The organism is Candidatus Palauibacter scopulicola, assembly GCF_947581915.1.
GTDB lineage: Bacteria > Gemmatimonadota > Gemmatimonadetes > Palauibacterales > Palauibacteraceae > Palauibacter > Palauibacter scopulicola.
On the sequence record NZ_CANPWG010000009.1, the window covers coordinates 1 to 57,671 of the forward strand.

The window sequence follows — 57,671 nt, forward strand, 5'->3', positions numbered from 1 at the left end:
TCGACCTCACGGGTCCGACGGCCGACGTGGGGCTCGACTACGCCGAGGGGGTGCAGGGGCACGTCGAGTGGCTCAACGCGCGGGGCGGCGTCGGGGGGCGGCCGGTCCGGCTCATCTACCAGGACTACGGCTACCAGGTCGACAGGGCCGAGCAGCTCTACACGCAGTTCGTGCAGGAGGGCGCGCTCATCTTCATGGGCTGGGGGACGGGCGACACGGAGGCGCTCCGGCTGAGGATCGCCGAGGACCGGATCCCGTTCTCCTCGGCCTCGCTCTCGCACGTGCTCGGAGACGCGCACGAATCGCCCTACAACTTTCTCGTGGCGACGAGCTACAGCGACCAGTTCCGGATCGTGCTGCGCTGGATCGCGGAGGACCACCGGGCGAACGGCGGGGCGGGGAACGCGCGGGTCGCGTTCATGCACAACGCGAGTCCGTTCGGCCTGTCGCCCTGGGTGCAGGGGGGCGAGGACTACGCGCGGGAGATCGGCGTCGACGTCACGGCGTACGAAATGCCGCGCGGGGCGACGGACTACACGGCGGAGTTCTCCCGCATCGGCCAGTCGGGCGCGACGTACGTCGTGTTCCAGAACACCTCCGCGCCGGCGGCCGTGGCCCTGCGGAACGCGCGGGGGCTGGGGATCGACGCCACGTTCGTGTGCCTGAACTGGTGCGCCAACGCGCTCCTGTGGCGGCTGGCGGAGGACGCGGCGGAAGGGGTGGTCGGGGCGATCCCGTGGGCGCCGCTCACCGCCGATGTGCCGGGGGTCCGGGACATCCGCGACTACCTCGCGTCCCGGGGCGATGACTACGGCGACAAGACGAACGCGTACACGCAGGGGTGGTGGACGATGGCGGTGTTCGTCGAGGGGATCCGGCGGGTGCTCGACGCGGGGCAGGAACTGACCGGAGAGAACATCAAGCGGGCGCTGGAGACGATCGATGGGCTCGACACGGGCGGGGCCGGGCCGCCGCTCACCTTCACGCCGAGCGACCACCGGGGGTCGAAGGGGCTCCGGCTCTTCCGCGCCGAAGACGGGCGGTGGACCCCGCTGACGGAAGTCCTCACAGCCCCTTGAGTTCGGTGAGCGCCAACGCCCTGCTCGAACTCAACAGCGTCGAGGTCCTCTACGACGACGTGATCCTCGTCCTGCGCGGACTGTCGCTCGAGGTGCCGGAAGGGCACATCGTCGCCCTCCTCGGCTCCAACGGGGCCGGAAAGACGACGACGCTCAAGGCGATTTCGGGCCTGCTCAAGGTCGAGGACGGCGAGGTCACGGACGGATCGATCCGGTTCGACGGGCACGAGATTCACGGCCTGCCGGCGGATCGCATCGTGCGCCGGGGGATCTTCCAGGTCGTCGAGGGGCGGCACGTGTTCGAGCACCTCACGGTGCACGAGAACCTGCTCGCGGGGGCGCACACGCGCCGCGACCGCGGCGGGGTGCCGGCGGACCTCGAGTGCGTCTACGGGTACTTCCCGCGGCTGGCGGAGCGGAAGCGGCAGTGGGCGGGCTACCTGTCGGGCGGCGAGCAGCAGATGCTCGCGCTCGGGCGCGCGCTCATGGCCCGCCCCCGCCTCATGCTCCTCGATGAGCCGTCGCTGGGGCTCGCGCCGATACTCGTGCAGGAGATCTTCGAGATCATCCGGCGGATCAACGAGGAGGAGGGGACGACCATCCTTCTCGTCGAGCAGAACGCGCGCCTCGCCCTCTCCGTCGCGGACTACGGATACGTCATGGAGTCGGGCCGCGTGGTGCTGGAGGGTTCCGCGGAGGAACTGGGGAAGAACGAGGACGTGCGCGAGTTCTACCTGGGCCTGAGCGAGATCGGGCGGCGCTCGTATCGCGACGTGAAGCACTACCGCCGCCGCAAGCGGTGGCTGTCGTGAGCACGGTGGGGCGTCGTCCCCTGGACGCCGCGGAAGCCCCGCCCGACTGGGACGCGGCGCAGGATGCGCTGGCGGACCGGGCCGTCCGCCTCGCGCTCGAGCGCAGCGGGGAAGCCGGGGTCCGCCTCCGGGAGGCCGGGATTGCCCACCCCGAGCCGCGCGGCGTGGCGGGGCTGCGGGAGGTGGCGGTCCTGGCCAAGGACGACCTGCCGGAGCTGCAGGCGGCCCAGCCGCCCTTCGGTGGGATGCTGGGCGTGGATCTCGGCGTCCTCCGGCGCATCCACCGGTCCCCCGGCCCGATCAACGATCCGGAGGGCCAGCGGGCGGACTACTGGCGCATGGCCCCTGCGTTTCGCGCGGCGGGGTTCGAGCGCGGCGACGTGGTGCTCAACACGTTCTCGTATCACCTGACCCCCGGCGGTCACATGATGGACGCGGGGTTGCGCGCCGTGGGGTGCGTGGTCGTGGCGGGCGGGGTGGGGAACACGTCGGCCCAGGCCGCCTTCGCGTCACAGATCGGCGCCGCCGGCTACGTGGGGACGCCGCAGTTCCTCCTGACTCTGCTGGAGCGGGGGAGGGAGGACGGGATCCCCGCCACGTTCCGCCGGGCGCTCGTCAGCGGCGCGCCCCTGCCTCCCGATCTCCGCAGGCTGCTGCAGGAGGGCCACGGGGTCTCGGTCTTCCAGGCGTACGGGACCGCCGACGCCGGGGCCATCGGCTACGAGTGCCAAGCGAAGGACGGCTGGCACGTCGCGCCGGGCATCGTCGTCGAAGTGCTGGACCCCGGCACGCGCGAGTCGTGCGAGCCCGGCAAGCCCGGCGAGGTCGTCGTCACGAGCGCCAACCCGGTCTACCCGCTCGTCCGCTTCGGGACGGGCGACCTGTCGGCGTTCCGGCCCGACGGGTGCGACTGCGGACGGACCTCGCCCCGGCTGGCGGGCTTCCTGGGCCGGACCGGCGAGGGCGTGAAGGTGCGCGGCATGTTCGTCCATCCACGCCAGTTGGCGGAAGCCCTCGTCGGCGCTCCGGGCGTCCGGCGCTACCAGGGGGCCGTCACCGAGGAGGACCATCGCGACATCCTCGTCATCTCGGTCGAGCCCGCCCCCGGCCGACAGCCCGACATCGACGAACTCGCCGCCCGCCTCCGGGAGACGACCCGGCTCCGCGTGGACGTCCGCCCCGTCGAGTCCGGCACGTTCGCCGAGGACGCCCCCCCCATCGTCGACCTCCGCGAACGGGGCCGGAGTTAGAACGTCGCCGGAGTTAGCCGGAGACGGAAGGCACCTTGTTGCCGGCGATCCAGACGGATTCGATCGTGCGGAGGTTCTCGACCCCATCCAGCGGGTCGGCGCCGAGGAGGACGAGATCGGCCCAGTTGCCGGCCTCGATCGTACCGACGCCCTCGAGTCCCGCGCAGCGCGCCGCGTCGCCCGTGGAGGCGACGAGGATTTCCATCGGCGACATGCCGGACTCGGCCATGAGCGCGAGTTCCATGTGCTCGAAGTAGCCCTGGAAGCGCGCGGGCGGACCGGTGTCGGTGCCCATGGCGATGGTCACGCCGGCGTCGGACAGCGCGCCCAGGTTTTCCTGGGCCTGCGCGAGCGCCTCCTTGTAGCGCTGGGCCGACTCGCTCTCGCGGTAGCGCGCCATGCTCTCCGGCACCCGTAGTGCGTCCAGCACGGTCGGCTCCGCGGAGGCGAGGAAGAAGGGATCCGAGAAGAACTCGGGCTCGCTCTCGTACACGAAGGTCGAGACTTCGCGCGTGAGCGTCGGCGAGTAGCAGACACCGGCTTCGATGAGTCGACCCGCGAGCACGTCGTCCACGGCCCGGTCGCGGACGCTGTGCACGATGAAGTCCACGCCGGCGTCGAGCAGCCCGTGGGCGTCATCGAGGTAGAACAGGTGCGCCGCGACCGGAAGCCCGAGTTCGTGCGCCCCCTCGATCACCGCCCCGTACACGTCCGGCGTCATCTTGTACGTGCTGCCGAGGTTGTCGTCCACCCGGATCTTGATGAAGTCGACCCCCATCGCCGCGTTCCCGTGCACCATCTCGAGCGCGGCCCCCGGCGTGATCCCCGCCACCACGGCACCCGCCACGTAGAGCCGGGCCCGGTCGAGCGATGGCACGTCCTGTTCGTCGCGCACCTCGACGCCGGCGGCTTCGTCGCCGCCGAGGCTCACGACGGTGGTGACGCCATAGCTCGCGTACAGCCGCAGGTCGCGCAGGACGTTCTCTCGCGAGTAGTGCCCGCCCTCGAGGCCCAGGGTCGAGCCCACATGGCCGTGCGCGTTGATGAGACCGGGGACGAGGTGTTTTCCGGCCGCGTCCAGGACCTCGGCGTCCGCCGGAACCTCGACTTCAGCCAACGGTCCCACCGACTCGATCCGCCCGTCGCGGACCACGACCGTCGCGTCGGGCACGGGTTCGGCGCCCGAGCCATCGATGACGGTCGCCCCGACGATCGCGAGCGCCGCAGCCTGCATCGCCTCTGCAGGTGAGGATTCGGGGCCGGCGCCGCCGCAGGCCCCGAGGGTCGCCGCCATCACGAACACGATGAGCGAAATCGGAGTGCGCTTCAGCATGGTCCGGACTCCTAACCAGCGATTGGACGGCGCTCTAACCAACAATTGGACGGTAGCCTGACCGACAATCGGCCGCTATCCGAGACGGCCGTCTAGGCGGGGCGTTCGCCGCGGATGGTGACGCGGTAGCCGGAGCGTACGGCGGGGAAGTAGTCCCAGATCGCGTGGTGCTGCGTGCAGCGGTTGTCCCAGAAGGCGACGGAATGCGGGCGCCAATGGAAGCGGCAGTGGAAATCCGGCCGCTGCACGTGCCGGAAGAGGAAGTCGAGCAGCCCGATGCTCTCGCCCCGCGGGAGATCCGCGATGCGGACCGTGAACATCTCGTTCACGAACAGCGCCTTCCGTCCCGTCACCGGGTGCGTGCGGACGACGGGGTGCTCCGCCGACGGGTATGAGCGGCCCCCGTCGTCGCGCCCGATGAGCCGGTTCACCTCGCGGTAGAACGGGCCGCCGTCGTGGACCGCCGTGAGGCCGTCGAGCAGCGCCTTCATGCGGTCCGACAGCGCTTCGTAGGCGGCGTACATGTTCGCGAACAGCGTGTCGCCGCCGCTCTCGGGCACCGTGTGCAGGCGCAGGATCGAACCCATCGGCGGCATGGGGTCGCACGACACGTCCGAGTGCCAGCGCTCCCCGGTCGCCCGCACCGAGTTCTCGTCCGCATGGATCCGGAACACCTCCGGATGTCCCGCGATGCCCGGCTCGTTGGGGTGCTCGACGAGTTCGCCGAACCGGGCGCCCAGCGCCTTCTGGCTCTCGATGGAGATGTCCTGGTCCCGGAAGAAGAGGACGCAGTGCGCCATCAACGCATCGCGGATGGTCTCGAAACTGTCATCATCAAGGGCGGCGAGATCCACGCCGTCGACCTCGGCGCCGATGACGGGCGTCACCGGGCGGATATGGGGTGAGGTTCGCATGCCGGCGAATCTTGAACGGATCGGGTCCCGCGGCAACGCCGGCCCGAGGGCGAGCCGGTGGAGCTTGCCTCAGGCGCGCGGGCCGTTTCATTTTTTCAGGTCGGATCGTGGGCGCGGTACCCGCGGTACCCCAGGAGGGTCTTGAATGAAGGGTCGTTGGCCAGCCCTGCTGTTTGCGGTGGGCATTGCCCTCAATTGCGGAGGCGGAGGTTCGGGCGCGGGCCCGGTCGGCACGCCCGTCGAGCCTCCTCCGCCTGCGCCGCCGCCGCCCCCGCCCGTCGGGCCGCCGCCGCCCCCGCCGCCTCCACCGCCGCCGCCGCCGCCTCCGCCCAAAGTGGAGGTGCCCTTCGGGTCGGACGCGAACTTCGACATCCAGGACGACACGTTTGTCGATCCCGACGGCAATCACGATCAGGAAGCCCAGGTGACGGTGAAGCGGCACGCGACCATCACGTGGACGCAGAACGGCACGAACATCCACCGGGTGGAGTTCAGCAAGGTCCCCGACGGCGCGACAGCGGTGGACAGCGACGATCTGCGGCCGGGAACGGTCTGGGATTACCGTCCCAGGGTCGAGGGCGAGTACGTATTCTTCTGCCGCTACCACGAGTACATGATGGACGTGCGAATCATCGTGGAAAGCCCCTGACGCGAGCTTCCGCGACCCCGGTGCATATGTCTCCCGCATGTTGAATCGCACTCGGAAGGCGCTCGCCTTCACGGCCACGGGACTTCTGCTCGGCCTCGCGGCCTGCGGGGACGGTTCCGTCACGCCCCCGGTCCCGCCGGCGGTGCCGCCCGCGCCTCCGCCGGAACCGCCGCCCCCGCCCCCGCTGCCTCCCGAGGTCGTGCGGGCCATGCTCATCGACACGGTGCGCCTGCTCGCGGACCACCGGAACCTCGACCCGCTCGAGCCGCCGCCCTCCGTGCGGCCGGAACTCGTGGAGTTGGGGCGCGCGCTGGCCTTCGACCGGATTCTGGGCGGGAACCGGGACCTCTCCTGCATGACGTGCCACCTCCCCAGCTTCGCGATGGGGGACGGCCGGTCGCTCTCGATCGGCGTCGGGGGACGCGGGTTGGGTCCGAACCGGACGCACCCCGAGGGCGAGTTCATCCCGCGCAACTCGCCCGCGCTCTTCAACCTCCATCTCTCGACGCAGTTCTTCTGGGATGGATTCGTGGAGGAGCTGGAGGACGGCTTCATCTCGACGGAGGCCGGGGATCAACTGACGTCCGACATGCAGGCCGTGTTCGAGTTCGGCGCGCTCTCGGCGCAGCCCATGATTCCCGTGCTGCGGCGCAAGGAGATGCGCGGCTTCGGCGACGACAACGAACTGGCGGCGCTGGAGGATGACGACTTCGCCGGCGTGTGGGCGGCGCTCATGGCGCGGCTGGGGGAGATCGAGGAATACCGGATGCTGTTCGAGGCCGCGTATCCGGGTACGGGGTTCGACGACATGTCCTTCGCGCACGCGGCGAACGCGATCGCCGGCTTCTACGTGTCCGAACTCGCCTTCATCGACACGCCGTGGGACCGGTTCCTGAAGGGGGACAACGACCAGCTCAGCGATTCGGCGCTCCGCGGCGCGAAGAGCTTCATGACGATCCGCTGCATGCTGTGCCACGAGACCGATCAGTTCGACGACCGCAACAACGAGCACCACAACGCCGCCCTCCCGCAGATCGGCCCCGGGCTGGGCGACGGTCCGGGCGGAAACGACGACTTCGGCCGCGAGCGCGTGACGGGAGACCCGGCGCACCGGCGGCTGTTCAAGACGCCGCCGATGCGGAACGTCGAACTCACGGGGCCGTACGGCCACGCGGGCCAGTTCGCCACGCTGAAGGCGATCGTCGTGCACTACGACAGCATCGACAACCGTCTCCGGGACTACGACGTGTCGCAGGTGGATCCCGAGCTGCGGGGCACGCTGCTCAACAACTTCGACGAGATCCTCGTCACGCGGGACACCATCCTCATCCCGGTCACCTTCGACGACGCGGAAGCGGACGACCTCGTCGCCTTCCTCGAGTCGCTGACGGATGACGCGGCGCGCGACCTGTCGCACCTCGCGCCGGCGACCGTGCCCAGCGGGCTGCCGATCGACAAGTAGGGGCGGTCAGGGGTTCAGGTCGAGGAGCGTTCGCAGGGTCCGCTCGAGTTCTGCGGCCTGAGCTTCGGGATCCGCGAGCGTCGGGTGCCGCACGAGCGCGAGGTCTCCCGCGGCGTCCACCACGAAGAGCGCCGGAACCGAGGCGAGCTTGTAGTCGGAGGCGATGCGCTCCGCATGCAGGAGGAGAGGCGCGTCGAGCCCCCATTCGCGCACGATCGGGCCGGGGTCGACCTCGGGACTTTCCCACGCGTTGAGGTTGAGGAAGCGGACGCGCTCGGACGCGGTCTGATCCGGGAGGGCGGCGTACGCGGCCGCGAGGTCCCGGCAGAGGGCGCACCAACTCGCCCCGACACTCAGCACGACGACGTCCCCGCGCAGGTCCGAGAGGCGGAGGGACGACCCCGATGCCGTTTCGAGCGTCCAGTCGGGCGCCGGCACGCCGGGTTCGATCCGCCGCGCGTCCTCGTCGATGACCTCGCCGCCCTCGGGACCGTCGAGGTCCACGCGGATCGCGAGTTGCTCGGCCGAGATCGCCGGATCGACGAGCATGCTCCGGATCTCGAACGCGAGGGCCCCGCTTCCGTCATCGGCCTCCCAGCGGAAGGCGCGCGGCAGGTCGTCCTCGACCCCGATGTGCCACCACACCTGCGCGGGTCCGAACTCGTCGGTCCTTCCGCGCAGCACGTCGCACAGCACGCCGCCAATCGTCTCCCGGCTCACGAGTTCCATGTCGCTCGCCAGTTCCGCCCGGAACGGCTGCGGATCCGTGAACGCCGACAGGACCGCGAAGGGGGCGTTGGCCACGAGATGGCCGGAGCCCCCCGAGATCGTCCCGTGACGAAACCTGCCCGACGCCTCGTCGAGGGCTGCGACGTAGTCGCCGCCCCCCGAAACGATGAGCGCGGGCGCCTCGGCGGGCGTGCCGGCGGGCGCATCGACCGGCGCATCGGTGGGCGGGTCGCCCGGGGGCGGTTCGCCCGGCGGCGGCGCGGGGGTCCATGACGGCGACGGCCGCAGCTCGGCCCAGTAGATCCGGGGTTCGTCCGCGGCGCTGAGCAGCCGCACCCTCCCGGCGTAGGACCCTGCGGCGCTGCCGGTCCCCTCGTACACGTACTCGTACGCGAGGCTCGACAGCCGCTGGATGGCCGCCGCCGCGTCGAGGAGCCGGTTCCGGCCGGTCGACGCCGACTCGCACGACAGGCACAGGGCCGCCGCGACGCCAGCCACCATCGCCGCGCGCACCGTTCGATGCGTCCTGTATGGCCTCATGTGTTTGCCATCCGCTCCCCGCCGCTCCGAAGTTGGACTCCATATGTCATGTCTCGCACGCGGAGGCAAACCCGAATGGAACCGACGAAGCGCGAATCGAACGAAACCGGCGAGATGATACCCGCGGGCGTCGACCGGCGAACGCTGCTCAAGCTGGGCGCGATGGGGGCGGGAGCCGCGGCCCTTGGCGCCTGCCGCGGGCCCGAGGCGGGCAGCGCATCGCCGCGGCCCACGAGCGGCTCGACGCAGTCCGGGAGCGGCGCCCCGGCGCCCGAGGCGCTCTTCTCGGCCCCGCCGCTGGAGACGGTCCGGATCGGCTTCGTGGGGATCGGCGGCATGGGATCGGTCCACGTCCGTAATCTCCTCGACATGGAGGGCGTGGAGCTCACCGCGCTCTGCGACATCCGGCCCGCGCACGCGGAGCGAGCCCGCGACTGGGTGCTCGAAGCCGGGGGGCCGGAGCCGGCCCTCTACACGCGCGGGGAGACGGACTTCGTCCGCATGTGCGAGACGGAGGATATCGACCTCGTCTACACGGCTACGCCGTGGCGCTGGCACGTGCCCGTCTGCGTCGCCGCCATGGAGCGCGGGAAGCACGCGGCGACGGAGGTTCCGGCGGCCTATACGATGGAGGACTGCTGGCGCCTCGTGGAGACGGCCGAGGCAACGCGGCGGCACTGCGTGATGATGGAGAACGTGAACTACGGCCGCTGGGAGATGCTCGTCTTCCACATGGCGCGGCTCGGGCTGTTCGGCGAGATCCTGCACGGCGAAGGCGGCTACCTCCACGACCTGCGCGCGATCAAGTTCGCCGACACCGGCGAGGGGCTGTGGCGGCGGGAGCATTCGAAGACGCGGAACGGCAACCTCTATCCCACGCACGGGCTGGGCCCGATCGCCAACTGCATGGATATCAACCGCGGGGACCGCTTCGACTACGCGGTCTCGATGAGCGGTCCGTCGCGCGGGCTGCAGGACTTTGCGCGCGAGCACTTCCCCGAGGACGCGCCGGAGCGCCGGGAGACGTTCGCGCTCGGCGACGTGAACGTCACGCTCATCAAGACCGTCCTCGGCCGCACGATCTACGTCTCGCACGACACGAACCTTCCCCGCCCGTACTCGCGGATCCACCTCGTCCAGGGCACGCGGGGCCTCTTCCAGGGCTATCCCGACCGGGTGTACGTCGAGGGCCGCAGCGAGGGGCACCGGTGGGACGAGGCGGCGGACTACCTCGACGAGTTCGAGCACCCGCTGTGGCGCGAGATGGCCGGAGCCGGGGCGGGCCGCGGACACGGCAGCATGGACTACCTCGAGGACTACCGGCTCATCAAGTGCCTGCGCGAGGGACTGCCTACGGACATGAACGTGTACGACGCGGCGGCGCTGTCAGCCGTGTGCGCCGTGAGCGAGGCGTCCGTGGCGGAGCGCAGCCGGCCGGTCGACTTTCCCGACTTCACCCGCGGCCGGTGGGAGACGTGGCCGCAGCTCGGCGTCGTCCGGGCTTGACGAAGGCGCGGACCCGCCGTCCGCCCTTCGCCCTGCGGGCGCTCCGCGGCCTGGCCGCCCTCACCGTGGCCGGACTCGCGGGCGTGGCCGCCTGGACGGGGCTGCGCTCGGCCGGCTTCCGTTTCCGGTGGGACCTCGATTCAACGCCCCCACCCCCGGCCGAGGCGCCGGCCCTCCGCGAGGCTCCGCCGGCTTCGGCGCCGCCCGCGGCCGCGCCGGGAGACGGCGAGGAGGCCGACACTCCGCTCGACGCGCACGATCCCCTGGCGGGCGGGCGGCATGAGCGGATCGAGTTCGAGGCCTACCCCGATGGCCGACCCGTCGTCTCCAACTCCGCGGTGGCGGAGGAATGGCGGGAGCAGGGCCTCGTGGTGTCGTTCGAATCGTACACGGCGGACGCCACCCGGCCTCATGTGCTCGATGCGCGCGGTTACCTGCCCGCGAACGCGTCGGTGCACGCGCTGAGCTTCCCCCTCGCTGGCGAGCAGGGTCTGGAGGTCGGCGTCCTCCACCTCGATTTCCCCGGACGCCCCCGGAGCGTGACGTTCACGCTCTTCGGCCCCGACCTCATCGAAGACTTCGAGGTGATCGCCTGGAGCGCCGGCGAACGCATGTCCGCCTCGACCCGGACCCACGCTCCGGACATGCGCTACGCCTCCGGGGGAGATTCAGGGTCCGGGACGGCGACCTACAGCCCCGGAGGGCGTTCGCTCTTCCGAGCCGAACGCGTCCGCATCGAGGCTCCGCTCGGCGTCGATCGCATCTCGCTCGACGGCTGGGGTCCGCCGGGCCACGTGCTCCTCGTGGACCACCTCGAAATCGACCCCTGACGGCGCACGGCCTCCAAGCGCGGGTGGGGTGTCAGCCGGGTTCGGTCAGTCGAAGCCCACCCGGGGGAGCGCCCGGAACAACCCGATGGCGGCGGCGACGGCCACGAGTCCGAATCCGGTCGCGGCGGCCGGTCTCCCGTACAGCGCCATCCCCGTGCCGAAGAGCACGGCGTACACGGTCACGCAGCCCAGACCCCATGCGGCGAGACCCGCGGCCAGGCTCCCGGGCGCGTCCGGCTGCGTGTTCACGGCCCTCCGCCACCCGCGGGCGAAGGGGCGGATGCGGTCGCAGAAGCCCTGCAGCGTCGCCGTGTCCACGGGCCGGGTGAGGAAGGTGACGGCGAGCCACACGGCCGTGGTCAGCCCGACGCCGAGCAGCAGGCTGACCGCCGGATCGAGCGCCGGCAGCCCCACGCGTTCGTGGAAGAGCGGGAACCAGAGCGCCACCGTCGCGGAAGCCGCCATGCCCGAGATCTCCGACCACGCGTTCACCCGCCACCAGAACCAGCGCAGGAGGAAGATCAGACCGCTCCCCGCGTGCAGCAGCAGGATGAGTTCGAACGCCTGCTTCGCGCTGTCCAGGAAGAGCGCGAGGGCGGCGGAGAGGACGATCAGCACTCCGGTGGAGATCCGCGCCACGCGCACGTAGTGGGCCTCGTCCCGGTCCCGGGCCACGAACCGGCGATAGAAGTCGTCGACGACGTAGGACGACCCCCAGTTCAGGTGCGTGGAGATGGTCGACATGTAGGCCGCCGCGAGCGAAGCGACGACGAGTCCCAGCAGTCCGTGCGGCAGGAAGACGAGCATCGCCGGGTAGGCGAGGTCGTGCCCCAGAATGCTGGGGTCGAGGTCGGGGAAGGCCGCTCCGATCGAGTCGAGCGTGGGATAGACGGCGATCGAGGCGAGGGCGACGAGGATCCAGGGCCACGGCCTCAACGAGTAGTGCGCGATGTTGAACCACAGGGTGGCGCGCATGGAGTCGCGCTCGTTCCGCGCCGCGAGCATCCGCTGCGCCGCGTACCCGCCGCCGCCCGGCTCCGCGCCGGGATACCAGCTCGCCCACCACTGCACGGCAATCGGGATCACGAACACCATGGCTGCCGTGCGCCAGTCGGAGAAGTCGGGCAGCAGCGACAGGTTTCGCGAGATCTCCGGGTGGGTGACGAGCCCCGCCAGACCCCCGACCTCGGGCTGCGAGAGCGCGTACGAAGCCGCCGCGACGGACCCGATCATGGCGATCGCGAACAGGAGGAGATCGGTGACGACCACGCCCCAGAGCCCGGAAGTCGCGGAGTACAGCGCCGCCACCGTGCCCGCGACGAGCACCGTCGTGTACTTGTCCGCCCCGAGCAGGACCCCCGAGATCTTGATCGCGGCGAGCGTGACGGTGGCCATGATGACGACGTTGAAGAAGACGCCCAGATAGAGGGCCCGGAAGCCCCGCAGGAAGGTCGCCGCGCGCCCGGAATAGCGGAGTTCGTAGAAGCCGATGTCGGTGAACACGCCGGAACGCCGCCACAGCTTCGCGTAGAAGAATGTCGTGCACATCGCCGTGATGAGGAACGCCCACCAACCCCAGTTCCGGCTCACGCCCCCGTTGCGGACGAGGTCGGTGACGAGGTTCGGGGTGTCGGTGGAGAAGGTCGTGGCGACCATCGACGTCCCCAGCAGCCACCAGGGGAGCTTCCGGCCCGCGAGGAAGAACTCGTTCGTGCCGGAGCCGGCGCGCCGGGCGAACCAGAGCCCGACGCCGAGGGCCACGATCCCGTACGCGGCCAGGACGATCCAGTCGAGGCCGTTCAGTTGCACGGGATCACCCGTCCCCGGCGTACATCCGCGGTCGCCGCGGCCGGAAAGGAGGCCGCTACCACCCCCAGCCCGAACGGTAGTCGGGCGTTACATAGCGTTCGGGGATCGAGACGCCGTTCAGGATCTCGCCCGTCGCCGGATCGAGCCGCACTTCCCGGCCGCTTCTCACGGAGAGGTTGCCGAGGAGCACCATCTCCGTCAGCGGTCCCGCGTGTTCGACGAAGTTGGAACCGGCGGGGGGGCCGTCCTTGCAGGCGGCGGCGAACTCCGCGTACACGCCGTCCGTGCGCGGATACCTCTCTGGCGGCGGATCGGCCCGGATCGCCGCGTCCCGCTCGGCGTCGAGGAGCCGCGGGTTCTCGCCGTAGATTCCCGCGAACATCTTGCCGTCGGTCCCGATCCACAGCTGCCCGCTCGACTCGAAGGGCCAGCGCGCGTCGTCCGGCACTTCCGCGGGCCTGGGCGGGGAGAGGTTGCCGTCTCGCCACACCACCTTCACGGCCGGCCGGTCTCCGCGTGCCGGGAAGTCGTACTCGATGCGCGACGCCGCGGGCGCCGTCTCCGGGAACAGCGTCGTCGATTCGGCCGAAATCCGCTCCGGCGTGCCGAGGTCGAAGGTCCAGAAGGCCGCGTCCATCGCGTGGCACCCGATGTCGCCCAGCGCGCCGGTACCGAAGTCCCACCAGCCGCGCCAGTTGAAGGGGGCGTAGGCCGGGTGGTAGGGGCGGTCGGCCGCGGGCCCCAGCCACAGGTCCCACTCCAGCCAGGGCGGGGCGTGGTGCGCCTCGGTCGGCCGCAGGATCGCCTGCGGCCAGATGGGTCGGTTCGTCCAGTACTCCACGCGCCGGATCTCGCCGATCGCGCCGGCCTCGTACCACTCGCGAATCTCCCGCGTACCGTCCTGGGCGTGACCCTGGTTCCCCATCTGCGTGGCGACCCCCGCCCTCTCCGCGGCGGCGACGAGTTGGCGCACCTCCCAGATCGTGGTCGCGAGCGGCTTCTGGATGCGGGTGGGCTTGCCCAGCGAAAGGGCCATCATGCCGGCCGCGGTGTGCGTGTGGTCCGGCGTGGAGATCAACACCGCGTCGATGTTGTCGGCCTCTTCCGAGAGCATGGTGCGGAAGTCGCGGTAGCGCTTGGCTCGCGGGAAGGCGCTCCACGAGCCGGCCGCCTGACGCTCGTCCACGTCGCACAGGGCGTAGATGTTCTCGCCGACGCCCGCCATCCCGCGCACGTCGCCGCCACCCATGCCACCGGCCCCGATGTGCGCCACGTTCAGCGTGTCGCTGGGCGCGCGGCGCCGGGGCCCGCCGAGCACATGCGCGGGCACGATGCTCAGGCCGAGGCCGGCCGCGCCCGAGGCCCGAACGAAGTCGCGCCGTGAGAAGTCGTTCTTCAGCGTCATCTGCGCCTCATTCCGGGACAGGTCTGCGAAAGAAAGTCCGCCTGCATGCGCTCGCGCCGACGGCCACTCGTGTACACTAAGCCAGACCCAGGCGTTCGAGAACCTCCGGGGGCGGGCCGTCGAAGCGGGGCATGGGGCGGTTCCCGACGAAGCCGAGGTCGGCCATCCCCTCGGCGGTCGTCCAGAACGCGGTCGATGTGAGATCCCGCACGCGATCGAAGAAACGGGCCGCGACCCGGTATTCCGGTGCGGCGTTCTCCGCCCAGCAGATGTCGTCGCAGATCGCGTGCTTCTGCTCGAGCCTGAGTCCGGTGAAGCGGCCCCCGAAACGTTCCGTCGATTCTATGTCCAGCCACACGAGCCCGCCGCGCACGAGCGTCAGATCGTCCCGGTTTCCGTCGTAGGGCGCGCTCACCCACTCGTCGATGAAGGCGTGCGCCCCGAGCGCCGCCGCGCCGGGGGAGTGTTCGTCCTCGGGGATGATGACGTCGCACAGGGCGGCGAGGGTGGCGAGTTCGTCCTCCGTAAGGACCAGGTCCCACCACACGACGGGCGAGACGAGGTCCGGGTCCGTCGGCGTGCCGGCGGCCCGGGGGTTGCCGCCGCTCGTGGCGCCCTCGAAGTCGGTCGCAGCCTCGGTGCCGGGGACGCCGGATTCTCCGCCGTCGGCGCACGCCCCCGCGGAGATGGCGGCCGCGCCCGCCGCCCCGGCGGCGAGCACCTGCAGCGCCCGGCGGCGCGTCAGTCCCTCGGCCGCCTCCGGTTCCGGCGCGCGGTCCGGCGCGCCGTCTCCTGCGCGTTCGCGTTCCTGGTCCGCCATCAGAGCGCTCCCTGCCGAAGTTGATCCACGAGGTACTCGGAGGACCGCCAGGCGATCGCCATGATGGAGAGCGTGGGGTTCTTGTCCGCGTTGGAGACGAAGGGCCCGCCGTCCATCACGAACAGATTCGGGACCTCCCACGACTGGCAGTACTGGTTGAGCACCGAGTTCTCCGGCCGGTCTCCCATCCGCACGCCGCCCACCTCGTGGATGATCTGGCCGGGCGCCAGGATCGCGCGGGCGCCGTCCGTCTGCACCGTCGAGAGCACTTGCCCGCCCATCTCCTCGATGATCCCGGCAAACGTCTGCTGCATGTGCCGAGCCTGGTTGAGTTCGTGGTCGGACCACTTCCAGTGGAACCGGAGCACGGGGATGCCCCACTGATCGACGACGCCGGGATCGATCTCGCAGTAGCAGTCTTCGTTGGGGATCATCTCGCCGCGCCCGTCGAAGTAGGTGAACGAACCGTAGTAGCGGCGGCACTCCTCCTTGAAGCGCTGCCCGTAGGCGCCCTCCGTGAGCGGCTCGATGCCGCTGAAGGCGCCGTAGCCGGGCATCCGCTGCCCGCCGCCGAACTCGATATGGTAGCCGCGCGCGAAATCGAGGCGTCCCGCCGCCTGCTCGCCGTACAGCCACCACGGCATGTACATGTGCATCGCCGAGGCCCCCTCCTCGGCGTGCCGCGGCAGGTACTCGAGCGCCGGGATCTGGCCGGACACGCCGGCGCCCACGGTGTCCATGATGTACTTGCCGACGAGGCCGCTCCCATTCGCCAGGCCATCGGGGAACGGCGAACTGCGGGAGTTGAGGAGGATGCGGGCGGACTCGAGGGCGCTGGCCGCGAGGATGACGACCGGGGCCGCGGCATGGCGGTCCGCGCGCGCCTTCTTGTCGACGTAGTGGACCCCGCTCGCCCGTCCCCGCGCATCGAGCGTCACCTCGCGCACCATGGCGTCGGTGATCGTGGTGAGGTTGCCGGTCGCCTGCGCCGGCGGCAGGCAGACGGTCGGCGACTGGAAGTTGGCCTTGATCGAGCAGCCGCGCCCGCACGGCGTCGCCCAGTAGCAGGGCGCGCGGCCGCGCATGGCGTCGCGCGTCACCCGCTGGGCCAGCGCGTTGCCCGGCCACAGCATCCGCGACAGCCCCTCGGCGTCCTGCGCTTCCGTGAGGATCGCGATGTGCGCGGGGACGACCGGGATCCCGAGGTCTCCGCAGGCCTTTTTCGCGAGCAGTTCGTAGGCGCGCGGGGCGGGCGGCGGCTGGAGGATCCCGTCGGAGGAGTCGGGCGTGTTCTCGAGCCCCTCGCTCGAACCGTAGACGCCGATGAAGGCCTCGGTGCGGTCGTACCACGGCGCGAGGTCGTCGTACGTCATCGGCCAGTCGAACCCGAGCCCATCCCGGCTGTAGGGTTTGAAGTCGTAGGGGCCCATGCGGAGCGAGATCCGGCCCCAGTGGTTCGTCCGCCCGCCGAGCATGCGCGCCCGCCACCACATGAAGTTGACCCCTTCGGCGCTCGTGTAGGGTTCGCCTGGGACGCGCCAGCCCCCGTCCACGGTCGCGTCGTAGAAGCCGAACGGCTTGTCCGCGGTCCCCGCGGCCCGGAGCGGCGCGTCGGCCGGGAGCTGGAACATCGGGGTCTCCGACACGGGGTCGTAGTCCCGACCCGCTTCGAGGAGCAGGACCCGGACGCCGTGGCAGGCGAGCACGTAGGCGGCCATCCCGCCCCCCGCCCCGGAGCCGACGATGATGACGTCGTGGGTGTCCTGGCTGCGCCGCCGTAACGCGGGCGCCGAACCGGCTGTTTTCAGACGCGGGTGCGATGAAGGCATGGCCCGAGGATGAGCGCGGAGGGCGCCGGAGGTCAACGGGTCATCTTGCCGCGTCCGACCGGCGCGCGAACCTTCAGCGCCACCGGAGCGGAAACTCGATGGGAGGCGAGATGCACGGACGAGCCGTCGCGGGGCTCATGGTCACGGTGGCGCTGACGGCGGCGACTGGCCGGCCGGCCGCGGCGCAGTCGCTCACGGACCTCGTGTCGGAACTGTTCGTGTTCGGGCAGTGCGGGGTGCCTCTGTGCCTCGACCCGGACTTCGAGGAGACGGGGCATTTCGATACGGAGCACGGCCGGCACTACCTGCGCGAACGGGTCCCGCGAAACGACGCGCTCATCCTCGCCTTCCAGGGGGGGATCGCCGGCGTCGTGGGCAGCCTTCCTCCGACCGCGATGTCCGGCGGCCGGATCTGGTCGGACGAAGAGCGGAGCGCGTCGCTCGGGCCGATTTTCGCGGAACGGGCGGAGACCCTCGGGATGGGGCGGTTCTTCCTCGGCCTCGAAGCCACGGCGTTCCAGGTCACGAACTTCAGCGGCGTGCCCACGGACAACCTCGTCCTGAACTTCTTCCACGAGGATTCGGACGTGGCCCTCGGTCCGGACCCCGGCCTCGGCCTGCCCTTCTTCGAGCGCGATGTGCTCCGGGTGCGGACGAACCTTGACCTCGACTACACGGTGGCCACGGCGGTCCTGAGCGCCGGCCTGGCGTCCTTCCTCGACGTGGGATTCGCCGTGCCGGTCGTGCGGGCCAATCTGAGGGGGACGGCACACGCCCAGATCCTGCCGCTCGGCAACGCGCTCGCGCACCGTTTCGGCGGCACGCCCCCCGCGCCGGTCCTCGAGGCGAGCAACGCCGTGAGAGGGTCGGCGACGGGAATCGGCGATGTCTCCGCCCGCGTGAAGATCAACCTCACCGGGGGGACGACCGTGGGCCGCGCGCCGCCGCCCGTGGGCATGGCACTGCTGGCGGACGTCACCTTCCCCACGGGCCAGGAGGAAGATCTGCTCGGCCTGGGCGAGGGGCGTGGCCGCGCCGTGGCGATTCTCTCCCTCAACCGGGGACGGTTCTCGCCCCATCTGAACGCCGGATATCTCCTGCGCGAAGGCAACCTGCGCGACAGGAACTTCGACCGGGACGCGTTGCTCGCGACCGTGGGCTTCGATGCCCAGGCGTCCGATGTCGTCACGGTGGCCGCCGACCTCATCACGCGCTGGGAACTGGCGGATCCCGAGCATCCCATGCCGGGGCCCGTCACCTTCGTCGGCAACCCGGCGCTCACGGTCGAGTCGTCATCCCTCCCGGACGTCGGTCGCCACTTCATCGACCTCGCGGTCGGGCTCAAGTACATGCTCGGCCGAGACATGATCCTCGCCACGAACGCCCTGCTCCCGATCCAGGCCGCCGGCCTGCGACCGGATGTCCTGTGGACCCTGGGGATACAGGGTACGTTCAGGTAGCGGTCGAATAGACCGAATCGCACAATCCCTCGCGTGGAGGTGTCGATGTTCTTCTTGCCGCGAACGGGATCGGCCCGCCGGCGCCCCGTCGCGCCGATGCCGGCCGCCGCCGGAGCGCTCACCGCCGCGGTCCTCGCCGCCGGAGCGCTGGCCGCCGCCCCCCTCGGCGCCCAGACGCCGCCGCGGGCGCGGGATCTCGGGATCCCGTTCCCGGGGGAGCCCGGGGCCTTGAACGCGATTACCGATGTGGCCGGCGTCCGGGTCGGGCACGCGACGATCATCGAAGGGGAGGGGGCGCTCGTCGTCGGGGAGGGCCCCGTGCGCACGGGCGTGACCGCCGTGCTCCCGCGCACGGCGAGCTACGAACCCGTCTTCGCCGGCTGGTACTCGCTGAACGGGAACGGCGAAATGACGGGGACGACCTGGGTCGAGGAATCGGGCTTCCTCGAGGGTCCCGTGATGATCACCAATACCCACAGCGTGGGGGATGTCCACCAGGCGGTCATCGAGTGGTCGCGGGACGCGGAGGCGAACCACCCCATCGCGCCGGGCATCTGGTGGAGCCTGCCGCTGGTAGCGGAGACCTGGGACGGGCGGCTCAACGACATCAACGGGTTCCACGTTGGCAAAGAGCACGTGTTCGCGGCGATCGAGAGCGCCGCCTCGGGCGCCGTCACGGAGGGGGCGGTCGGCGGCGGGACCGGCATGGTGTGCAATTCGTTCAAGGGCGGCATCGGGACCTCGTCCCGGCTCGTCGGGGACTACACCGTCGGCGTGCTCGTGCAGTGCAACTACGGGCGACGGCCGGAATTGCTGATCGCGGGCGTGCCGGTGGGGCGGGAACTCCTCGACTGGACGCCGCCCGGCGGCGCCGACGGATCGGCGGACGCGGGCGCCTTCGACGGTCTCGGTTCGATCATCGTCGTCGTCGCGACGGATGCTCCGCTGCTGCCGCACCAGTTGAAACGGCTCGCGCGCCGGGCGCCGATCGGGATCGGGCGCATGGGGGGCTACGGGGCGAACAGCTCCGGAGACATCTTCATCGCCTTCTCGACGGCGAACGGCGGGGCGTGGAGCCGGGGCGAGAACACGACCGTCGAGATGATGTCGAACGACGCCATCTCGCCGCTGCTGCTCGCCACGGCCCAGGCCACGGAGGAGGCGATCACGAACGCGATGGTGGCGGGACGGACGATGGTGGGGCGGGACGGAAACATGGTACCGGGACTCCCGCACGACGAGGTGCGGCGTATCCTCGCCGCGCACAATCGATTGGAGAGGCCCTAGTGGTTCCCGGGCTGGGGCGAAACAAGCGAAGGGCTTCGGCGGCCGCCTGGATCGCGCTCCTTCTCGCGGTGCTCGCGCCGGGGGCGGCCGAGTGCGCAGTCGATGCCCGGTCGGCCCGCGCGGGTCCGGAGTTCGGCGCCCCCGCCACCCTCGTGGCCGCCGCGCCGATCCCCGCACAGACGGCCCAGGCTTCGGAGCCCGCGGCTTCGGAGTCCGCGTCGGAGCAGGAACTGGGCTTTCTGGCGCGACTCGTCACCTGGCTGCGCGAGACCACCGCGGGGCTAGGGTGGCTGGGACCCTTCTTCTTCGGACTCTTCTACGCGCTCGCCGTGGTGCTCTTCGTGCCGGGTTCGGCGCTGACCATCGCCGGCGGCGTCACCTTCGGCCTCGCGCTCGGCACGCTCACCGTGTTCGTGGGCGCGAACATCGGGGCCGCGCTCGCCTTCCTCATCGCCCGCTACGTGCTGCGCGACCGCGTCGAGAAGCTCCTCGCCAACCGCCCGGCGCTGCGGGCGATCGACCGCGCGGTCGAGACGCAGGGTTGGCGCATCGTTTTCCTCACCCGGCTCTCGCCGGTCTTTCCGTTCAGCGCGCAGAACTACTTCTACGGCCTCACCGGCGTGACATTCCCCCAATACGTCGCAGCCTCGCTCGTGGGAATGTTCCCGGGGACGCTCCTCTACGTGTACATCGGCGCGGCCGGAGCGGAGGTGGCCGAGGCGTCCGGCGGCGCGGCGAGTTGGGGGCAGACCGCCCTGCTCGTGGCCGGCCTCGCCGCCACGGCGGCCGTCGTCGTCCTCGTCACGCGCGTGGCCCGGCGCGAACTCCAGAAGGCGCTGGCCGAGGTCGAAGACACGGCCTGATCGTCGACGGGCGGCCGCGGCGGGTCAGGACAGTTCTTCCACCCGGTGGCCGAGTTCGCGGAGCCTGGCCACGATCGTCGCGATATGGTCGCGGCCGCGCGTCTCGATCGTGAGTTCGATCCCCACCTTCCCGACGGAGATGTCCCCGAAGGCGCGCGTGTGTTCGATGTGGAGGACGTTGGCGCCCTCGATCGCGACGAGCGCCGTCACTTCGTTGAGGTAGCCGGGGCGGTCTCGAACGACGACCGCGAGACGCGCGAGCCGGCCATCGGCCCAGAGCGCGCGGTCGATGACCCGGGACACCAGGTTCATGTCGATGTTGCCGCCGGAGAGGATGCAGACGGTGACGTCGGACGGCTCGAGTTCGACCTTTTCCTCGAGGACGGCGGCCACGGACACCGCTCCGCCGCCCTCCACGACGAACTTCTCGGATTCGAGAAGGAAGAAGATCGCGCGGGTGATCTGTTCCTCGCCGATGAGGACGATGTCGTCCACGAGCGTCGCCAGGTGAGGGAAGGCAAGGTCGCCGATCCGCTTCACGGCGATGCCGTCCGCGAGCGTGTCGGAGTTCTCCAGGTGCACGGGTTTCCCGGCGGCGAGCGACTCCCGGGCCCCCGGCGAGGCCGCGGCCTCCACGCCGATCACGCGCACATTCGGGCGCTGTGCCTTCACCACGGTCGCGATGCCCGAGATCATCCCGCCGCCTCCGACCGGAACGATGACCGTCGTGAGGTCGGGCACCTGTTCGAGGATCTCCAGCCCGATCGTCCCCTGGCCCGCCATCACATCGAGGTCATCGAAGGCGTGGACGGGCGTGAGCCCCTCCTCGCGGGCCAGGCGGTCGACGAGCGCCATCCCGTCGGAGAGGGTCTCCCCGGTCTGAATCACGCGGGCGCCGTAGCCGCGCGTGTGGGCGACCTTGATGAGGGGCGCGTGCGTGGGCATCACGATTGTACACGCGATCTCCAGCCGGGAGGCGTGATAGGCGAGAGCCTGGGCGTGATTCCCGGCGCTGGCCGCGACGACACCGCCCTCGCGGGCGGCCGGGCCCAGGCGGAGGAGCTTGTGGAGCGATCCCCGGTCCTTGAACGATCCGGTGCGCTGCCGGAACTCGGTCTTGAGATGGAAGCGGCCCTCGGCGCGTGCCTCGAGGGCGAAGGACTGCGGGCAAGTGGTTCGCGCCACGCCCGACCGGATCCGTTCGCGCGCCGCGACGACATCTGAGTTCCTCAGCATGGGGAGCAAGACCCCGTTCAAGGTGACCGGGTTCCGCGGGGGGCGTCAGGACACGAGGCGCCGAAGCCGGTCGATCGCGCCGGCGGCGTCGAAGCGGGTCAGGTCGATCGCGTGTCCACCGTCGCCGCCCTCCTCAAGCCAGCGGCCCACCATCGCGCTGGACACGGATTCCCGGGGCGAAAGCACGGTGGGCGCCCGCAACTCCGCCACTCGCACCGCGTAGCAGGCGTTTTCCACGGCCTCCTCCCAGGCGCCGTCGACCCAGTCTACGCGGCGCCGCCGGAGCACCTGCCCGCGCGCCACGGGCTGGAGCATCCGGTGCGCCTCGTCGAGCCCGGGGAGCACAATGAGCCACGAATGCGGCTCGGCTTCCGGCTCCAGCAGGAACCGAAGCTCCTCGAGTTCCTCGATCCAGTCGAGACGAAGTTGCGCCGCTGCGGCCCGCTCGAACTCCAGCCTCTCGGAGGCGGCGTCGCGCGCCTCGGCGAAACGGTCCAGGAGTTCCCACGCGTAGCCCGGCTCGGCGAGCAGGCGCCCGGCCGCTTCCGCCTGCCGCCGATAGGCGTTGAGTCCCACGCGGCGCGCGCAGGGCGCGGTGCAGAGGCCCATGTCGAACTGCATGCAGGGGCTCCGCGCCGGGTCCGGGCGCACCGCTTCGGCGCAACTCCGCAGCCGGACGATCTTCTCCACAAGGCGACGGATGCGCTCGGGCAACCGGCGACTCCGGAAGGGGCCGACGTAGCGGGCCTCGGCCCGGCGCGGCCGGCGCACGACGCGCAGCCGCGGGAAGGGTTCGTTCCGGGGCAGCTCCAGGTACCAGCCGGCATCGCGCCGCTTGAGCGCCCGGTTGTAGGGAGGACGCTGGCCGAGGATGCGCTCCGCTTCCACGAGCCGCGCCTCCAGGTCGCTCCCGGTCGGGTGCGCCTCGACGTCCCGGGCGATCCGCAGCATCTCGGCCAGACGCTCGTTCGTTGGCCCGCCCGAGTAGAAGTACCCCCGCACGCGCCGCCGCAGGTTCACGCTCTTCCCCACGTAGAGGGGATGCCCGTGCGCATCCACGAAGACGTAGACGCCCGGGCTCGCGGGAAGATCGGGCACCCATTCCGGAACCGGCGTCGCGCGCGGGATCGCGGGACCTCCTCTGTCTTCGGCCTTCGGTTTCCCGCGGCCCGGCCGGCGGCGGGACCGGGGAATGTCGGATTCGGGTTGTCTTCGGTCAAGCGCCGGGACGACGCCGGCCTCCGGGGGACCGCCCTCGTTTGGCCGCGGCGCGGCGGCCGCGCATATTCGGCCGCCATGATCGCGCTCATCACCGGCATCACGGGACAGGATGGCTCGTACCTGGCCGAGTTCCTGCTCGACAAGGGGTACGAGGTCCACGGCGTCGTGCGCCGTTCCTCGGTGGAGAAGTACGACCGGATCTCCCATCTCCGGGACCGTGTCACGCTCCACCAGGCGGACCTGCTCGACCAGTTGTCGCTCATCCGCGTGCTCGAACGCGTGGAGCCGCGGGAGGTCTACAACCTCGCTGCGCAGTCCTTCGTCCCCACCTCCTGGGATCAGCCGCTGCTGACGGGCGAGTTCACCGCGCTGGGCGTCACGCGCATGCTCGAGGCGATCCGCGCGGTCGATCCCGCGATCCGCTTCTACCAGGCCTCTTCGTCGGAGATGTTCGGGAAGGTGCGGGAGACTCCACAGAACGAGGACACGCCCTTCTACCCGCGCAGCCCCTATGGCGTCGCGAAGGTGTACGGCCACTTCATCACCGTGAACTACCGGGAGAGCTACGACCTGTTCGCGACGAGCGGGATCCTCTTCAATCACGAGAGTCCCCGGCGGGGCCGCGAGTTCGTCACGCGCAAGGTGAGCCGGGAGGCGGCCCGCATCCATCGCGGGCTCGTCGACCGTTTGTCGATCGGGAACCTGGGGGCGGAGCGCGACTGGGGGTTTGCGGGCGACTACGTCGAGGCGATGTGGCTCATGCTGCGGGCGGAGACGCCGGAGGACTACGTGATCGGCACCGGCGTGACGCATTCCGTGCAACGGTTGATCGAGATCGCCTTCGACGAGATCGGACGCGACTGGCGCGAGCACGTCGAGCAGGATCCGGCGCTCCTGAGGCCGGCCGAAGTCGAGCGGCTCTGCGCCGACCCGTCGAAGGCGAAGCGGCAGCTGGGCTGGGAGCCCCGCATGTCGTTCGAGGAGATGATCCGCCTCATGGTGCGAACGGACATCGAGCGGCTCGACGCCACGGCCCGCTAACCGGGGCCGGCGGCCCACCGCCGGCTAGGTCCGCAGTTTCGCGAAGAGCAGGAGGCCGGCGCCGAAGAAGATGGTGTTGGGCAGCCAGGCCGCCGCCGCCGGTGACAGCGCTCCCCCCGCCCCCATCGCCTCGGCGATGCGGATCAGGGTCAGGAAGAGGATCGTCGTCCCGAGCGCGATCCCGATCGAGGTCGGCGCGCCGCCCCGCTTGTTGCTCTGCGCGAGCGGTATCCCGAACACGGCGATCACGAGGCACGCGAAGGGGAAGGCGATGCGCTGCGCGCGGGAGGTTCTGAGTCCGTTCGTCGTGCCGCCCGAGCGTTCGACGGACTCGATGAGGCGCCCCAGTTCCGCGTAACGCATCTCGTCCGGTTCCTTGGGTCTGGCCTGCAGTTCCTCGGGCGTTTCGTCCAGTTGGCGCACGAACAGTTCGGCGAACTCGAAGGCGGTCTCCTCCTCCGGGCCGCGGAACTCCCGCATCCACCCCTGCTGGAGCACCCAGCGAGCGGACGCCGAGTCGTACCGCGCGACGTTGGCCGTGATGTGGATGGTGGGGAAGTCGGGTTCCGATCCCCTCCGCTCGATCTGCACGTCGTCCATCCGGCCCTCAAGCGCGTCGAGCAGCCGCGCCTTGTACACGAGGCCGTCGTCCCCCCGGTAGACGAACGAGTTCCGGATCGTCTGGCTGCGGGCCTCCTCCCGCTCCAGGACCTCGGCCGATTTCCGCGTCGTCACGGCGACGAGCTCCGTGAGACCCAGCGCGACGAAACTGAGCAGCGTGGCGCCGCAGAGGATCGGGAAGGCGAGCCGGTAGAAGGAAACGCCGCCCGCCTTGACGGCCGCGACCTCGAAGTTCCGGGACATGGAGGCCACCGTGAACACGGATCCGAGCAGGACGGCGATCGGGAATCCGAGCAGCGAATGGTACGGGAACTCGTACACGTAGTGGAGGATGATCTGGGACCAGGTCGATCCCTGGTCGAGGAACCTGTCGAGGTTGTCGGCGATGTCGATGACCACGAAGAGGAAGGGCACGCCGAGCGCACAGGCCGCGAAAATCCTCAGGAACTGGGAAAGGACGTACCGGTCGAGCAGCTTCACGGCGTCAGCGCATCACCTTGGTGGAGCGCGCCAGGGCCACGAGTCCGGCGGCGCCGAAGATGACGTTCGGGGCCCACATGGCCCAGAGCGGCGAGATCCAGAGGCGGTCGGCGAGCCGCTCGCCCCCGATGAGCGAGACGTAGTACGCCCCGAAGATGCCCAGGCTGACCCCGACCACGAGCGCGACCCCGCCGCGCGGAAACCGGACGGCGATCGGGGCGCCGAGGAGGACGAAGACGATGCACGCGGCCGGGATCGTCCCCTTCTTGTGAATCTCGACCCAGTACTGGTTGATGCGGCGAAGGCCCGTGACCTCGCGCTCGGCGTACGACTGGAACTGGTTCGCCGCATCGGAGGCGGAGTAGAAGCGGCGGGCCGCGCTCTCGGCGACCTGCGTCGTGGAATCCGGCGCGGCGCGCTCCTGCGCGGGTTCCGGCCCCATCTCGCCTCGCGCTAGCGCGCCCGGTGTCGCGGAGAGGTCGTCGCCCCGGTCGGGGAGATCGGCTTCCCAGTCGGGAACGTCGCTTTCAAGGTCGGGGATGCCATCCTTCCGGTCGGCGATGTCATCCAACCGGCCGGCCATGTAGTCGTCCAGGTCGGGGATCTCGCTCACCCCGGTACGGGTCCCGCCTGCGGGCCTGACCACGGGACCCGGCGCGTCCGCGAGGGGCTGCTCGAAGTCCAGCAGCATGGCGGTGATCGCCTGCGCGTACACGAGGCTCTCCGAACGAGCTGCGTCCGCCATCTGCGCGCCGCGATCGGCCTCCACGCGCATGTCGGCGATGTTCATCTCGCGGTCGCCGCGTATGGCTGCGGTATCGCGCTCGAGCCCGTTCGCCACGTCCGGAATCTTGAGCAGCATCCGCTCGAAGGCGATCCGCCGGAAGGCGTGCGGACGCTCGTTCATGCGTACCTGGACGACGCCGTCCTCGAGGTCGAAGTAGAGGTCCTCTCCCTGCTCCGAGAAGCCCATCTTCCCACGGGTCGCATAGATGGAGCGGCTCTCCTGGCCGTTCCGCTCATCGTAGATCGCGACATCGTGGACCACGCTCTCCTCCCGGTCGATCATGCCGGGGTGTACGTAGACATAGGACGGGAGCACCTCGTTGATCGTATGTTCCCGAAGGTTGAAGGTCGGCTTCTTCCGGCCGATCCCCGTGAGCAGGACCTGCAGGTGATGATTCGACTGCGGCAGGACCGTGTTGTTGAACCAGGTCATTCCGCCGGCGAGGATGACGGCACAGACGAGGAGCGGGGCCATCACGCGCGACAGCGGGATGCCGCTCGCCTTGACGGCGGTGATCTCGAAGTCGCCCTCCATCCGGCTGAAGACGTACAGGACCGCGACGAGCACGGCCATCGGCAGCGTCTGGGCGAGGATGAAGGGGATCGAGTAGACGAAGACCTCGGCGATCACCGCCGATTCGAGGTCCTTGCCGATGAGCCGCTCGAAGCGCTTGCTCACCTGGTCGAGGAGGAGCAGCACCGTGGTGCCGATGACGGCGAAGATGAACGGTCCGGCGTGACGGCGCAGGATATAGCGGGTGAGAGTTCGCATCGCCCCGAGATTACTGTGTTTTCGGGCCGTTGTCAGCCCGGGCGGGTCTTCCCGGGGCCGATTCCGGCCCGCGGGTTCGTCACGGTCCGCCAACTTCTGTACCAGGATGCAGCCGGATAGATCCCTGCGGGGCGCGGGCGCTCCGCCGCGCCGGGTCGCCATCGTGCTCATGAGCGCGGTGGGAAGCACCGTCCAGGGGATGCCCATCGTCGCGTCCCTCCGGCGGGCGTGGCCTCGCGCACACATCACCTGGGTCCTGCAGCCGGGCCCGGCGACCCTGATGGCCGGCCGGCCCGACGTGGACCGGATCCTGCTCTTTCACCGCAGGCTCGGCGCCCGCGGCTATGCCCGCTTTCGGCGCGAGGTGGCGGGAGAGACGTTCGATCTCGTCATCTGTCTGCAGCCGAACTTCAAGGGGGGGATGGTCACGCGTCTCCTGCGCGCCCCGGCGCGCCTCGGCCACGATCGGGCGCGCGCCCGCGACCTGAGTTGGGTGGCCACGAACCGCCGCATCCCGCCCGCGCCGGTGGCCCACATCCAGGACGAACTGTTCGAGTTCCTCGATCACCTCGGCGTTCCGCGATGCCTGGAGTGGCGGTTTCATTTCACGGAGGAGGAACGGAGGGTTGCGACGCGGTGGCGGGAGGGATTCTCGCGCCCGGTGCTTGCCGTCGTGCCGCGGAGTTCCAACGCCCGGAGAAACTGGACCCTCGAGGGGACGGCGCGGGTAATCGACGTGGCGGCCGGCGATCTGGGTCTTGAGCCCGTCCTCCTGGGAGGCGACTCCGAAGAGGAACTGCGGGACGCCCGCCGCCTCGGGGAACTGTGCGGGGCTCCGCCGCGCGTCGCGCTGGGCGGGACGCTGAGGGAGTTGGCGGGCCGGCTCACCGCGAGCGACCTCGTGCTGGCGCCGGACACGGGTCCGCTGCACATGGCGGTGGCGCTGGGGACGCCGACGATCGGACTGTACGGGTACACGGACCCCGAACGCAGCGGTCCCTACGGCCGGTTCACGGATCTCACGGTGGACCGGTTCGGCGCCTCGACCGGCTCCGACGGCGGGCGACCGCCGTCGCGGGCCACCCGGCGCCGCCGCATGTCGAGGATCCGCGCGGAGGATGTCTTGCTTAAGCTGGAGCGGGCCATCCGCTCCTATCTGAAGACTTGAAGGGCGGCACATGACCGAAGGGATGAAGACCGTGATGGGCCGGATCCTGTGGGTCGACGACGAAGTCGACCTGCTGCGTCCGCATCTCATGCTGCTGCGGTCCTCGGGATACCACGTCGACGCGGTGATGAACGGCCAGGACGCGATGGAACTCCTGACGGCGGCTTCCTACGATCTCGTGCTCCTGGATGAGCGGATGCCGGGGCTGCGCGGGATCGAGGTGCTCGACCGCATCCGGAGTTCCGCCCCGCGCCTCCCCGTCGTGATGGTCACGAAGAGCGAAGAAGAATCGACCATGCACGAGGCGATCGGCCGGCGGGCGGACGACTACATCGTCAAACCGACGAGCCCCCGGCAGGTGCTGTCGGTCGTGACGCGGCTCCTCGCCGGCCCGGCCCTGCGCCACGAGCACATCACGCGCGATTTCTCGCGCCGCTTCGGCGAGTTGCGGGAGCGGGTCTCCACGGCCACTTCGTGGCGGGACTGGGCCGACCTGTACTCGGAACTCGTCGACTGGGACCTGAAGCTGGAAGAGGCCGGCGAGTCGGGGCTGCGCGAGATCCTCAACGGGCTGCACACCGACCTGAGCCGCGGCTTCTGCGATCTCGTAGCGGATCGCTACGGAGAGTGGGTGCACGAGGGAGGCGAGCCGGGGCCGACCCTCTCGGTCGACGTGCTGTCCCGCTTCTTCCGGCCGATCCTGGACGAGGATCCGGCCGCGCTGCTCGTCGTGATGGACTGCATGCGGCTGGACCAGTGGCGGGCCGTCCTCCCCATCGTGAGCGAATTCTTCGAGATCGAGGAGGCGCTCTACGCAGGCCTGCTGCCCACCGCGACCCCGTTCGCGCGCAACGCGATCTTCGGAGGCACCTTCGCGGACGAACTCGCCGAGAGTTATCCCGAGTGGTGGGAGAGGGGGAGCGAAATCGGCTACAACTCGTTCGAGGATGAACTCTTCGAGCGGCATATCCACGACCTGACCGCGTCGCGGATCCCCGTACACTACGAGAAGATCTTCTCGGCCCAGGAGAGCGAGCCCATGCTTGCGCGGCTCGGCGGTTACCTGTCGTCCCCTTCGGCCACCGCGCTCGTGTTCGGATTCGTGGACATGCTCACACACGGGAGGGCGCGGTCGCGTCTGATCTGGGAGATGGCGCAGGACAGCAGTGCGCTGCGCTCTCTCACGGTGACCTGGTTCGAGCGTTCGCCGGCGCTGAAGGCGCTGCAGCTGGCCGCGCAGCGGGGCGTCCGGGTCCTCCTGACGACGGACCACGGCTCGATTCACTGCCGGCGGCCCGCGACGATCTACGCCGGGCGCGACGCGTCGACGAGCCTGCGCTACAAGATCGGCGACGACATGAAGGTCGAGAACCCGGCCGCGGTCATGTCGACGTCGGATGCGGACGAATGGCGGCTGCCTCCCGGCGGGATGAACAAGACCTTCGCCCTCTGTCGCGAGGACTACTTCTTCGTCTATCCGACGAGGCTGCGGGAATACCAGAACCGATATCGGGACAGCTTCCTGCACGGTGGGGTGAGCCCCGACGAGATGGTGCTTCCGGCCGCGCTCCTCACGCCGCGGTGACGCGATGAACCCGGGCCGGGACGGGAGGGGCGCCTCGTCGTATCGGCGGCTGCTCCGGTTCCTGCGCCCCTATCGCTGGACCTTCCTCGCGAGCCTGGCGCTCGGCGTGCTCGCGGCCGGACTCGAGGCGTTCAGCCTCCTCCTGCTCATCCCGTTCCTCCGCTCGCTGTTCGGCATGGGGCCGCCGCTGCCCGGCGGCGGACGGAACGCGGCGGAGCGCTTCATCGATGGGATCGCGGGGGGGTGGCTCGGCCCGGAGGCGGGACTCGACGGGTTGCGGGCCGTGTGCGTGCTGGTGCTCGCCGCGCTCCTCCTCAAGAACCTCTGCGTCGTCGGGGGGCGGGCGCTCTCGATCCGCACGCAGGAGTTCCTCGTCCGCGACGTGCGCAACGCCGTGCACGCGCACCTGCAGCGCCTGCCGCTCACCTTCTTCGAGCGCGGCAAGGCGGGACAGTTGATCGCGCGCGTGATCGCGGATGCGGGGGAGGCGAAGCCCGTCGTGACGGACGCCCTCGCGCAGGCCGTGCGCCAGGCGGCGACCCTCGCGGCCTACGCCGTGGCGCTGTTCGCTCTCTCGTGGAGGCTGGCGCTGATCGCCGTCATCCTGGTGCCGCTCGTGTGGCTCGGCCTGCGGCCGCTGCTCGGCCGGCTGCGCGAGAGATTCCGCCGCACCTGGGATGACCACGGCGAACTCGTCGCGGCGCTGCAGGAATCGCTGGGCGCGGTGCGGCTCGTGAAGTCGAGGGTCGCCGAGGACTTCGAGGAGAAGCGCTTTCGGCACCGTTCCGACGCCTTCAGCCGCAGGCGGATCACGGCGGCCACGACCCGGCACCTCGCCTCGCCCCTCTCCGAAACCCTCGCGTCCATCGTGGCGCTCGGACTCGTCTGGATCGGCGCGTCGTTCGTCGGGAGCGGCGGGTCGATCGCGCCCGAACAGTTCGTCGCCTTCGTGACCATCGCGCTGCGCGCCATCTCGCCGGTGAAGGGGTTCGCGCAGTATCCGGCCATCGCCGCGCAGGGGCTCGCCGCGGCCGACCGGTTCTTCGAGATCCTCGACCGGGACCCGGAGCCGGCCGGAGGGTCGCGGATCGCGACGGGGCCCGAACGGGAGATCCGCTACGAGAACGTCAGCTTCGCCTACGAGCGGGGCCGGCCGGCGCTGAGCGGCGTCGACCTCGCCATCCCGCGCGGATCCGTCGTCGCGATCGTCGGGGCGTCCGGGAGCGGGAAATCCACGCTGGTCGACCTGCTGCCCCGGTTTGCGGACCCGCAGGCGGGGCGGGTCACCATCGATGGGACGGACATCCGGGAGTTCTCGCTGGACTCGCTCCGGCGGCTCACCGGTCTGGTGGGGCAGGAGGCGGTGCTCTTCCACGACACGGTGGCGGCGAACATCGCCTACGGAGAAGACGCGCCGGACCCGGCGGCGGTCGAGGCGGCGGCGCGGACGGCCGGGGCGCACGGCTTCATCGCAGGACTGCCCGACGGCTACGGCACCGTGCTCGGCGATCGCGGGGTCCGCCTGTCGACGGGCCAGCGCCAGCGCATCGGCATCGCGCGGGCCCTCTTCCGCGACCCTCCGATCCTCATCCTGGACGAGGCCACTTCGGCCGTGGATGCCGAAACGGAGACGGCGCTGAGGGCAGCGGCGGAGGGCTTTCGCGGCCGCACGGTGATCGTGGTGGCCCACCGGCTCTCCACGGTGCGCGAAGCCGACCGGATCTTCGTCCTCGAGCGGGGGCGGCTCGTGGACGCCGGCCGCCATGACGCGCTCGTCTCTCGCGGCGGACCATACCGCCGGCTGTTCGGCCGGCAGCTCGAACGCGTCTCGCAACCGTGAGGGACCGGGAGGGCCGGGCCGGGCGGCGTGGCGGGGACGGCGGCCGGGGTGCCGGCCGACGGCTCGCGGACGCGCTCGTGGACGGCGGAGTGACCGGCCTGCATCTCGGACTCCGCGCCGCGCCGGAACCGGTGGCGCTCGCGGCCGGCCGGGCGCTCGGGACGCTGTGTCGCGACCCTCTCCGCGTGCGGCGCCGCGTGGTCGACGCCCAGATCGCCGCGAGCTTCCCGGCCGCGACGCCGCACTGGGTGCGCGGCACGGCCCGCGCCTGCTACCGCCACTTCGGCCGGGAGGCCGCGCTCCTCATGGGCGGCCCGCCCCGGGTCGAGCGGACGCTGGCTCGCGTCGCCGACGAGGCCGGGCTGGGTCCGCGTCTGCGCGCCGCGGTCGCGGAGCGGGACGGCGCCGTGGTCGTCGCCGGGCACCTCGGCAACTGGGAGCTCGGCGGCGCCGCCGTGCGGGCACTCGGAGTGCGCGTGACGGCGGTCGTGCAGCGGCAGCGAGGCGCCTTCGGCCGTCGGCTTCGCGACCTGCGCGCGCGGATGGGACTGGACGTGCTCGACCGCGACGCGGCAGCGCGGCCGGCGCTCGACGCGCTGCGCTCCGGTCGCATCCTGGCCCTCGTGGCCGATCAGCACACCCGGCGCGGCAGCGCCCCGATCGACTTCCTGGGCCGCCCCGCCTGGACTTCGCTCGCCCCGGCGCGTTTGTGTCTCGCGGCCGATGTCCCTCTCTTCTTCGCGGCCCTCGTTCGAGACCCATCGGGGTACAGGATCGTCCATGAAGAGATCGGCGGCGTTCGGTCCGGCGCCGGCGGCGACCCGGTCGAGGTCACGAAGGGATGGGTTCGGGCGCTGGAAAGGGAGATCGAACGGCGGCCCGAGCAGTACTTCTGGTTCCACCGGCGCTGGAAGCGGGTGGCGCAAAGCGGAGGCGGCGCGTGATTCACATCGGGATTCCGGTGCGCAACGAGCGCGAGACCATCGGTCCGCTGCTCTGGCGCATCCGCGAGTTGCTCTACGGCGAGCGGCGGCAGTTTCACGTGCTCGTCTGCGACGATGCCTCGAACGACGGGACGGACGAAGCCCTCGAGCGGTATCCGCGGGTGCTCCCGCTGACCGTGCTCCGCAACGAAGAGCGCCGGGGCTACGCCGCGAGCCTCGACCGGCTGATCCGGGCGACGCTCCGCCGCTCGGGGTATCCCCGGCGCGATGCGTTCGTCTCCATGCAGGGAGATTTCTCCGATCCCCCCGAGCGCTTGCCGGAGATGCTCCGCCGCTTCGAGGGCGGCGCCGACCTCGTCACGGTCGCGCGCGGCGAACCCGAACCCCTGCCCCGGCGCCTGACCCGGGCCGGCGGCCGGCTCTGCGGCCGTCATCTGCTCGCGGCTCCGGCCGTGACGGACCCTTATGCTTCTCTCCGGTTATATAGGTTGTTCGCTCTGGAACGCGCCGTCGCCGCCGGCGATGGGCCGCTGTTGCAGTACGAGGGCTGGGCCGCCAACGCCGCGCTGCTCCTGCAGGTGTGGCCGTTTGTACGAAGATTCGAGGAGATTCCGCATGATCCGCACCCCCCCCGCCGATACCGCGACGCCCGCTTCCGGGCCGGAGAGCAGCTCCGGCAGCTGTTCGCGGCCGGCCGGGACCGCGACCTGCGCGAGATCGGCCGGCAGGTCGTGGAAGTCGCCTGACATGCCGAAGCGTCTCCCCGGGCTCGCCCCCGCCCTCGCCGCGGTCGTCGTCGCCTCCCTTGCCGGCATCGCTCCGCTCGCGGGCCAGGCCGGATCGGAAGCGATGGTGGCCGATCCGTTCCCCCGGGCGTGGCCCTTCGCGATCGGCCAGGAGGCCGAATACGCGGTCACGTTCGGACCCGTGCGGTTCGGGCAGATGCACCTGCGCGTGGAAGCCCGGGACACGATCCGCAGCACGCCCGCGTACCGGATCGCGATGGAGATGAAGGGGAGCATACCCTTCTACAGGATGGACGACCGCTCGGTGAGCTGGCTCGCCACGGAGCCGTACCGAACGCTCCGGTTCGAGGAGATCCTGCATCAGGGCGCCTACCGGAGACACCAGCGCTGGGAGTTGGATCACGAGGTGCTGACGGCCACGCGAGAAGACTGGGATGAGGAGATTCAGGCCTACCGTCCGCACCGCCGGCAACGGGACCTCCCCATACCGGCGGGCGCGCTGGACGAGATCTCGTATCTCTTCCTGATCCGGAGCCTCCCCTTCGAAGTCGGACAGACCTACGAATTCGACCGCTACTTCGAGGAGGACGGCAATCCCGTCATCGTCGAGGTCCTCCGTCGGGAGCGCGTGCGGGTCCCCGCGGGGACGTTCGAGACGTTCGTCGTGCGTCCCACCATCCAGACCGATGGCCTGTTCGGGGAAGAGGGGCAGGCCGAGGTCTTCATCTCGGACGACGACCGTCGCCTCATCGTGCAGATCAAGAGCCGCATGAGGCGAGGCAGCGTGAACATGTATCTTCGCGACTTCGAGCAGAATGAGGCGGAGACCGGCCGCTGACGATCGAACCGGCTGTGGGCACTCCCTTTTTGCCGTGGCGCACCCTACGTTAGTCTTGAAGCCTGTACGGCGACGACGACGAGCAAGGAGGTGCCTTGAGCAAAGGAAATCATGTGCCGAATTCAAGTGACCGGGCCCGCGATGAGCTGTTCAGCCACATTCGCCGCTGTGGCGTGCTCGACGCGGAAGAAGAGCAGCGGCAAGAGTGGTTCGACGATACGATCCAGTACCTCGGAGAGCGATATCCGGAATTGACGCCGGCTGAGCTGTCTGTCCTGCGCACCATCGGCGAGCGGTACTGTGCCCCGGCGATTCCGCACGGAGGCGCGGCCCGGCAGCCAAAGCAGGAAGCCCAGGTTTAGCATCACCGGCGAGGTAACGAGGTAACGTAGCCTGAACGAACCCCCGCCCCCGGACAGACCGGGAGCCACACCATCCGCCAGACGGACCGCTGAATGGACCTCGGACTCGCTCTGAGGCTCGGCGCGGTCCTCGCGCTCGTAGCGGCAAACGCCTTTTTCGTTGCCGCGGAGTTCGCGCTCGTCAGCGCGCGACGCACCCGCATCGACGAACTGGCCGAAGCCGGCGATCGTCTGGCCGGCGTCGTCCGCCGGGCGCAGGACAATCTCGACCGCGCCATCTCGGGTACGCAGCTCGGGATCACGATCGCGTCGCTCGGCCTGGGCTGGATCGGCGAGCCGGCGCTCGCGCGGTCGATCGAGCCCATGTTCGGCGCGCTGGGCTTCGCGGCGGGGCCGGCGGCCCTCCACACGACGGCCGTCGTCGTCGCCTTCATCCTCATCACCTACCTTCACATCGTACTCGGCGAACTCGCGCCGAAGACCGTCGCGCTCCTGCGTCCCGAGACGGTGAGCCGCTACCTCGCCGGTCCCCTCCTCGCCTTCAACCGCGTCGCGACGCCGGCGATCTGGCTGCTCGACGGTTCGGCCCGGCTGTTCCTGCGGGCGATCCGCGCCCCCGCGGGCGACGCGCACGGCGTCGAACATGCCCACAGCCCGGACGAAATCGAGGTGCTCATCCGGCAGAGTCGGCGGCGGGGAATGGTCGAGAAGGACGAACAGGCGATGATCGAAGGGGTGTTCGATCTCACGCATACGGTGGTCCGGGAGGTGATGACGCCCCGGCCGGACATCGTCGCCGTCGGGGCCGGGGATCCGGCCAAGGTGATCCTGGAGGTGGCGGCGGAGTCGGGACATTCGCGTCTCCCCGTTACGGACGATTCGCTGGACGACATCGTCGGCATCATCGTCGTGAAGGACCTGCTCGCGGAACTCCTCGCGGCGCGCCCGACGGGACTCGTGGCGCGGGACGTGATGCGCGAGGCGCTCTTCGTCCCCGAGTCGAAGGCGATCGACGACCTGCTGGCGGAAATGCGGGCCCGCAAGACGCATATGGCGGTCGTCGTCGACGAGTTCGGCGGCACGGACGGCATCGCCACGCTGGAAGATCTTCTCGAGGAGATCGTCGGCGAGATCTACGACGAGCATGACGAGGCGGAGGCGGGACTGGAGGTCGGTTCCGACGGGTCGGTCGGACTCAATGGAGGCGTCTCGTTCACGGACCTGCTCGCCGGTCTGGGCCTCGATGATCTCCAGGAGGAGGAGTACGACACCGTGGCCGGATATGTGATCGGCACGCTGGGCCGCATCCCGGAGCCAGGAGACCGGGTCCCGCTCGGAGACGCGCGGCTGGAGGTTGCGGAACTGGTCGAGCGGCGGATCACGCGGCTCACGCTCCTCGGCGTGGACGAGGAGACGGTGGGGAGATTGTACGAAGCCCTCGAATCGTGAGTGCGTTCGAGCCCCGAACTTGCTGCCGCGGGCATCGCGCCCGAAGTTGGGAAGAGCCTCCTTCAACGAAAGGCTCCGCTCTGCGTCGCCGAACACGGTCGGAAGGGTTCCTGACTTGAGGTTCCGGGTTTGAACCTCTCCGACTCCTGGAACTACGAGCAGTTCGACGCCGAAGCGCAACGGCTGTACGAAGCCGGCGACTTCGATCAGGCGCTTGGCCTCCTCAAGGAGGCCCTCACCCGTTATCCCGACTCGGTCGAACTCCTCGTCTCGCTCGGGTATACGCGTCTGGCCCGGGAGGAATACGCCTGGGCGCGAGCGGCCTTCGACGGGGTGCTCCGGATCGATCCCGAGCACGAGGAAGCGCTGGCCGGCCTCGGAGATGTCCTGCTGAAGCTGGGGGAACGCGCGGCGGCCTTCCAGATCTTCGAAGGCCTGATCGCGCTGGGGTACGATCGGGACGTGGAGCTCATGCTCTGCGTGGGGCGCAGCCTGCTCCGCGAGGGTCTCCTGCGCCGTGCGGAGCGGTTCTTCCGCCTCGCCCTCGCGGCCGATCGCGACAGCCCCGATGCGGCGCTGGATCTCGCCTTCACCTTCTATCGGGACGGCGACACCGAGGCGGCGCTGTTCTGGAGCCGCGAGGCGGTGCGCCTGGATCCCCGCTTCGCGGAGGCCCGCGCGCTCTACGGCAACGTGCTCTACGAACGCGGCGATTTTCGGGGGGCGCTCGCGCAACTTGCGACGATCCCGGTGACGGACCTGGCCGATCCGATCGTCGCGTGGCGTGTGGTCGACCTCAAGCGGCGACTCGAAGACCTCCCGGCGGACGCCGAGGAGTTGCGGCCGTACCTGCTGGCGCTGGAGGAACTGGCGCCGGAACCGAGTGCGGAGGAACGCCTGCTGGCCGAGGTCGAAGCCCGGGCGAACGGGTTGACGGCGGGGCCGGGAACGGGCCAGCTCGATCTGTTCGGTCGTCCGCCCGAGGCGTCCGCGGTGGAGGTGCACCGCGTGCGGGCCCCGAACGGCGTGGTGTACGAGGGAGATTGGGATGGGATCGTGCGGGCCATGCGCAACGGGTCCGAGGAGCCGGGCGTTTCGCTGGCCGACTTCATGCGGAACGAGGCCATGCGGCTCCAGGCGCTGACGGGCATCGCCGTCTCCTGGCAGACGGCGCGCGCCTTCCTCGAAGACTCGGCCCGGGTCGGCGCGCTCGAAATCGAACGCTAGTCCCGTGTCGCAGGTTCCGCTGCGCATCGCGGTCATCGGCGGCGATGGGATCGGCCCCGAAGTCACCCGCGAGGCGTGCCGCGTGCTGCGGGCCGTGGCCGCGAGGGGCCTGGCCGAACTCGAGCTCACGCGCTTCCCGCACGGCGCCGACCACTATCTCGCCACCGGGGAGACGCTGTCGCAGCGGACCTTCGAGTCTCTGAGGGACGACTTCGACGCGATCCTCTTCGGCGCCGTGGGCGATCCGCGCGTGCCCGACGGCCGTCACGCGCGCGACCTCCTCCTCGGTCTGCGGGTGCGGCTGGACCTGTTCCTGAACCGCCGGCCGCTGCGGCTGCGCGCGCCGGAGCTGTCGCCGCTGAGGTCCGCGGACTCGGCGCCCATCGACTTCGAGGTCTTCCGGGAGAATACGGAGGGCCTCTACGTGGGGGTCGGGCGGGTCGAGCACGAGGGCACGCCCGATGAGGTCGCGGTGTCGGAGTCGGTCGCGACGCGGTTCGGGGTGGAGCGGATCGTGCGGCGCGCGTTCGACTACGCCGCTCCCCGGGGACTGCGCGTGACGCTCGCGGACAAGGCGAACGCGGTGCCGCACATGTTCGGGCTCTGGCGCCGCGTGTTCGGGGAGGTCGCCGCCGGATATCCGGGGGTGGCGTCGGAGATGCGCTACGTGGATGCCCTCGCCATGGAGATGATCCGGGCGCCGGAGCGGTTCGGGGTCATCGTCACCTCGAACCTGCTCGGCGACATTCTCTCCGATCTGGGCGCCGAGATCGTGGGGGGGCCGGGGCTCGCGCCCTCGGCCAACGTGAACCCCGGCGTTCATGGCCTGTACGAACCCGTGCACGGCAGCGCGCCGGACATCGTCGGGACGGGTCGGGCGAATCCGATGGCCGCGGTGCTCAGCGCCGCGCTCCTCCTGCGGGATCACGGTGCGGACGAAGCGGCCGAGGCGATCGAAGCGGCGGTGGATGCGGCGCTCGCCGCCGGAGTGCGGACGCCGGACCTCGGGGGAGGCGCGACGACGTCGGAGGTGGGAAGCTGGCTCGCGGAACGGGTGGCCTCGGGCGCAGCCTGATCCGTCGCGCTACGTTCCCGGTGCGGCTCCGCAGTCTGATCCGCGCGCCGCCGCCCGGACGGTACCGGCGAAATCACCTCCGAATCACACGATACCGGTCGCACGACCGGCAAGGGGATGGAAGGACTCTGCGAAATGAGCGACAGCAACGGTAACGGGACGGTGTTTCTCTCGGCCGCCCGAACCGCCATGGGCGCGTTCGGCGGCAGCCTGAAGGAGTATTCGGCGGTGGACCTGGGCGTCGTCGCCTCGGAAGCGGCGATCGAGCGCTCGGGCGCCGAGCCCGGCGATTTCGGGCACGTGGTGATGGGGAACGTGATGCAGACGTCGGCCGACGCGATCTATCTCGCGCGGCATGTGGGGCTGCGGGCAGGGCTGCCGATCGAGACCCCGGCCGTCACCGTGAACCGCCTGTGCGGCTCGGGCTTTCAGGCCGTGATCGATGGCTCACAGGAGATCGAACTCGGGGAGAGCGACATCTGTCTCGTCGGCGGAGCCGAGTCCATGAGTCAGGCGCCGCATATCGTGCGCGGAGCCCGCTGGGGTCTGCGGCTGGGCCCGGCGCCGAAGTTCGAGGATTCGCTGTGGGAGGCCCTCACCGACCCTTACTGCGGCTTCTCGATGGCCCAGACGGCGGAGAATCTCGCGGAGGAGTACGGGATCTCGCGCTCGGAAGCCGACGAGGTGGCGGTGCGCAGCCAGCAGTTGGCGGCGGAGGCCTGGGAGGGCGGCCGCTACGAGGACGAGGTTGTGCCGATGATGGTGGGGAGGAAGGGGAGGGAAACGTCCTTCGAGCGGGACGAACACCTCCGTCCCGATACGACGGTCGACGGGCTCGCAAAGCTCCGGCCGTATTTCAAGCAGGATGGCCTCGTCACCGCCGGTAACGCGAGCGGGATCGGGGATGGGGCGGCGGCGCTCGTGCTGGCGGGCCGGGACTACGCGGCGGCGCACGGCCTGGAGCCGGTCGGCCGCCTCGTGTCCTACGCCGTGGCGGGCGTGCCGCCCCACATCATGGGCATCGGGCCCGCGCCGGCCTCGCGCGCCGCCCTCGACAAAGCGGGCCTCACGCTCGACGACATCGACCTCGTTGAGGTGAACGAGGCCTTCGCTCCGCAGTACCTGGCCGTCGAGCGCGAACTAGGCCTCGACCGCGACAAGGTGAACGTGGACGGCGGGGCGATCGCGCTGAGCCACCCGCTCGGCATGACGGGGGCGCGGATCACGGGTCATCTTCTGCACGAACTGCGGCGCCGGGGCGGCGGCCTGGGGCTGGGCGCCGCGTGCATCGGCGGTGGACAGGGCGCGGCCGTCATCGTGGAGGTCGACGCCTAGCGGACGGCCGGGCCGGGCGCCGCGAACCACCGGGCCGGACGCCGCGAACAGTCGGAGGGAGCGAACATGGATCCGCTATTCTTCATCCTCGCCGGGGCGGGCGCGCTGGCGCTGGCCACGAGTCTCCGCATCCTGAAGGAATACGAGCGGGCCGTCGTCTTCCGGCTCGGCCGCGCGCGTCCGACCCGCGGGCCCGGGCTCATCTTCCTCGTCCCGTTCGGGGTCGAGCGCATGGAACGGGTGAGTCTGCGGATCATCGCCATGGACATCCCGCCGCAGGACGTCATCACGCGCGACAACGTGTCGGTGAAGGTCAACGCTGTCCTCTATTTCCGCGTCGCGAACCCCAGACGAGCCATCCTGGAGATCGAGGACTTTCTTTTTGCCACCTCGCAGCTCGCCCAAACGACGCTGCGCTCGGTCATCGGGCAGGCGGAACTGGACGAGGTTCTGGCGGAGCGCGAGAAGTTCAACCAGATCCTGCGCGACATCATCGACCAGGGGACGGACGCGTGGGGGATCGACGTCACGGGCGTCGAGGTGAAGGACGTGGACCTGCCGAACGAGATGAAGCGGGCGATCGCGCGGCAGGCGGAGGCGGAGCGCGAGCGGCGCGCCAAGGTGATCAACGCGCAGGGCGAACTGCAGGCGGCGTCGAACCTGCGGGACGCGGCGCGGCAGTTGAGCCAATACCCGGCCTCGCTGCAACTGCGTTTCCTGCAGACGGCGACGGAGATCGCGGCGGAGAACAACTCGACGACGCTCTTCCCGCTGCCGGTGGAACTCGGGCCCATGATGGGCCTGTTCAAGGGGCTTGCGACGGCGGCCGACGAAGAGTCCGCGGCTCCGGCTCCGGTCGACGAGCGCGTGCTCGAAGGCTCGGAAGGCGCGCCTCAGCTGCCCGGCGCGGAGGTGGCCGCGGACATGTCGGAGGCCGCGGACGAGCCGGAAGCGGTGGCGAGGGAGCGCGATGCCGCCGGCTGACGACAATCGCGACGGTTCGGGCGGGGCCGGTCCCCCGGCCCGCCGTTCGTCGCTCCCCCGGACGGTCACGCAGGAGCAACTCGAACGTGTGATCCGGCGGGCGTCAGATCTCCAGTTCCGCAGTTCCACCTCGGTCGGCGGGGAGCTCGCGGCGGGCGAAGTCGTGCAGATCGGAGCGGAAGTCGGGATCGAGGAGCGGTACGTCCGGCAGGCGCTGGCCGAGGTGGAAGCGGCCTCCCTCATTCCCGACGCGCCGCCGGACGAGGGGCTCGCGCGCCGGATCGTCGGTTCCGCGATCGTAAGCACGAGCCGCGTGGTGCCCGGGAGTCCGGCGGACGTGGAAGCGAATCTCGAATCGTACCTGCGCGAAGAGGAGCTTCTCCGGCAGGTGCGCTCGCGGTCCGGCGGATCGCTCTGGGAGCCGGGCACCGGCCTCGTCAGCCAGATGCGCCGCGCGATGGACGTCGGCGGGCGGCGGTATACCCTGGCGAAGGCTCGAAATCTCCAGGTCAGCGTGGAGGCCCTGGAGAGCGGGTGGTCGCTGGCCACGCTGACCGCCGACATCGGCAACATGAGGGCGGAACGGATCGGCGGCTGGTTCGCGGGAATGGGACTGGGTGGAGCGGCCGGCGGCTTCGGCCTGTTCATGGCGACGGGAGGCGGCGTCCTGCCGCTCCTGGGAGGACTGGCGATCTTCTCCGGTTTCACGGCCATCGCGACAGTTTCCGCGCGGGCCGACATGCGGAAGGTCAGGCAGCGGATGGAACTCGCGCTGCAGGGTCTTCTCGACCGACTCGAACGCGGCGAGAATCTCCGTAGCGCGGAGGAACCCTGGCACCGGAAACTCCTCCGCTGAGCGGCGCCGGTTTCCGTGCGCCATTGCACCAAAAACAATCACACCAACGAACATAGAAGGAGTGGACATTGACTGAGATCCGGAAGGTCGGGGTGGTCGGAGCGGGACTGATGGGGAGCGGGATCGCGCAGGTCAGCGCGGCGGCCGGCTATGAGACGCTCGTGCGGGAGGTGGAGCAGGGGTTCCTGGATCGGGGGATGGCCGGGATCGGGAAGAACCTCGACCGTGCCGTTCAGAAGGAGAAGCTCGGTGCGACGGACCGGGACGCGACGATGGCCCGTCTTCACCCGACGCTTGAACTGGCGGACCTGGCGGCGTGCGACCTCGTCATCGAGGCGATCACCGAGAACCTCGGCGCGAAACACGCGCTTTTCGACGAACTCGGCGGACTGTGCGCGGCGGAGACGATCTTCGCCTCCAACACGTCGAGCCTGTCCATCACCGAACTCGCCGCGGAGACGGATCGCCCGGAACGCTTCGTCGGTCTCCATTTCTTCAGCCCCGTGCCGGTCATGCCGCTGGTGGAGGTCGTCCGCTGCGGGCAGACGGCGGAAGCGACGTTCGAGGCCGCCTTCGCGTTCGCCGGATCGCTCGGGAAGAGCCCGATCGCCTGCGGCGACAACACCGGTTTCGTGGTGAACCGGCTCCTCGTTCCCTACATGCTCGACGCGATCCGCGCGTACGAGGCCGGGGTCGCGTCGATCCCCGACATCGACAAGGGACTGCGTCTGGGCTGCGGATACCCGATGGGTCCCTTCACGCTGGGCGATTTCGTGGGACTCGACACGTTGTACCACATCACGGGGATCATGTACGACGAGTACAAGGAGGCGCGCTTCGCCTCTCCCCCCCTCCTGCGCCGCATGTACCTGGCCGGCTACCACGGCCGGAAGACGGGGAAGGGCTTCTACGACTACAGCGGCGACGAACCCGTCGTGTCCAGCTTCGTGCTGTAGCGCGTGCCCCAAACGGACCGGGAGACGGCGCGACGTCTCCCGGGTCCACCTACGGTCTCCATAGCGTGCGTTATTGCAAATCGTGTAATGCAAGATTAGCTTGCATCGATGACGATGACATCCGATTCTCGCGTTGGACGCCGCCTTAAGGCGGCCCGAGAACGAGCTTGCCTGACGCAAGAGGAACTGGCCGGTGCTCTGGGCCTCCGGCATCGCCAGACCATCGCCAGCATCGAATCCGGGAAACGATCTCTGAGCGCCAGGGAATTGGTCAGCGCCATGGACGTGCTGGGCGTCGATCTCGACTACTTCACCGACCCGTTCCGACTCGTGGGCGAGGGTCAGTTCTCGTTCAGGACGAGCACCGACGTTGGCGGCCCGGTGCTCGACGACTTCGAAGATCGCGCGGGACGCTGGATTGCCATGTACCGTGAGCTCTCCCTGGAGCAGGGTATAGAGCCGCGGTGGCTGGAGTCCAAGCTGGCCTTGACGGCCCGATCATCCTTCGAGGACGCCCAGGCCGCCGGGGAGTCGGTAGCCGACCGCTGGCAACTGGGTTCGTGCCCCGCGGCGAAGCTGCGGTCGGCCATGGAGAGCCGCGCCTCAATCCTGGTGCTCGATGTCGATATGCCTCCCGGCATTTCCGGCGCCGCATCAAGGACACCTGGGCTGAATTGCGTGTTCGCTAATCGCAGGGATCCCGAGCGACGTCGGAACTTCGACTTGGCGCACGAGCTTTTTCATCTGCTCACGTGGGACGCCATGCCACCCGAGCGGGCCGAAGACGTGGAGGTGCCAAGAACCGGGAAGGGATGGCGCGTCGAGCGGCTTGCGGAGAACTTCGCCGCCGCAGTCCTCATGCCTGGACAGATTCTGTGCCAGAAGTGGGAGCGGCAGTCGGAGGCAACCGACATTCACCAGCGGATCAAGGAGATCGCTGCCGATTTCCGCGTCTCCGGAACGGCCTGCAAGTGGCGTCTCCGCAACCTCGAAGTGCTCACAAGGTCCGATCTCGCGGAGATCGACGACCGGCGCCTCGCGGCCAACGGACACTCAACCGACCCCCCTCCCGAAGTGCCGGCATTCAGCAAACCGTTCATCGATCGGGTTGCCTTAGCCCTCGATACCGGTCGCCTTTCCGTTAAGCGGGCGGCTTCCCTGCTCGATCTCTCGTTACCGGATCTCGTTTCCCTTATCCGAGGTCATGGTCACGAGACGTACTTCGAGGCGTGAAGCGATAGGTCTCGCGCCGAACGTCATCGTACTTGTGGACACCATGATCGTCATCGAGGCGGTCGACACCGCGTGCTGGAACGCCATCACTGGGAGCCGGGAGATCGTCACGGTTGAAGAGTGTGGGGAAGAGCTGCAGCGCGGTGATCCCTCCATGCACGGATACGTCCAAGTACGGGAAAGGGATATCGCACGCGCCATCGTGAGGCCGCTTCCGGTTGCAGCTGACATCACGTTTCGTCTGCAGTACCCCGATGCGTATCGCCTGGACCCCGGTGAGCGAGACCTGTTGGCGTTGGCCTGTACGCTCAGCGACGACTTCGCCCTATGTAGCTGTGACAGGGCGGCTGTAGGTGCCGCTCACGCATTGGGCTGGCTCGATAGGGTCGTATCGCTCCAAGCTCTCGCGACGAGCCTCGGAGTACGGCCGTGCCGTCCGTTCAAGCGCCAATACACCGAGAGGCAATTGGAGATCTGGAGGACGTCGCTGCTCCTGGAGGCTGGCCCCTAAGGCGGTTTCAAGGACGGTTCAGAACGGCGCCCTCGGCCAGCCCGAAGGCGCCTTGCGGCTACTGCTGGAACTGGACCTGAAGGCCTAGTGCGTTCCCGGCAAGCAGGGGCCGGATCCGGACGGGGGCGGGTGGAGACGGTCCGAGGGAGGCCGACGAGGGTTCGACGCCGAGCCAGTTCTCGGCGGCGGCCGTCGCCAGGCCGCCCACCCACCAGCCGATGAAGCCGCCGACGACCACGTCGGACAGCCAGTGGCGGTCTCCGTAGATTCGGGCGAGTCCCGTCCCCGCCGCGGCCACGTAGAAGGGGATGGCCCACCCGCCGTCGGTCACCTCGTCGACCGCGGCGGCGATGGCGAAGGCGTAGGCCGTGTGGCCGGACCCCAGGGAGGCGTTGCCGCGGAAGGGATCGAAGTGGAGGACGCCCCGCTCATCTCTCGGGCGGCTTCGTCCCAGCGTCCAGTTGAGGACGGTGTTCGACATCGAGCCGGCGAAGACCCCGAAGAAGGCCGAAGTCGCCCGCCGGAGGCCCCGTTCCCCGTCCAACGCGACCCCGAGCAGAACTCCGCCCCCGGCCAGCAGGGGCGCGGTCCGCTCCCAGTCGCCGTACGTGTGGCCGGCCTCGGCCAAGTCGCGTCCCAACGGTCCCTGGTGGTCCAGCGCCAGGCCGCGGACGTGCTCGTCGAGGAGGAAGGCGCCGCCGAGCACGCCAGCCGCGAGGGCGACGCGCCTCCAGGTCTGGCCCGCCTCCCCATCCGCCGGCTCCGGGACTGCGAGGTTCGGGTTTCGTGCCGATGCGGGGTCCTGCGCAGCCAGTGGCAGGGTTAGCAAGAGCCACGCAACCCCGAGGATGGCGAGGCCCGCTCGGGGACCTCCCGTGCGCGTGATCCGGCGGCTGGCGCCGCAACGTCCGATGGATGTCATGAACGCCTTCGAAGCTGCCGCCCCCGCAGGCGTCGGGCAACCGCTCGCGGAGGTGTTCCCGACGAGGCCTCCAACGGGCAAATTTCCTTGCGGCATAAGGCTTTTCGCCGTATTTTTCGAGCCTGTGACGAAGACACCGGAGGCACCGTCTATCCGCCAGCCCGAGGCGTCCTCCGCGCCTTTCCTCAGGCGCTTGATCCTTCGCGACTACCGCAACTTCGAACGACTCGAATGCGAGTTCCCGGAGGCCGGCGTCGCGATCATCGGGCCCAACGGATCGGGCAAGACGAACCTCCTCGAGGCGATCTGCTACCTCGAGGTTTTTCGGTCCTTTCGAGGCGTGAAGGACCGCGAGCTGGTGCGGTTCGGACAGACGGTGTTCCGGGTGGAGGGTGAGGTCGAGGGGGGGATGTCCGTGGCGGCCGCCTACGACCGGTCGCAACGGATCAAGAAGGTCGAGGTCGACGCGCTCGAGGTGGAGCGGGTTTCGGCCGGGATCGGTTCGGTGGGGGTCGCGGCGTTTCGCCTCGACGACGCCGAGATCGTGCGCGGGGGGCCAACGCTGCGGCGTCGCTTCCTCGACGTTGCGCTCTCGGTGGGCGTACCGGGCTATCTTCCGGCGCTGCAGCGCTACCGGAGTCTGCTGTCGCAACGGAACGAGGCGCTTCGGCGCGGCGGCTCGAACGACGAGATCGAAGCGTGGACGGAAGGGTTGATCGAGGCGGGTGGAGTCCTCACGGAAAGGCGGGCGACGTGGGTGTCGGAGGGGGCGGAGCGATACGCCGGTTTCTACGCGCGGATCTCGGGAGGAGACAGGGCGGGGCTTCGGTATTCGGCTTCGATCGCTTCGGACGGCGGAACGGAGGATGCGAAGGGCGCGGTCTCGTGGGAGGACCGCTTTCGACACGCGCTGGAGAGGACCGGGGAACGTGAGCGTCGCCAGGGCATGACGGTGGTGGGCCCGCACCGCGACGAGATCCGGTTCGAGGTCGAGGCGCCGGAGGGCCCCCGCGACCTCCGGAGCTACGGGTCGAGCGGACAGCAGCGTACGGCCGCGCTCGCCCTGCGCCTGCTCGAAGCGGACCGGCTCAGGGAGCGGCTCGGCCGCGAGCCCCTGTACCTGCTCGACGACGTGTTTGCGGAACTCGACGAGGGACGTTCCGACCGGCTGTTTCGCCTCTTCGAGTCCGAGCGGGACGGACAGGTGATTCTCACCGCGCCCAAGTCTGGTGACGTGGGGCTGATGGGTGGGAGGCTGGCGCGCTGGCGCCTGCGCAACGGCCGGCTCATCGCATGAACGGCGCGGCCTATGGGGCGATGCGGGGCGGGAAGGCACGGCGCGGGGACGCGAGAGGGGAGGCGCGGCATCCTGAGCCCGTCGGGGGCGTGCTGGCGGAGCTGCTCGATCGCCTGGGAATCCGCGAGCGGGTGGAGCGCAGCGCCACGGCGGCGCGGTGGGAGCGGGTCGTGGGTCCGCACATTGCGCGCGTCACGAGAGTTGGCGGGATCAGGGGCGGGACGTTGTTCATCGAAGTGGCCGGTGCGGCCTGGATGACGGAACTGAACATGATGAGGCGAAGGCTGCTGGGCCGCCTGAACAGGGATCGCGCCCGCGGCCGGATCGAACGGATCGTGTTCGTGCAGTCCGGGGAGTCGTCGCCGGCCGCGGCGCGCCCCGGCCGAACCGAGAAGGGGAGGGGTTGATGGCGAAGTCTGCGGCGGGCGGAGAGCCCGTGAAGGATAACAACGACAACTCGGACTACACCGCGCGGCAGATTCATGTCCTCAAGGGACTGGAGGCCGTGCGGAAGCGCCCGGGCATGTACATCGGGTCCACCTCCGGGCGGGGGTTGCACCACCTCGTCTACGAAGTCGTGGACAACTCGATCGACGAGGCGATGGCGGGACACTGCTCCGGGATCGAAGTCACGATCGGGACGGACCAGTCGATCCGGGTCGTGGACGACGGGCGCGGCATCCCGGTGGACCTTCATCCGACCGAGAAGGTGCCGGGGGTCGAACTCGCCCTCACGACGCTCCACGCGGGCGGGAAGTTCGACAAGTCGAGCTACAAGGTGTCGGGCGGGCTGCATGGCGTAGGCGTTTCCGTCGTGAACGCGCTCTCCGAGTGGCTGCGGGTCGAGGTGCGTCGCGACGGCCACGAGTGGATGCAGCGCTACGAGCGCGGCGTCAGCCAGGGGAAGCTCAGGAAGGGGCGGAAGACGAAGGAGACCGGAACCACGGTCACCTTCCGGCCCGACCCCGAGGTCTTCAAGGGGCTCGGGGACCCGCTCGAATACAGCTTCGAGACGCTCGCGAACCGCCTCCGGGAACTCGCCTACCTGAACCGGGGCGTGCGGATCTCGATCATCGATGAGCGGCAGGAGGATCTGCGCCGCGACTTCCACTTCGAGGGGGGAATCGCGCAGTTCGTCGAATATCTCCTGGGGAACAAGACGCCGCTTCACGCGGACGTGATCTCCGTCTCGGGCGCACAGGACGACACGGAGTTCGAACTCGCGATGCAGTACACGGACGCCTACAGCGAGAACACGTTCACCTTCGTGAACAACATCAACACGCACGAAGGCGGGACGCACCTTTCCGGCTTCAAGGGCGCCCTCACGCGGACCATCAACAACTACGCGCAGCGGAACAACATCCTCAAGAAGGCCGATCCCACCCTGAGCGGCGACGATGTGCGCGAAGGACTCGTCGCCGTGCTCTCCGTCAAGGTCATGGAGCCGCAGTTCGAGGGGCAGACCAAGACGAAGCTGGGGAACAGCGAGGTGCGCGGGATCGTCGAGAGCCTCGTCAACGACCGGCTGGGGACGTGGCTGGAGGAGAACCCCGGTCCTTCTCGACAGATCATCGACAAGGCGGTCCAGGCCTCCCGGGCGCGGGAGGCGGCGCGAAAGGCCCGGGACCTGACGCGCAAGAAGTCGGCGCTCGAGACCGGCATCCTGCCGGGGAAGCTGGCGGACTGCTCGACCCGGGACCCGGAGTGGGCCGAACTCTACCTCGTGGAGGGAGACAGCGCGGGCGGGAGCGCGAAGATGGGGCGCGACCGCAACTTCCAGGCCATCCTTCCCCTGCGCGGCAAGATCCTCAACGTGGAGAAGGCGCGGATCGACCGGATCCTCTCCAACGAGGAGATCCGCGCCATGATCACGGCCATCGGGACCGGGATCGGAGACGAGTTCGATCTGTCGCAGGCCCGGTATCGAAAGGTCGTGATCATGACGGACGCCGATGTGGATGGCGCCCATATCCGGACGCTGCTCCTGACCTTCTTCTTCCGGCAGATGAAGGAACTCATCAAGGAAGGATACATCTACATCGCACAGCCTCCGCTGTACCGAGTGTGGAAGGGGAAGACGGAGTTCTACTGCTACGACGAGTCGGAGCGCGTCGCCGCGCAGGCGAGACTCGACAACGGCAGGGGGAACGCCTCGCTGCAGCGGTACAAGGGCCTGGGCGAGATGAATGCCGACCAGTTGTGGCAGACCACGATGAACCCGGAGAAGCGCACGCTGCTCCAGGTGAACATTGACGATGCCGTCAAAGCGGACCAGCTATTCGACACCCTCATGGGCGAGAACGTCGGGCCGCGCCGCGACTTCATCGAGCGGAACGCCCGCTACGTACGCAATCTCGACGTCTGAACCTCCTCCCGAACCACCGTTCGTCGCCGGGGCACGCGGGTTGATAGCCCGTTGATGCCCGCCTCGATCCTTGTATCAGAGAGGGCGGCAGGGCGTCGCCCTCCGGGATCATTCAGGGGAGGTGGAAGATGATGAGGATGAGGAGAGGCAGGAGAACGGCGTGGCCGCTCGCGGTGGCGTGGGCTTTCGCGGGCGCGCTGGCGATCTCGCTGGCGCAGCCGGCCGAGGTCGCGGCGCAGAGCGAGTGCGCCGAGTACATCTCGGGCGGCCCGAACAATCCGGCGAGCGGAACGCTGATCGGCTCTCAGAGCGTGACGATCTCTCTCGGCGCCGCCTTCGGCCTTAGCGTCGGGATCACCGCGACGTTCAACGTGGGCGCGTACAACATGGATGACCGCTCAACGACCTACGTCCGGTGCGACGACTACACGGAGTGGTCCTTCCAGTGAGCCGCATCCGGGGAATCGGCGGTTCGAGGTCGCGTCCCGCACAGGCTGACGTTTCGACTGCAAACCGTTCCCGGCCACCGAGTTCCGCTCGGTGGCCGGGAATCTTCTCGCGCACCGTCGCGCTGGGCCTTGCGGGCGCGCTCGGTGCTTTGGGCTGCGGAGGCGCCGCGGAGGCCGGCGACGATGGACGGTTGTATTTCAGCGAGGGCGTCAGCCAGGCCTACGAGATCGGGCCATCCGACGCCCGCCTCGATCAACTGGACGAACGGGTGAGCTTCGGTTCGATCGTTGACGTACTTGCCACACCGGCGGGCTACTTCGTCGCCGACGGCCTCGATCCGCGTATCGTGGTCCTCGACCGGAACCTCGATCCGGTGCGGATCCTGGGTGCGGAGGGGGAGGGGCCGGGAGAATACAGATTTCCAAGGCGCCTGATCCGGGCGGATGATCAGGTCCTGGTCCTCGACGGGGGAAACGCGCGGGTCGCGTACCTGACCCTGGAGGGTGATTTCGTCGCCAGCCAGCGGACCACCGGCAACGCCAACGACATCGCCGCCCATCCGGAACTCGGGCTGCTCGTCGCCGGCGATGCGTTCCCCGACCATTACCTGGCGCGGGTTGCGGAGCAGGGGTATACGGCTTTCGGACCGATTCCACCCGAGTTGGTCGTCGACTACGAAGGCGCATTCCAGTTGCCCGTGGACCTGGTCGCGGTGACGCCCGATGGCCTCATTCATGTCCTCGACGGGGACCAGCTTGCGCTCGTGAGCTATCGCCCCGACGGCGGCCTCGTGAGCGTCGTCTTCGTGCCCAGGGAAATGCGGGCCCGTGAACTGAAACGAAATGAGGAAACGGTCGAAGCACTCGGCGGACGTGATCGGGTTCTCGGTTCACCGATGGTGTCGGCACTTTCGCCCCTCGACGATGGTCGCCTGGTTGCCCGAACGTCATGGGTGAACGCAAACGGTCTGATTACGAAGGGTCTCGTTCTGGACCGGGAGCGTCTCGAGGCGATCCCCCTGGTCTTCCCCGCCGACCGCGATTGGGAATGGGCGCGCGGGGCCGGCGTCTATCTCGACGGACTGGACCGGGCGGTGCTGAACCCCCTGCGGACTGTGAGCCTTGAAGCCGCGCCGGTCCAGCTTGTTGCCCAGGACCCATGACGGCCCCCGTTGTCGTCGCGATCGATCAGGGGACGACCTCCACGCGTGCCATCGCGTTCGATCTCGAGGGGACCGCGGTGGCTGGCGCTCAGCGTGAGTTGCCCCAGAGCTATCCGCTGCCCGGCCGGGTCGAACATGATCCGGAGCGCATTCGAGACGACGCGGTCGAGGTGACGCGGGAGGTCATCGAGGCCGCCGAGACGCTCGGGCACCGCGTGGCGGCGATCGGCATCACGAACCAGCGCGAGACGACCGTGGTCTGGGAACGCGCGAGCGGCAGGCCGATTTACCCGGCGATCGTGTGGCAGGACCGGCGGACGGCCAGAGAGTGTGCCGAGCTCCGCGCGGCAGGGCACGAGGGTCTGATCGAGCGCCGCACCGGTCTGCGGCTCGACCCGTACTTCTCCGGCACGAAGCTGGCGTGGATCCTCGACAACGTGTCCGGCGCGCGGGAAGCTGCCGAGACCGGGGATCTCGCCTTCGGGACGATCGACGCCTGGCTGCTCTGGTGTCTGACCGATGGGCGCGTGCACGCGACGGATGCGTCGAACGCGTCCCGGACCCTGCTCTACGACATCGACGAGGGTCGGTGGCACCCGGCACTGCTCGAACTGCTGCGCGTGCCCGCCTCCGTGTTGCCCGAGGTGCGCGATTCGGCCGGCGATTTCGGGGAAACAGCCGCCGATCTCTTCGGCCGCGCGATCCCGTTGCGGGGCGTGGCCGGCGACCAGCAGGCGGCGACGTTCGGGCAGGCGGCGTTCGACCCGGGCGGGATGAAGTTCACCTACGGGACGGGCGCGTTTGCGCTGCAGAACACGGGCGCCGACCGACTCGCCTCGCAGCACGGCCTGCTCACGACGGTGGCCTGGCAGCTCGACGGGGAGCGCACGTACGCGCTCGAGGGCAGCATCTTCGCCGCCGGCGCCTCGGTTCAGTGGTTGCGAGATGGGTTGGGGATCATCTCCGACGCCGCCGAGACGGAGGCCCTCGCCCGTGCCGTGGATTCGACCGGAGGGGTCGTACTGGTCCCCGCCTTCGTCGGGCTGGGCGGCATCCATTGGGATCCGGACGCCCGCGCGGCACTGCTGGGAATGACGCGGGACACGGGGCGGGCCGAGATCGCCCGGGCGGCGCTGGAGGCTGTCGCCTACCAGTCACGCGAACTGATCGACGCGATGCAGGCCGATGGGGCGCCGCGCCCCGCGACGTTGCGCGTGGACGGCGGGTTCACGCGCAACGACTGGGCGATGCAGTTTCTCGCCGACATCCTCGACCTCGAGATCGGGCGTCCGGTCGTGACCGAGACCACCGCGCTGGGGGCGGCGATGCTGGGTGGCCTCGGTGCCGGCGTGTTCGCGGATCTGCGGGAAGCCGCGGCACTGTGGCGCCACGACCGCGCGTGGCAGCCCACCATGGACGCCGAGAAGCGCGAAACGCTCTATTCCGGGTGGCGGCGCGCGGTCGCCCGCGTGCTCACGAACTGATATTCTGCCCGAGAACACCCCCCTGTAGCGGCACGGGTAGCTCATGGAGACGACCAGGAGGCCGACGGTCCCCGCGGCCGAGGAGATTCTCGGCGGGTATTTCCCCGTCCTCGACCACGGGTTCGTCGCGCTCGTCGACTACATGGGCTCGGATGCCGACGTGGAGGCGGCGGCCCGCGTCAGCTACGGGGCCGGCACGCGCCGCGTCAGCCAGACGCGCGGTCTCGTGCGGTATCTGCGGCGCCACGCGCACACGACGCCGAGCGAGATGGTCGAGCTCAAGTTCCACTGTTCCATGCCGATGTTCGTGGCGCGACAGTGGATCCGACACCGCACGGCTTCCGTCAACGAACTCAGCGCCCGCTACAGCCTCCTGCCGCTGCTGTTCTACAAGCCGGACCACGAGCAGTTCGCCTATCAGAGCCGCCTCAACAATCAGGGCCGGGAGGCGGATCCCGCCCCGGGCGACCTCTACCGCAGCGCGATCGACCAGTGGGAGAGACTGCGGAACAACGCGGCCCATGCCTACGACTGGCTGCTGTCCGAAGATGTCGCCCGGGAACTCGCGCGGATCGACCTCCCTCTCTCCACTTATACGCAGTGGTACTGGAAGATCGACCTGCACAACCTCCTCCACTTCCTCCGGCTGCGCGTGGACTCGCATGCCCAGTGGGAAATCCAGGAGTACGGGCGGGTGATGGCTGGCATGCTACAGCGGGTCGCGCCGCTCAGCTACGAGGCCTGGGTCGACTACGAGGTGCTGGGGGCGCGGCTCAGTGCCGGGGAACTCGGGGTGCTCCGTAGCCTGCTGCGGCCGGACGCCGAGTCGGAATCGATTCACGCCGACGGCGTCGCGACGAAGGAGAATCTCCGGGAGGCCGGTCTGGCGCCCCGGGAGATCCGCGAGCTGCTGGACAAGCTGTCTCCCGTGGAACGCCCCGACTTCACGCTCGACCTCTCGCAGATGAAGAGCGCGGAGGAGATGTCCGGCAAGATGGCGGAGGCGGTGCCGGAGCCCACCGCCTGACGGACAGGCGGCGGCGTTCCGTCCTCCCCGGTCACGCCGCGCGCGTAGCCTTTCCCGGAAGAGTGCGTGCGGCGAACCACACCAGCGACCCCAGCCACAGCGCGTAGAACACGATCCGGATCGGGTGGAGCGCCAGCGATTCCTGGAACTGCGGCGCTACCCCGGCGACCAGCATCGTCGTTCGCGACAGCTGTTCGGCCGTGAACCATCCCCACAGGATCGCGGCCCACAGCAGACTCCACCGCTTCCAGGTCGGAGGCCCCAACTCGGCCGGCAACCGGCGCACGTTCATGTAGCCGATGACGAGTGTGAACAGGAACATGCTGGACATCGTGAACGGGCCGGCGATGAGGAGGAGGAAATCGGGCTGCAGCACATCCAGCGCCTCCCCGCCGATCCACGACGCGGCAATGATCCCCATCGCCGCCAGAACGAAGATCGTCAGAAACACGAGAAACGTGCGCTTCTGGGTGAAGAAGCGGGTCCTGTACCCGAAGCGCTCGAAGAAGATGCAGCCCGTGATGCGTGTGACGGTGTCGAGGATCGCAAGCTGGGTCGAAAAGATGACGAACGATCCCCCGAGCAGGAACGCGACCCGGAGCCATAGCCCGCCGACCCGTTCGATCGCCTCGCCCTGCAGCGTCACCATGGTGGTCAGATCGCCCGCGATCTCCGGGCTGTCCGTCCCCAGCGTCGCCGCGACGAGCATGCAGGTGATGACGACGCTCAGGAGTGTCAGGGCAACGAAGGTGACGAGCAGTTCCTGGTGGACGACCCGCATCCAGCCTCGGAAACGCCCGAGTTGGGTCGGGTCGTTCGTGTCGAAGACGAAACCCGTCGTGCTGATGTCCTCATTGCGTCCCCGGATGCCGGCGATCCGTCCCTGGAAGCGCGCCATCCCGAAGCCCTTGTCGCGCAGCCAGAGCGATTGTGCGAGGAGCAGGGTACCCCCGGTGCCGGCATACGCGACCGCGAGGATCAGCGTCGGAAACTGATCCCCGGTGAACAGTTCGGCGGGGGCGCTTCCGAAGGAGACGGCGCCGACCGCGAGTTCGAGGAAGTGGGAGGGAACGAAACCGACCACGAGGAGCGTGATCGCAAGGAGGGGGAAGAACCCCGCCACCAGGGCGATCTCACAGCGCTCCAGGACGTTGTATACGATTCGGGAAACCGCGAGCCCGAACCAGATGCAGGCGAGCATGAGCAGCGCCATCGGTTGCCACTGGATCTGCGGCCCCCCGGCGAGGACGACGATCTGACCCACGAATTCGGCGGACTGCGACGCCCACCCGGGCCAGAAGAAGCTGGCCAGCGTCGCCACCAGGAAGAGCCAGGGCCAGAACCCGAGCCGGTCGAGCCGCGCCATGCCGGCGAACGTCGACTCGCCGGTGGCGATGGTCCAGCGTTCGATCTCGCCGATGACGACGAACTGGGTCACGACGCCGATCCAGAACAGCCACCAGATCGAGAACCCGTTGGCCGCCACGAGGTTGGGCCAGAGGAGAAACTCGCCGCTTCCCAGACCCATGCCGAGCGCGATGACGGATGGGCCGATGATGTGCCTGAGGCGGGGCACGCGGGACATGCGGCGGACGAACTTGAACGGCGGTCCGTGACCGCGGTCGGGAAAGGCCTCGGTGTCCGGCGCGTCGGGCAGCGTGCTCTCGTCGAGCGGCTGGTACACGCCGCCGCGGTATTGCTGTCCCTCCTCGGTGCTCGCGGAGATCGAGTCCGGCGCCGTCGAGCCGGGTCCTTGCTCGCTCAAGGCGTCGGAGGATCGAAGCGTCCGTCGGGCACCGTCTCACCCGCGGCCACATCCTCGAAGTAGATGAAACGGCCGCCCCCATCGAGGAGCCGCGTCATGGCGAACCGGATGTCGCCGACCGGCTGCCAGTCGGACCACCAGATGACCTCTCCGGGAGCTTCCGCCCGCCCCAGGTGGTATTGCCACGCCATCATGCGCCCCGACTCGTCGAGGAAACCCCAGTACTGGTCTTCGGTGGTACCCAGGCCCTGGTCGAAGCTGAGGTGGACCACCTCGTACGCTTCGCCGTCGGAGAGCGTACGCGTCCCCTCGTAGGCGAGATGAACGCCCGGGTCGTCCCACTTGAACGGCATGATCGCCCAGTACGTGTCGTTGATGAAGGCGCCATAGCCGCGCCGGAGCGCGGAGTCCCGCGCCGCGCCGGCCAGTTCCTCCCCCCCGACCCATGCGCGTCCGGCCGGGACCTTGTCGAGCTCGGGGTGCGGCTCGACCTCGTTCACGTTGAAGAGCAGCAGATGGGGCGTCCCGTCCACCGCATAGGCGACGCGATACCGTCCGTCGTACCGGTCCCACGAATGCTCACGGTTCGCCACGATCTCGCCGTCGCGTTCCACGATCCAGCGGAACGACAGGTATCGCGTTCGATCCCACGCCTCCCGTCCACCGAGACTCTCGGCCAGCCGCGCGGCGTGCACGGCCGCGGTCTCGTCCGGCGCCGCGGCGGCCGTCGCGGCCCCGCCACCGTCGTCCGGCGCCCCGCCGCCGCACGCGACGAGCGCGGACGCCGCCAACATCGTACAGAGTCTCAGCATGGACCCTCCTTATGCTTCGAACTCCAACTCGGCCTGCGAATCCTCATCCGCCGAGGGCGTTTCCCGGAAGGCCTGGTCGCCGGTTTCGCCGCGGGAACGAGATCCGGAGCGCGCGCGGCGTCCCGAGTGCATCGGGTGCACCGCCTCCACCGCAACGCCGGCGGGCAGCCGCACGGCCGGGCGCCCAGCCTCCCGGGGCGAGCGGCGGATCACGCTGGCCGCCAAGGTCGCCTCTACGGACCCATCGGACAATTCCCAGGCCACCTCGTCCGCGTCGTGCGCCTCGATGAATCCGACGAGACCGCCGGTGCGCGCCCGCTCGGGGAGGATCGCGAAGCCCTTGCCCGCTCGACCCTGGACCTTGAATTCGGTGAACGGGATGCGCTTCCCGTAGCCGGCGGCGGTCGCCACGAGCAGGTCGGAGTCGGCGCGCGGAGCCGCCGCGGCGACCACCACGTCGCCCGCCGCGAGGTCGATGGCTTTCACCCCGCGGGCCGTACGGCCCATCGCGCGGATTGCGGACTCGGGGAAGCGGATGGCCTGACCGGATCGCGTCGCGAACAGGAGGTCACTGCCCCCTTCGGTGACGAACGCGGCCGCGACCTCGTCGCCGCGCGCGATCCCGGCTCCGATGATGCCCGCGCTGCGGGCGTTCGCGTACTCCGACAGCGCCGAGCGCTTCACGTGACCCCGTCTCGTAGCCACCACGAGGAATCGGTCATCGGCGAACGTCTCGGCCGCGAGCAGCGCGACGATCTCGTCTCCCAAGTCCAGCTCGATGAACTCTTCGAGGTGGCGGCCCCGGGAGCTCCGCGTGCCCCTCGGCAGCGCCGACACGGGTAGCGCATGGGCGTTGCCGCGGGCCGTGACCGCGAGGAGCGTGTGCGTCCCCCGCGCCAGGAACGCGTGGCGCGCGAAATCGCCTTCGCGGGCGGACAGCGCTTCGGCGCCCGCCATCCCCCCGCCGGTCGCGGCGGGCTGCGCCTTCACATAGCCGCCGCGGCTCACGAGCACCAGCTGCGCCTCGCCGCCGCCACCCTTGGAAAGCCGGATCTCCGCGTCGTCTTCGAGGATCTCCGTTCGCCTGGGGTCGTCGTAGCGTCGCGCGAGTTCCCGGATCTCCTCCCGCAGGAATGCCCGCCGAGCCGCCTCATCCTCCACCAGGGCGGTGAGGCGCGCGATCTCCTCCCGCAGCGCGCTCAGTTCCTCCGCCAGCTTGTCCCGCTCCAGGCCCGTGAGCCGCACGAGCCGCATGGCGAGGATCGCGTCCGCCTGGCGCTCCGTGAGGTCGAACGCCGCGAGGAGTCCCGTCCGCGCGGCCGCCGGAGTCTCCGAGCCGCGGATGATGTCGATGACGCGATCGATCTCGTCGAGCGCCGTCCGCAATCCCTCGACGACGTGTGCGCGGTCCCCGGCCCGGGCGAGGTCGTGCGCGGCGCCGCGGCGGATCACGGAGAGGCGATGGTCGATCCACGTGCCGAGGACTCTCCTCAGATCCAGCTCCTCCGGTTTGCCATCGACGAGAGCGAGCATGATCACGCCGAACGTGTACCGGAGCTGCGTCTTCTTGAACAGGGTCGCGAGCACCTTCTTCGGCTTCGCGTCGCGCTTGAGTTCGATCACGAGCCGGATCCCGTCGCGGTCGGACTCGTCGCGCAGGTCGGTGATCGCATCGGTCCGCCCGGCGCGCACGAGCTTCGTGATCTGCCCGATGACGCGCGTCTTGTTCACCTGGTAAGGGAGTTCCGTGACGATCAGCGAACTCTTCCCGAACCTGCCCTCCTCGAGGTGGACCCTGGCGCGCATGTCGAGTCGTCCGCGCCCGGTCCGGTAGGCGGACTCGATGCCGGCCCGGCCCTGGATGTAACCGCCCGTCGGGAAATCCGGCCCGGGCAGGCGGGCGAGCAGCTCTTCACTGTCGCAATGCGGGTTCGCGACGAGGTGGTCGACCGCGGCGAGGAGTTCCCCGGCGTTGTGCGGCGGGATCTTCGTCGCCATGCCGACCGCGATCCCGTCGCTGCCGTTCAGCAGGAGGTGCGGCAGCCGGCAGGGCAGCACCACCGGCTCGCTGAGGCGCCCGTCGAAGTTGGGCCGCATGTCGACGGTGTCGCGCTCGATGTCCGCGAGGAGATCCATCGCGACCGGCGTCATCCGCACTTCCGTGTAGCGGTAGGCGGCGGCGGAATCTCCGTCGATCGACCCGAAGTTGCCTTGGCCGTCGATGAGCGGATAGCGCAGGGAGAAGTCCTGGACCATGCGGACGATGGTGTCGTACACCGCGCCATCCCCGTGCGGGTGATACCGGCCCAGCACGTCGCCCACGACGGTCGCGCTCTTCTTGTGCGGCCGCGAGGGGCGCATCCCCTCCTCCAGCATTGCGTACAGGATTCGGCGATGCACCGGCTTCAGGCCGTCGCGGGCATCGGGAAGCGCGCGCTGCACGATGACGCTCATCGAGTAGTCGATGAACGACTCGCGCATTTCCTGTTCGAGCGCGCGGGGTTCGATGCGTTCGTGCTGCAGGGTGCCTTGCGTCACTGC

Annotated in this window: 48 protein-coding genes and 1 pseudogene; 34 read left to right on the forward strand and 15 right to left on the reverse strand. The window is 69.6% G+C overall.

Features of this window, described 5'->3' with window-relative positions; genetic code table 11:
- From RN743_RS01430 to RN743_RS01440, 3 genes are all read left to right on the forward strand, one after another.
- The coding region (locus RN743_RS01430; RefSeq protein ID WP_310775492.1) for an ABC transporter substrate-binding protein at positions 1 to 1,079 on the forward strand (1,079 nt) is incomplete at its 5' end.
- A 20-nt stretch (positions 1,080 to 1,099) separates the two neighbouring features.
- The gene (locus RN743_RS01435) at positions 1,100 to 1,891 is read left to right on the forward strand and encodes an ABC transporter ATP-binding protein (RefSeq protein ID WP_343218974.1); all 792 of its coding nucleotides are present in this window, start codon (positions 1,100 to 1,102) and stop codon (positions 1,889 to 1,891) included.
- Positions 1,888 to 3,141 carry an AMP-binding protein gene (locus RN743_RS01440; protein ID WP_310775496.1) on the forward strand — a complete coding sequence of 418 codons (1,254 nt, stop codon included), beginning with the start codon at positions 1,888 to 1,890 and terminating at the stop codon, positions 3,139 to 3,141. The genes RN743_RS01435 and RN743_RS01440 overlap by 4 nt, the downstream gene beginning before the upstream one ends.
- Positions 3,142 to 3,154: 13 nt before the next feature.
- Here the strand turns inward: RN743_RS01440 and RN743_RS01445 are convergent, their stop codons facing one another.
- Both RN743_RS01445 and RN743_RS01450 read right to left on the reverse strand, forming a co-directional pair.
- A complete protein-coding gene (locus RN743_RS01445; protein ID WP_310775498.1) occupies positions 3,155 to 4,474 on the reverse strand; it encodes an amidohydrolase family protein in 1,320 nt (439 codons plus the stop codon).
- A gap of 92 nt (positions 4,475 to 4,566) precedes the next feature.
- Positions 4,567 to 5,388 (reverse strand): TauD/TfdA family dioxygenase, encoded by an 822-nt coding sequence (locus RN743_RS01450; RefSeq protein WP_310775499.1) that lies wholly within the window; start codon positions 5,386 to 5,388, stop codon positions 4,567 to 4,569.
- Positions 5,389 to 5,533: 145 nt separating this feature from the next.
- Between RN743_RS01450 and RN743_RS01455 the strand changes: the two genes are divergently transcribed.
- Together RN743_RS01455 and RN743_RS01460 are read left to right on the forward strand one after the other, a co-directional pair.
- Positions 5,534 to 6,037, forward strand: a complete 504-nt coding sequence (locus RN743_RS01455; protein ID WP_310775501.1) for a hypothetical protein — start codon at positions 5,534 to 5,536, stop codon at positions 6,035 to 6,037.
- Positions 6,038 to 6,074: 37 nt separating this feature from the next.
- Positions 6,075 to 7,499, forward strand: coding sequence for a cytochrome c peroxidase (locus RN743_RS01460; protein ID WP_310775503.1), 1,425 nt, complete (start codon positions 6,075 to 6,077; stop codon positions 7,497 to 7,499).
- Positions 7,500 to 7,505: 6 nt separating this feature from the next.
- Here the strand turns inward: RN743_RS01460 and RN743_RS01465 are convergent, their stop codons facing one another.
- Complete coding sequence (locus RN743_RS01465; protein WP_310775504.1) at positions 7,506 to 8,768, reverse strand: TlpA disulfide reductase family protein; 1,263 nt, start codon at positions 8,766 to 8,768, stop codon at positions 7,506 to 7,508.
- Positions 8,769 to 8,843: 75 nt separating this feature from the next.
- Here RN743_RS01465 and RN743_RS01470 point away from each other — a divergent pair, with 75 nt between their 5' ends.
- Entirely contained in the window at positions 8,844 to 10,274 is a 1,431-nt protein-coding gene (locus RN743_RS01470) for a Gfo/Idh/MocA family oxidoreductase (protein ID WP_310775506.1), read from the forward strand.
- The gene (locus RN743_RS01475) at positions 10,271 to 11,104 is read left to right on the forward strand and encodes a hypothetical protein (protein WP_310775508.1); all 834 of its coding nucleotides are present in this window, start codon (positions 10,271 to 10,273) and stop codon (positions 11,102 to 11,104) included. Before RN743_RS01470 ends, RN743_RS01475 begins: the two co-directional genes overlap by 4 nt.
- A 45-nt stretch (positions 11,105 to 11,149) precedes the next feature.
- Here RN743_RS01475 and RN743_RS01480 read toward each other — a convergent pair whose 3' ends face one another.
- The 4 genes from RN743_RS01480 to RN743_RS01495 all read right to left on the reverse strand — a co-directional run bounded on the left by RN743_RS01480 (position 11,150) and on the right by RN743_RS01495 (position 16,967).
- Positions 11,150 to 12,913: a sodium:solute symporter family protein gene (locus RN743_RS01480; RefSeq protein WP_310775510.1), complete on the reverse strand. Its 1,764-nt coding sequence runs from the start codon at positions 12,911 to 12,913 to the stop codon at positions 11,150 to 11,152.
- Positions 12,914 to 12,968: 55 nt separating this feature from the next.
- Complete coding sequence (locus RN743_RS01485; RefSeq protein WP_310775512.1) at positions 12,969 to 14,318, reverse strand: Gfo/Idh/MocA family oxidoreductase; 1,350 nt, start codon at positions 14,316 to 14,318, stop codon at positions 12,969 to 12,971.
- 76 nt (positions 14,319 to 14,394) lie between these two features.
- A complete protein-coding gene (locus RN743_RS01490; protein ID WP_310775514.1) occupies positions 14,395 to 15,138 on the reverse strand; it encodes a gluconate 2-dehydrogenase subunit 3 family protein in 744 nt (247 codons plus the stop codon).
- On the reverse strand, positions 15,138 to 16,967 hold the full coding sequence (locus RN743_RS01495) for a GMC family oxidoreductase (RefSeq protein ID WP_310775516.1): 1,830 nt from the start codon (positions 16,965 to 16,967) through the stop codon (positions 15,138 to 15,140). Before RN743_RS01495 ends, RN743_RS01490 begins: the two co-directional genes overlap by 1 nt.
- Before the next feature lie 110 nt (positions 16,968 to 17,077).
- On the opposite strand from RN743_RS01495, the gene RN743_RS01500 reads away from it, so the two are divergent.
- The 3 genes from RN743_RS01500 to RN743_RS01510 are packed head-to-tail and all read left to right on the forward strand — an operon-like array spanning position 17,078 to position 20,577.
- Positions 17,078 to 18,427 carry a hypothetical protein gene (locus tag RN743_RS01500; protein ID WP_310775518.1) on the forward strand — a complete coding sequence of 450 codons (1,350 nt, stop codon included), beginning with the start codon at positions 17,078 to 17,080 and terminating at the stop codon, positions 18,425 to 18,427.
- Positions 18,428 to 18,472: 45 nt separating this feature from the next.
- The gene (locus RN743_RS01505; protein WP_310775520.1) at positions 18,473 to 19,714 is read left to right on the forward strand and encodes a P1 family peptidase; all 1,242 of its coding nucleotides are present in this window, start codon (positions 18,473 to 18,475) and stop codon (positions 19,712 to 19,714) included.
- Complete coding sequence (locus RN743_RS01510; RefSeq protein WP_310775523.1) at positions 19,714 to 20,577, forward strand: TVP38/TMEM64 family protein; 864 nt, start codon at positions 19,714 to 19,716, stop codon at positions 20,575 to 20,577. Before RN743_RS01505 ends, RN743_RS01510 begins: the two co-directional genes overlap by 1 nt.
- A 24-nt stretch (positions 20,578 to 20,601) precedes the next feature.
- Here RN743_RS01510 and ilvA read toward each other — a convergent pair whose 3' ends face one another.
- Both ilvA and RN743_RS01520 read right to left on the reverse strand, forming a co-directional pair.
- A complete protein-coding gene (gene ilvA, locus RN743_RS01515) occupies positions 20,602 to 21,813 on the reverse strand; it encodes a threonine ammonia-lyase (protein ID WP_310775525.1) in 1,212 nt (403 codons plus the stop codon).
- A gap of 45 nt (positions 21,814 to 21,858) precedes the next feature.
- Positions 21,859 to 22,911 (reverse strand): hypothetical protein, encoded by a 1,053-nt coding sequence (locus RN743_RS01520; protein WP_310775527.1) that lies wholly within the window; start codon positions 22,909 to 22,911, stop codon positions 21,859 to 21,861.
- A gap of 198 nt (positions 22,912 to 23,109) precedes the next feature.
- Between RN743_RS01520 and gmd the strand changes: the two genes are divergently transcribed.
- Positions 23,110 to 24,075: a GDP-mannose 4,6-dehydratase gene (gene gmd / locus RN743_RS01525; protein ID WP_343218975.1), complete on the forward strand. Its 966-nt coding sequence runs from the start codon at positions 23,110 to 23,112 to the stop codon at positions 24,073 to 24,075.
- Between the two features lie 24 nt (positions 24,076 to 24,099).
- Here gmd and RN743_RS01530 read toward each other — a convergent pair whose 3' ends face one another.
- Positions 24,100 to 25,176 carry an LptF/LptG family permease gene (locus RN743_RS01530; RefSeq protein WP_310775531.1) on the reverse strand — a complete coding sequence of 359 codons (1,077 nt, stop codon included), beginning with the start codon at positions 25,174 to 25,176 and terminating at the stop codon, positions 24,100 to 24,102.
- 4 nt (positions 25,177 to 25,180) lie between these two features.
- A complete protein-coding gene (locus RN743_RS01535) occupies positions 25,181 to 26,734 on the reverse strand; it encodes an LptF/LptG family permease (RefSeq protein WP_310775533.1) in 1,554 nt (517 codons plus the stop codon).
- Between the two features lie 106 nt (positions 26,735 to 26,840).
- Here RN743_RS01535 and RN743_RS01540 point away from each other — a divergent pair, with 106 nt between their 5' ends.
- The 16 genes and pseudogenes from RN743_RS01540 (at position 26,841) to RN743_RS01615 (ending at position 43,843) form a co-directional block, all read left to right on the forward strand.
- A complete protein-coding gene (locus tag RN743_RS01540) occupies positions 26,841 to 27,902 on the forward strand; it encodes a glycosyltransferase family 9 protein (RefSeq protein ID WP_310775535.1) in 1,062 nt (353 codons plus the stop codon).
- 10 nt (positions 27,903 to 27,912) lie between these two features.
- Positions 27,913 to 29,487 (forward strand): bifunctional response regulator/alkaline phosphatase family protein, encoded by a 1,575-nt coding sequence (locus RN743_RS01545; RefSeq protein WP_310775537.1) that lies wholly within the window; start codon positions 27,913 to 27,915, stop codon positions 29,485 to 29,487.
- Between the two features lie 4 nt (positions 29,488 to 29,491).
- A complete protein-coding gene (locus RN743_RS01550; protein WP_310775539.1) occupies positions 29,492 to 31,327 on the forward strand; it encodes an ABC transporter ATP-binding protein in 1,836 nt (611 codons plus the stop codon).
- Positions 31,324 to 32,271 carry a lysophospholipid acyltransferase family protein gene (locus tag RN743_RS01555; protein ID WP_310775541.1) on the forward strand — a complete coding sequence of 316 codons (948 nt, stop codon included), beginning with the start codon at positions 31,324 to 31,326 and terminating at the stop codon, positions 32,269 to 32,271. The genes RN743_RS01550 and RN743_RS01555 overlap by 4 nt, the downstream gene beginning before the upstream one ends.
- The gene (locus RN743_RS01560; RefSeq protein WP_310775543.1) at positions 32,268 to 33,017 is read left to right on the forward strand and encodes a glycosyltransferase family 2 protein; all 750 of its coding nucleotides are present in this window, start codon (positions 32,268 to 32,270) and stop codon (positions 33,015 to 33,017) included. The genes RN743_RS01555 and RN743_RS01560 overlap by 4 nt, the downstream gene beginning before the upstream one ends.
- Before the next feature lies 1 nt (position 33,018).
- The gene (locus RN743_RS01565; RefSeq protein WP_310775545.1) at positions 33,019 to 33,855 is read left to right on the forward strand and encodes a DUF3108 domain-containing protein; all 837 of its coding nucleotides are present in this window, start codon (positions 33,019 to 33,021) and stop codon (positions 33,853 to 33,855) included.
- A 95-nt stretch (positions 33,856 to 33,950) separates the two neighbouring features.
- On the forward strand, positions 33,951 to 34,217 hold the full coding sequence (locus tag RN743_RS01570) for a hypothetical protein (protein WP_310775547.1): 267 nt from the start codon (positions 33,951 to 33,953) through the stop codon (positions 34,215 to 34,217).
- Between the two features lie 93 nt (positions 34,218 to 34,310).
- Positions 34,311 to 35,666 (forward strand): hemolysin family protein, encoded by a 1,356-nt coding sequence (locus RN743_RS01575; protein WP_310775549.1) that lies wholly within the window; start codon positions 34,311 to 34,313, stop codon positions 35,664 to 35,666.
- 129 nt (positions 35,667 to 35,795) lie between these two features.
- Positions 35,796 to 36,893, forward strand: coding sequence for a tetratricopeptide repeat protein (locus RN743_RS01580; protein ID WP_310775551.1), 1,098 nt, complete (start codon positions 35,796 to 35,798; stop codon positions 36,891 to 36,893).
- 4 nt (positions 36,894 to 36,897) lie between these two features.
- Positions 36,898 to 37,968, forward strand: a complete 1,071-nt coding sequence (locus RN743_RS01585; RefSeq protein WP_310775553.1) for an isocitrate/isopropylmalate family dehydrogenase — start codon at positions 36,898 to 36,900, stop codon at positions 37,966 to 37,968.
- A 135-nt stretch (positions 37,969 to 38,103) separates the two neighbouring features.
- Positions 38,104 to 39,303: an acetyl-CoA C-acetyltransferase gene (locus RN743_RS01590; protein WP_310775555.1), complete on the forward strand. Its 1,200-nt coding sequence runs from the start codon at positions 38,104 to 38,106 to the stop codon at positions 39,301 to 39,303.
- 66 nt (positions 39,304 to 39,369) lie between these two features.
- Positions 39,370 to 40,089 (forward strand): annotated as a pseudogene (locus tag RN743_RS01595) (slipin family protein); the annotation flags it as partial.
- A 184-nt stretch (positions 40,090 to 40,273) separates the two neighbouring features.
- Positions 40,274 to 41,143, forward strand: a complete 870-nt coding sequence (locus tag RN743_RS01600) for a hypothetical protein (RefSeq protein WP_310775560.1) — start codon at positions 40,274 to 40,276, stop codon at positions 41,141 to 41,143.
- Positions 41,144 to 41,211: 68 nt separating this feature from the next.
- Positions 41,212 to 42,099, forward strand: a complete 888-nt coding sequence (locus RN743_RS01605; protein WP_310775562.1) for a 3-hydroxybutyryl-CoA dehydrogenase — start codon at positions 41,212 to 41,214, stop codon at positions 42,097 to 42,099.
- A 114-nt stretch (positions 42,100 to 42,213) separates the two neighbouring features.
- Positions 42,214 to 43,332 carry an XRE family transcriptional regulator gene (locus RN743_RS01610; RefSeq protein WP_310775620.1) on the forward strand — a complete coding sequence of 373 codons (1,119 nt, stop codon included), beginning with the start codon at positions 42,214 to 42,216 and terminating at the stop codon, positions 43,330 to 43,332.
- A gap of 43 nt (positions 43,333 to 43,375) precedes the next feature.
- Complete coding sequence (locus tag RN743_RS01615) at positions 43,376 to 43,843, forward strand: hypothetical protein (RefSeq protein WP_310775564.1); 468 nt, start codon at positions 43,376 to 43,378, stop codon at positions 43,841 to 43,843.
- A gap of 58 nt (positions 43,844 to 43,901) precedes the next feature.
- Here the strand turns inward: RN743_RS01615 and RN743_RS01620 are convergent, their stop codons facing one another.
- A complete protein-coding gene (locus tag RN743_RS01620) occupies positions 43,902 to 44,765 on the reverse strand; it encodes a phosphatase PAP2 family protein (protein ID WP_310775565.1) in 864 nt (287 codons plus the stop codon).
- A gap of 193 nt (positions 44,766 to 44,958) precedes the next feature.
- On the opposite strand from RN743_RS01620, the gene recF reads away from it, so the two are divergent.
- The 7 genes from recF to thyX all read left to right on the forward strand — a co-directional run bounded on the left by recF (position 44,959) and on the right by thyX (position 52,553).
- Positions 44,959 to 46,062: a DNA replication and repair protein RecF gene (gene recF, locus RN743_RS01625; protein WP_310775567.1), complete on the forward strand. Its 1,104-nt coding sequence runs from the start codon at positions 44,959 to 44,961 to the stop codon at positions 46,060 to 46,062.
- Positions 46,059 to 46,469: a DUF721 domain-containing protein gene (locus tag RN743_RS01630; protein WP_310775569.1), complete on the forward strand. Its 411-nt coding sequence runs from the start codon at positions 46,059 to 46,061 to the stop codon at positions 46,467 to 46,469. Before recF ends, RN743_RS01630 begins: the two co-directional genes overlap by 4 nt.
- On the forward strand, positions 46,469 to 48,430 hold the full coding sequence (gene gyrB, locus RN743_RS01635; RefSeq protein ID WP_310775571.1) for a DNA topoisomerase (ATP-hydrolyzing) subunit B: 1,962 nt from the start codon (positions 46,469 to 46,471) through the stop codon (positions 48,428 to 48,430). Before RN743_RS01630 ends, gyrB begins: the two co-directional genes overlap by 1 nt.
- Before the next feature lie 128 nt (positions 48,431 to 48,558).
- Complete coding sequence (locus RN743_RS01640) at positions 48,559 to 48,879, forward strand: hypothetical protein (protein WP_310775572.1); 321 nt, start codon at positions 48,559 to 48,561, stop codon at positions 48,877 to 48,879.
- A 191-nt stretch (positions 48,880 to 49,070) separates the two neighbouring features.
- Positions 49,071 to 50,042, forward strand: a complete 972-nt coding sequence (locus tag RN743_RS01645; protein WP_310775575.1) for a hypothetical protein — start codon at positions 49,071 to 49,073, stop codon at positions 50,040 to 50,042.
- Positions 50,039 to 51,526 carry a glycerol kinase GlpK gene (glpK, locus tag RN743_RS01650; RefSeq protein ID WP_310775577.1) on the forward strand — a complete coding sequence of 496 codons (1,488 nt, stop codon included), beginning with the start codon at positions 50,039 to 50,041 and terminating at the stop codon, positions 51,524 to 51,526. Before RN743_RS01645 ends, glpK begins: the two co-directional genes overlap by 4 nt.
- Positions 51,527 to 51,569: 43 nt before the next feature.
- On the forward strand, positions 51,570 to 52,553 hold the full coding sequence (gene thyX, locus RN743_RS01655; RefSeq protein WP_310775580.1) for an FAD-dependent thymidylate synthase: 984 nt from the start codon (positions 51,570 to 51,572) through the stop codon (positions 52,551 to 52,553).
- Between the two features lie 31 nt (positions 52,554 to 52,584).
- Here thyX and RN743_RS01660 read toward each other — a convergent pair whose 3' ends face one another.
- Genes RN743_RS01660 through gyrA form a run of 3 tightly spaced genes read right to left on the reverse strand, consistent with a single transcriptional unit; the run spans position 52,585 to position 57,668 of the window.
- Entirely contained in the window at positions 52,585 to 54,318 is a 1,734-nt protein-coding gene (locus tag RN743_RS01660; protein WP_310775582.1) for an Nramp family divalent metal transporter, read from the reverse strand.
- Complete coding sequence (locus RN743_RS01665) at positions 54,315 to 55,130, reverse strand: hypothetical protein (RefSeq protein WP_310775584.1); 816 nt, start codon at positions 55,128 to 55,130, stop codon at positions 54,315 to 54,317. The genes RN743_RS01660 and RN743_RS01665 overlap by 4 nt, the downstream gene beginning before the upstream one ends.
- Before the next feature lie 9 nt (positions 55,131 to 55,139).
- Entirely contained in the window at positions 55,140 to 57,668 is a 2,529-nt protein-coding gene (gyrA, locus tag RN743_RS01670) for a DNA gyrase subunit A (protein ID WP_310775586.1), read from the reverse strand.
- Positions 57,669 to 57,671: the final 3 nt, after the last annotated feature.

Bases quoted from the DNA above. Each gene is read 5' to 3' on its own strand.
- RN743_RS01445 (WP_310775498.1), bottom strand. From the start codon at position 4,474: ATGCTGAAGCGCACTCCGATTTCGCTCATCGTGTTCGTGATGGCGGCG.
- RN743_RS01450 (WP_310775499.1), bottom strand. From the start codon at position 5,388: ATGCGAACCTCACCCCATATCCGCCCGGTGACGCCCGTCATCGGCGCC.
- RN743_RS01455 (WP_310775501.1), top strand. From the start codon at position 5,534: ATGAAGGGTCGTTGGCCAGCCCTGCTGTTTGCGGTGGGCATTGCCCTC.
- RN743_RS01460 (WP_310775503.1), top strand. From the start codon at position 6,075: ATGTTGAATCGCACTCGGAAGGCGCTCGCCTTCACGGCCACGGGACTT.
- RN743_RS01465 (WP_310775504.1), bottom strand. From the start codon at position 8,768: ATGAGGCCATACAGGACGCATCGAACGGTGCGCGCGGCGATGGTGGCT.
- RN743_RS01470 (WP_310775506.1), top strand. From the start codon at position 8,844: ATGGAACCGACGAAGCGCGAATCGAACGAAACCGGCGAGATGATACCC.
- RN743_RS01485 (WP_310775512.1), bottom strand. From the start codon at position 14,318: ATGACGCTGAAGAACGACTTCTCACGGCGCGACTTCGTTCGGGCCTCG.
- RN743_RS01490 (WP_310775514.1), bottom strand. From the start codon at position 15,138: ATGGCGGACCAGGAACGCGAACGCGCAGGAGACGGCGCGCCGGACCGC.
- RN743_RS01495 (WP_310775516.1), bottom strand. From the start codon at position 16,967: ATGCCTTCATCGCACCCGCGTCTGAAAACAGCCGGTTCGGCGCCCGCG.
- RN743_RS01500 (WP_310775518.1), top strand. From the start codon at position 17,078: ATGCACGGACGAGCCGTCGCGGGGCTCATGGTCACGGTGGCGCTGACG.
- RN743_RS01505 (WP_310775520.1), top strand. From the start codon at position 18,473: ATGTTCTTCTTGCCGCGAACGGGATCGGCCCGCCGGCGCCCCGTCGCG.
- ilvA (WP_310775525.1), bottom strand. From the start codon at position 21,813: ATGCTGAGGAACTCAGATGTCGTCGCGGCGCGCGAACGGATCCGGTCG.
- gmd (WP_343218975.1), top strand. From the start codon at position 23,110: ATGATCGCGCTCATCACCGGCATCACGGGACAGGATGGCTCGTACCTG.
- RN743_RS01535 (WP_310775533.1), bottom strand. From the start codon at position 26,734: ATGCGAACTCTCACCCGCTATATCCTGCGCCGTCACGCCGGACCGTTC.
- RN743_RS01540 (WP_310775535.1), top strand. From the start codon at position 26,841: ATGCAGCCGGATAGATCCCTGCGGGGCGCGGGCGCTCCGCCGCGCCGG.
- RN743_RS01545 (WP_310775537.1), top strand. From the start codon at position 27,913: ATGACCGAAGGGATGAAGACCGTGATGGGCCGGATCCTGTGGGTCGAC.
- RN743_RS01550 (WP_310775539.1), top strand. From the start codon at position 29,492: ATGAACCCGGGCCGGGACGGGAGGGGCGCCTCGTCGTATCGGCGGCTG.
- RN743_RS01565 (WP_310775545.1), top strand. From the start codon at position 33,019: ATGCCGAAGCGTCTCCCCGGGCTCGCCCCCGCCCTCGCCGCGGTCGTC.
- RN743_RS01575 (WP_310775549.1), top strand. From the start codon at position 34,311: ATGGACCTCGGACTCGCTCTGAGGCTCGGCGCGGTCCTCGCGCTCGTA.
- RN743_RS01590 (WP_310775555.1), top strand. From the start codon at position 38,104: ATGAGCGACAGCAACGGTAACGGGACGGTGTTTCTCTCGGCCGCCCGA.
- RN743_RS01600 (WP_310775560.1), top strand. From the start codon at position 40,274: ATGCCGCCGGCTGACGACAATCGCGACGGTTCGGGCGGGGCCGGTCCC.
- RN743_RS01610 (WP_310775620.1), top strand. From the start codon at position 42,214: ATGACATCCGATTCTCGCGTTGGACGCCGCCTTAAGGCGGCCCGAGAA.
- RN743_RS01615 (WP_310775564.1), top strand. From the start codon at position 43,376: ATGATCGTCATCGAGGCGGTCGACACCGCGTGCTGGAACGCCATCACT.
- RN743_RS01620 (WP_310775565.1), bottom strand. From the start codon at position 44,765: ATGACATCCATCGGACGTTGCGGCGCCAGCCGCCGGATCACGCGCACG.
- RN743_RS01630 (WP_310775569.1), top strand. From the start codon at position 46,059: ATGAACGGCGCGGCCTATGGGGCGATGCGGGGCGGGAAGGCACGGCGC.
- gyrB (WP_310775571.1), top strand. From the start codon at position 46,469: ATGGCGAAGTCTGCGGCGGGCGGAGAGCCCGTGAAGGATAACAACGAC.
- RN743_RS01640 (WP_310775572.1), top strand. From the start codon at position 48,559: ATGATGAGGATGAGGAGAGGCAGGAGAACGGCGTGGCCGCTCGCGGTG.
- glpK (WP_310775577.1), top strand. From the start codon at position 50,039: ATGACGGCCCCCGTTGTCGTCGCGATCGATCAGGGGACGACCTCCACG.
- thyX (WP_310775580.1), top strand. From the start codon at position 51,570: ATGGAGACGACCAGGAGGCCGACGGTCCCCGCGGCCGAGGAGATTCTC.
- RN743_RS01665 (WP_310775584.1), bottom strand. From the start codon at position 55,130: ATGCTGAGACTCTGTACGATGTTGGCGGCGTCCGCGCTCGTCGCGTGC.